Raw genomic sequence first — 57,671 nt, 5'->3', positions numbered from 1 at the left:
AATGGAGCGGCTGAATGAACAGCATTTTATTCACCAGCTGCATATCCAGCCACTGTCTGCAGTCCATACCCGCCAGCTTATTGAAGATACCATGGGAATGAGCGCAGAGCAGCTGGACTGGCTGACTCCGGTGATTCATCGGCAGACAGGAGGCAATCCCTTCTTTACCCGTGAAATACTCAAGGATTTGTACAAACAACGTGCGCTTTATTTTGATCAGACAGCAGGAGCCTGGCTGTATGAAGAACCGGTCATTCTGGAACTCACGGCCAGTGAAGACTTGATTGAATATCTGATGGAAAAAATGAAAACATTGCCTGCAGGTGTACGGTTGATTCTCAGTATAGCAGCACTGATCGGTCGCACATTTGATTGGCAGGTACTGCGAATGATTGGTCATTCGGAAAAGGACATGCTGATGCCTGCTCTGCTGCGTGCTGTACAGGAAGAGATCCTGTTACCACTGCATACCAGTACTTCCTTTATTCATGAAGTGGCGATTCCAGCAGAAGAGCTGGATCGTATACAGGTTCAATTTACTTTTCAGCATGACAAGCTGCAGCAGGCCCTGTATCAGATGATCGATCCAAAGCTTCGCCAGCAGCTGCATCTCCAGCTCGGTTGGCTGCTGCTCAGTCAGTGGCCGGAAGACCGGATTCATGAGCATATTATGGAGATTACCGGACATCTTAACAAAGGTATTGTGCTGGTCACTCGCCATTCGGAAAAGGAAAGACTGATTCATTTGAATCTGCAGGCCGCCCGTCGTGCCAAAGAAGCATTCGGTTATGAGACGGCACGCCGTTTTCTGCAGGTAGCGATTAGCCTGATTACCGAAGAACACTGGCAGCACCAATATGAACGGACATGGGATATTTATCTGTTGTACAGCGAATGCTCCTATCTGATTCATCAACCGGATTCGGCAGATCGTGCTTGCAATGTTCTGCTGCATCATGCCAGAACCGGAATGGAGCAAGCTACCATATATGAGATGCAGTCCAATCACTACATGTATCTCGGGCTGATGGGTCGTGCGATTGAAGCGGGCAAAGCTGGTTTGGACAGTCTTGATTTTACTGTTCCGCGTCGTCTCAATATGGCTGTGGTTGCCAAAGAACTGTTGGCCGTCAAGCTGCAGCTACGTGGCAAGAAGCCGGAGCAACTGCTGGAAGACCGGGAAATGACAGATCAACGGATCAAGCTGATTATGAGACTGTTAGTGAGCTTTATTCCGCCAGCCTTTATTTCAGGAGAACAGACCCTGTTCGGCTGGGCTGTACTCAAAAAAACGCAGCTATCGATCCGCCACGGCAATGCCCCGGAGTCGGCAGGCGCCTATATCGGGTATGCCATGCTGTTGTCCGGCATGGGTGATCTTAAAGGGGCCGAGGCGTACGGACGACTCGCAGTAAGTCTGAATGAAAAGTTCGCTGACCTGCAGTGGCGCAGTCTGGTGCATGTGCTATACAGTCTTTTTTGCTACAGTTGGAGTCATGATTGGGAGACGCTGGAAGAACAGTATCGCAGGACCGTAGAGTATAGCTTGCTATCCGGAGATATGCTGTATCTGGCACATGCCTGCTATTATCGCAATCAGTGGAATCCTTCACTGGAGATCGAGACGTATCTGCAAGAGAGCGGGACGATGCTCGAAATGATCGAGAATACCAAATACCGTCCGGCACTCGCTACAGCCAGACTGAATCGTCAAAAATTCCGGGTGTTGTCCGGAGAGATTCCTTTTGGAACCGTCATGGATGACGAGGAGTTCAGCGAACAAGACTATCTGGATGAACTGGGTAGCCTGAAGTATTATTCCGGTATCGGTATTTACTATATATGCAAGATTCAGCTTGCTTTTATGACGGATGAATCGGCGGAAGCACTGACTTATATCCAGCAGGCGGATCAGGTGATTAGTACACTGGCCGGTTCGACTTTTATGGAAGAGTACTCGTTTTATACGTTTATGGCGCTGGCTTCCTGTTATCCCGAGCTTGGTCGCAAAGAGCAGCGCAACGCCCGCATACGTATGAGCAAGCAGTATCGTAAAATGAAAAAATGGGCAGCTCATCATCCGCATAACTTTACCACACAGCAGTATCTGATGCAGGCGGAGTGGTTGCGGATTCACGGCAAATACAGTGAAGCGGAGAATTACTACTACCTGGCGCTGCAGGATAGCGAACAAGGTAACTTTACCCGCTACAAAGCAATTGCCAGCGAGCAGATCGCGCGATTTTATCTGGAGCGGGGACGTCCGGAGCTGGGTGGTTACTATTTCAAACAGGCATCTTACTACTATTCGGTCTGGGGTGCACGGGGCAAAGTACAGCAGTTACAGGAGAATTATCAGGATCTGATGGGTCATATCCAGTGGGTACCGCTGAACGGTGACCAGACGATGAGTATATCCACCGAGAATATTGATATTCATCTGCTGCTTCAGGCTTCCCAGGCAATCTCGCGTGAGATTGAACTGGATCAGCTGCTGCATAACATGATGAATATTGTGCTGGTGAATGCAGGAGCACAGCGAGGATGCATTATGATCAAGTCCGGTCCAAGCCTGTGGGCAGAAGGGGAATACAGCGATATTGACCACCAGATCAATATACGTATACATGAAGACCAACAGCGCAGAGCATTGCAATTCCCGTGGATGACAATGGACGAAGTAGCCCGCAGCCGCGAGACTCTGATGTATACCGATGCCAGCTCGGTGAATCGTCTGTCGGATATTCGCTATATGACAGAACAGCAGCCGCGTTCGGTACTCTGTATGCCGCTGCTGAATCAGGACAAGCTGATTGCTGTCATCTATCTGGAGAATAATCTAATTACCGGTGCATTTACCAGAGAGCGTCTTGGCATGATTAATCTGCTGTCACGGGATATGGTCTATGCGATTGAAAATGCCAGTTTGTACAGCAATCTGGAGCATCTGGTCAATCAGCGTACTCGTGAGCTCGCCGTCAAAAATGAACAGCTAAGTAAATACTTTAATATTGTCGACAAGAATGTGATTATCGTAAATACGGATTTGTACGGCAATGTGATGATGGCCAGTGAAGAATTCTGTCTACTCACCGGTTACACCCAGGAAGAAGTCGCCAGTCGTCCGCACCGTTTTTTCCGGCCGATGGATCATCATGGCCGCTCGATCGCTCCCTTTGTAATCGACAAGGAGGAGACGTGGAACGGGGAACTGATTTACTTCCGCAAAGATCAGAATATGCTCTGGCTTAATATGACCGTTGAACCGGCATGGGAGGAAGATCATCTGCAAGGATATATGTTCATTGGACACAATATTACAGACAAAAAGCAGATCGAGCGCATCTCCATTACAGATGAACTGACAGGACTCTATAACCGTCGCTATTTCAATGAGCGTATTTTGTACAAACTGGAGAATGCGGTGTTGCAGCAGGCCAGTCTGACCTTTATGCTGCTGGATATTGACCATTACAAGAAATACAATGACCGGTATGGTCATTATGAAGGCGATAATGTGCTGCGCCGAATCGGTGCCACTCTGCTGGAAGAGACGAGCAAAGCAGGCGCAGTTGCGTTCCGTCTTGGCGGAGAAGAGTTCGCGATTCTGTCTATCGGCATGGGCAAAGAACGTACAGCAGAGATTGCAGAGAACATTCGGCAGAGTATCGAAGATCTGCATATTCCACACGATCAGAATGATGCAGCTCCATATGTGACCGTCTCGGTAGGAGTTGGATTTGTCGAGCAGGTCAATCACCATTTGACTGAGGAAGCGATCTACAGACTGGCAGACGCCGCACTTTATCGCTCCAAGGCCAGTAATCGTAATTGTGTGACCATCCATACGCTAACAGATGTTCATGACTAATCCCTCTACGCAATAATGTACTACAGCCAGAGAAACAGCCTCTCCCGACCGGAAAAAAGCATCTGGAATGCCGGTTGAGGGGAGGTTGTTTTTTTGTTTTGGAATGGAAACTACAGGATTTTATAGAAAGGGACTTGAAATCATCGCTCAAGTTGAGTATCATAAAGTTGGCTGTTAGCACTAGACGTGGTCGAGTGCTAACACATGGGTAGACTGCTACCTGCAAGATGATTCCATTTAAACTTTAAGGAGGCTATTTTTCATGATCAAACCTTTAGGTGAACGTGTATTGGTAGAAGCGAGCCAACAAGAGGAGACGACTTCATTCGGAATCGTGCTTCCAGACTCTGCCAAGGAAAAGCCGCAGGAAGGCACTATTATCGCTGTAGGCAGCGGACTGCTGAAAGATGGAGTTCGTGTTCCTTTGGAAGTTAAAGAAGGCGACCGTGTTCTGTTCTCCAAATATGCCGGTACAGAAATCAAATATGAAGGCAAAGAATATTTGATTATGAAAGAAAGCGATATTCACGCGATTCTGGGTTAATCTTCGGATATCCGGGAAATTTACTTAGCTTCATCCACAGAGGGTGCATCATCGGCGCCAGGCGCTGGATGGGCACTGCATTCCAATACATTTATGATTTTTGCCAAGCAAAATCTTAACCTTATATGAATTCCTATAATACTGAGGAGGTACTTTTCAAATGGCTAAAGATATCAAATTCAGTGAAGACGCTCGCCGCGCAATGCTTCGTGGTGTAGACGCTCTGGCAGACGCAGTAAAAGTAACACTTGGACCAAAAGGACGTAACGTTGTTCTGGAGAAAAAATTCGGCAGCCCGCTGATCACCAACGATGGTGTAACAATCGCCAAAGAAATCGAACTGGAAGATGCATTCGAGAACATGGGTGCACAGCTGGTTAAAGAAGTAGCTACCAAAACCAACGATGTTGCCGGTGACGGTACAACAACTGCAACTGTTCTGGCTCAAGCCATGATCCGTGAAGGTCTGAAAAACGTAACTGCAGGCGCTAACCCTATGGTTATCCGCAAAGGTATCGACAAAGCGGTTCGTGCAGCGGTTGAAGAACTGCAAAGCATCTCCCGTCATGTTGAAGACAAACAATCCATCGCACAGGTTGCAGCAATCTCCGCAGCTGACGATGAAGTAGGTCAACTGATCGCAGAAGCTATGGAAAAAGTGGGCAACGATGGTGTTATCACTGTTGAAGAATCCCGTGGATTCGCGACTGAACTGGAAGTTGTAGAAGGTATGCAGTTCGACCGCGGTTACATCTCTCCATACATGATCACAGATACAGATAAAATGGAAGCTGTCCTGGACAACCCATACATTCTGATCACTGACAAGAAAATCAGCAGCACTCAGGAAATCCTGCCACTGCTGGAGAAAGTTGTACAACAAAGCAAACCACTGGTACTGATCGCTGAAGATATCGAAGGCGAAGCACTGGCTATGCTGGTTGTCAACAAACTGCGCGGTACATTCAATGCAGTAGCTGTTAAAGCTCCTGGATTCGGTGACCGTCGTAAAGCAATGCTGCAAGATATCGCTGCACTGACTGGTGGACAAGTAATCACAGAAGAACTGGGTCTGGATCTGAAATCCGCTTCTGTTGACCAACTGGGTACTGCACGTCAAGTACGCGTAACCAAAGAAAACACAATTGTAGTAGATGGCGCTGGTGCAAAAGAAGATATCGATGCACGTATCAGCCAAATCCGCTCGCAGCTGGAAGAAACAACTTCCGAGTTCGACAAAGAAAAACTGCAAGAGCGTCTGGCGAAACTGTCCGGCGGTGTAGCAGTAATCAAAGTCGGTGCTGCAACTGAAACCGAACTGAAAGAGCGCAAACTGCGCATCGAAGACGCCCTGAACGCAACTCGCGCTGCGGTTGAAGAAGGTATCGTATCCGGTGGTGGTACTGCACTCGTGAACGTATATAACGCTGTATCTGCAGTTAATGCAGAAGGCGACGAGAAAACAGGCGTTAACATCGTTCTGCGCGCTCTGGAAGAGCCAATCCGTACAATCGCAGCTAATGCTGGTCAAGAAGGATCGGTTATCGTTGAGCGTCTGAAAAAAGAAGAAGTAGGCATTGGTTACAACGCCGCTACTGGCGAATGGGTGAACATGTTCGAAGCAGGTATCGTTGACCCTGCCAAAGTAACACGTTCCGCACTGCAACACGCAGCATCTGTAGCAGCAATGTTCCTGACTACTGAAGCAGTTATCGCTGACAAACCAGAACCAGCATCTCCAGCAGGTCCAGACATGGGCGGCATGGGTGGAATGGGCGGCATGATGTAATAAGGCGCTTAGCCTTGCATTATGCGACTGGCCGAGTTGATCGTTATCGGTAAGATACAAGATTGGCCAAGCCACCATAGCTGTAAATAATAGAAAGCCGTTCCTTAATCATTCGATTGAGGGACGGCTTTTTTGTTAGACTGGTTTGATTATGAAGAACGTTAGAATACCAGTTATCCATTATAATGTAGCTGATATGTCGTCGTTAGCCGGAATATTTGTTTTCCGTTATCGGATAATGATAAATCTCGCTACCTTTCTCGTACGGAGAACAAAATGGATGGATACAGTCATTTTAAACTGTACCCACCCATTTATTAACTATTCTCAGTAATACAATTGGGGAAGATCATTATTTACCGACTCTGTTGATCAATCAACCGCTCTAACTGCTGGGCTACATAATCGGCTCCACGGTTCAGATCCGATGGTGTCAGATCCAGCCATGCGCGGCGCTCGTCCATATCGAATGCATTGGCGAGGAATCCACCCAGTCCGCGGCCGCGGCGATCGACTTCGACCAGGATCTGTAGGCCATTGCTTGTAAGGGACATCATCAGTTCCAGCTCGGTAATCCGGCCGTGGAACCTTGCTCCCGGATAGAATTCGATCTCCTGTACATAAGGGACGCCAAACGGCGAACGGGAAGCATACTCTACCGTCGATGCCTTGAACTGGAAGCCCAGACGTTCTGCCGCCTCGAGTACTGTATCCATATACGGATGTGGTCGTACCACGATATAATCCTGATCGGTCGGGTCGACACTCATCTCGATATCCAATCCGGTATGCAGCCATATTTTCTGATTGCTCAGGGTCAGTGGAGTCTGGGATGGCAGTGTAAAGCCGAATGGAATTTCCAGCTTCTGACCGCTTCTGACCTGTGTTTTCTCGGATACACGATATTTGGCGATGGTATAATCTACATAATGCTTTTTGTCATCCTGTTCACGGATATACTGGGTCATGACTTCGATATAGATATTGCCAACGTCCTGATCGACGTTACCACCCTGTACATAGACAATTCCGCGAACTTCACTATTTGGATAATACTCGTTCTGGTCGAGAACGGTATCGATTTTGGCAGCTCCTACCCCTATACGAGCCAGCATTTTGTTAAAGAATGACATAGACATTTCTCCTTTGAAAGTAAAATAGAGCCACATACCTGCGAGTATACGGACGAAGTGAATAGAATGCTATAAGAATGGTTAGTCGTTGCACTTCTATGTAGCTTATGACATTATACGCAGACCTGCTGGATCGGGTTTCTTATGTTTACTTATTATTTTAAGCTATATCACAAAGAAACATATGTTCCTCTCTGCTACAGATAACGATATAATAGAAGAGAATCAATCAACAGGAGGAATACACATCTATGTCACCCAAGCGAATAGGAGCTGTCGTCGGCGCACTGGCCGTTGTTGTAGCGATCTATCTATTTACCGGCAAAGTCGATCTGGGTGCACTCACGGGTGCGCTGAACTCGTCATCCGGATCAGTCGGTCATAGTCAGCAGGCAGACTATACACTGGTCTTTCCCAAAAATCGTTATCCCAAAACAGGCGATCATATCCAGGATGCCATAGCTGCCGGAGAATCGGCAGTATGTACCATTGATCGCAAAGGCGCCAAGGAAAACCGCAAGCAATCGCTTAAGGGAGTAGAGACCCGCAAAGGCTATGATCGGGATGAGTGGCCGATGGCCATGTGCAAGGAAGGTGGTACAGGTGCCGATATACGATATGTCACACCTTCGGATAATCGGGGCGCCGGTTCATGGATTAGTAACCAATTAGACAATTATCCAGATGGCACAAGGGTATTAATTGAGGTAAAATGACTAATAGTGGGTAAAAATTAAGTAATGAAAATTTGCGGAGGAGGAATGGACATGGAAACTGGAATGACGGCGCTTTTGCCTTTATTTATGGAATTCAACGCACATACACCTTATATTCTGCTGTACGGTGTTATGATCCTGGTAGCATGTATCTTGTTCGGGCTTTGGATCAGACAGCTCACCAAGCATCAGGACGACTCAGATAGCGGAATGTAAGCTGACTGGGCAGGTATGAATGTGAATATATCACTGTAGTATCTGCCTGTGTAGATTGCATCTTCGATTCAAAAAAGACGCATTTCCTGTAATTTAGGAAATGCGTCTTTTGCTTTATTTATATGGGCATTCACTTCGTTTATAAACGGTATAAGGAAGGAACATGCAGTAATACAATTACTGTGGCTGATCCACCATATCTTCAATCGAGCTTACATTCATATATTTGGGAACGACCAGACCAACTTTGACACCTTTCATGTTGGGACCCAGATCGTCCAGTTTGGCTTTATACTTTTCCCAGTAATCAGCATGGGTCAGTGGAAGCCAAGCGGCCAGAGTCGCATCGGCATCACCATTCGCTACACCGGTAAACATTGGGCCAGCTTCGACCTGCAGAGCTGTAACTTTATAACCCAGTTTGTTTTCCAGAATGTATTTGACCAGGTTGGTACTGGCAATCTCGGAATCCCATGCTACATAGCTCAGGGTCAGTGATTTGCCACTGGATTTTTGAAGACCTTTGGTCCATTCGTTCACACGGTCCGGATGGGCTTCTGCCCATGCTTTGGCTGCCTGTGCAGGGTCCTGACCGTCCTGAATAGCTACCATAATTTCGCCCATTTCATCCGATGTCCAGGAGAAACGATCCAGGAACTGATAGGCGGTTGGGTCATCCTGCTTCAGGTTTTTGCGAGCGATGGTATGAATTTCTTCGGCATCTCCAAATGATTTTTTGGGATCATCCAGATATTTCAGATCATATTTGCTGAACATCCAGTGCGGGGTCCAGCCAGTAATAATAATTGGTTCTTCGTTACGAATTGCTTTGGCAAGTGTAGCAGTCATAGCAGCGCTGGAACCTTCGACCAGTGTCCAGTCGCTCAGACCATAATCCTCCATCGCTTTACGGGTACCTTTCATAATACCAGCACCGGCATCAATACCGATAATCTGATGATTGACCTGAGCTCCGACAGGATCAGAGCTTGTAGCGGCTTCACCGCTGCCCGGGAAACTCGGGAATGGCTGGCGCTCCGGATTACAGGCGGAGATAATTAGGATCAGTACGATACAGCCGGATAACAGCCAGTTTCTATACTTTTTCATAGTACATTATCGCTCCTTTACGTAGGAATATTATAGTTAAGGAAAATGGACAAAAGAGAAGCGGCTGAATTAAGCCGCTTTTTTACTGCGTTTGCCATTGAACAGGCTTTGGGACAGTCGATCCAGTACAATCGCGAGAACAACGACAGCCAGACCGGCTTCGAAGCCTTCACCAATTTTGAGCTGACCAACAGCACGATATACGACAGCGCCGATACCTTGCGCACCGATCATGGATGCGATAACGACCATCGACAGAGACAGCATGATGGTCTGGTTGATACCAGCCATAACAGATGGCAGTGCGAGTGGCAGTTGTACTTTGAACAAACGTTGTCCACCCGTAGAACCAAAGGCATCAGCGGCTTCGATCAGTTCGCCGGATACCTGGGTAATCCCCAGATGGGTCATACGAATCGTTGGCGGAATTGCGAAAATAACAGAAGCGACTACGCCGGGAACAACACCCAGGCTGAAGAAAGTAACCGCTGGCAGCAGATAGACAAATGCAGGCATCGTCTGCATAAAGTCGAGAACCGGTGTAATGATGCGAGCAGCAATTTTACTCGATGCGCACCAGATACCGAGCGGTACTCCGATGATAATGGAAATCAGGGCAGCAGTTACGACGAGACCAAGCGTATTCATCGTCTCTGTCCAGTAGCCCAGATTATAGATCAGCAGGAATCCGATTGCCGAGAAAAAGGCCATCGTCCACCGTCCGGCCATATAACCGAGCAGGGCAATAATGATAACGAACAAAAATGGATGTGGCAGCATGAACAACCAGGTGAAGATGTCTACCACATACGTAATAAGATTGGATAATCCTTTGAAAAAGGACGCCCAGTGGATACTGAGCCACTCTACAATTACATCTACCCAATGGGCAATAGGAATCTTAGGCATTTAAAGCAACCTCCTCGTTCTCTACTCCGCCAGCCAGTGCACCGAGCAGGGCACCCCGTACAATAACGCCTGTCAGACGTTCGCGTTCATCGACAACCGCAACAGGCAGCTTGGCAGTACTTACCAGTTCAAACAAGTCATTTAGCATTCGCTCTGGTGCTACATATGGAACGTCCTTGATCAGGATATCGTCCAGTTTTTGCTGTTGACGTACCGCTGTAGCTGCATCCTCGGCTGTAATAATGCCAAGCAGCTTTTTGGAGCGGTCGATGACAAACAGATTGGAAATACCGCGTTCACGCATCAATTCGAGTGCTACACGAGGACCACGGTCCAGTGTAATGGTCTCTGGTCTGCGCATTACATGGGCAGCTGTCAGTACTTTGGAAAGATCCACGTCTTCGACGAAGCGTTCCACATAGGAGTTGGCCGGCTGGATCATAATTTCTTCCGGTGTGCCAATCTGTACAACGGCGCCGTCTTTCATCAGGGCGATCCGGTCACCAATGCGAAGAGCTTCGTCCAAATCGTGTGTGATGAAAATAATCGTTTTTTTCATTTTATCCTGCAGTTCCAGCAGTTCATCCTGCATATCACGGCGGATCAGTGGATCAAGTGCGCTGAATGCTTCATCCATCAGCAGTACTTCAGGATCATTGGCGAGTGCGCGGGCCAGACCGACACGCTGCTGCATACCACCACTGAGTTCATCCGGCATTTTATCGCCCCAGCCTTTGAGACCAACGAGTTCGAGAGAAGTGATTGCTTTTTCTCTGCGCTGAGCTTTGGCTACTTTTTGAATTTCCAGACCGTATTCTACATTTTCCAGAACCGTACGGTGCGGGAAGAGTGCGAATTTCTGGAATACCATACTGATCGTTTTGCGGCGTGCATTCCGCAGTTGTTCTTTGTTCATTTTGCGAAGATCTTTACCATGTACCAGAATCTCTCCGGAAGTTGGCTCGATCAGACGGTTAAACATACGTACGAGTGTGGACTTACCACTACCGGACAATCCCATGATAACGAAAATCTCGCCCTGATTGATTTCCATATTCACACGGTTAACACCGACAGTGATTTGTTTTTCCTTTGCCATCTTCTCTTTGGTCCATCCCTGCTCCAGCAGCTTCACGCCCTGCTCTGCATTTGGGCCAAACAGTTTGCTTACATTTTTGATTTCCAAAATAGACATGCATTGTCACCCCTTATATATAGTAGAAACACGTACAATAATCCTGCGATAGTGCTGATCACTCATCAGTAAATTTACGATTTTCAACACGGGCTGCTAACCGAATATTCTTTGTCGTTCAGGTAGGTGAGTAAAGCTAAAATCAAACGAAGGAATACTTGCGAAGCGAGTTAGCTAGATCATATCACCAAATCTATTACCCAAATTTTAAATAATGAATACTTGAAAGTAATAAATATTTTTCAGTAACAAAGAATATTTTCATGATTTGCAACGCAACGTGATTAATTGTAGCAAATATTATTTTGCAAATCAACCGTAAAATCCGTATAATAAGTTTGTACAGAAAAAACTGTACGATATTTATAGATAAAATACTGCGATATACTGGATAATACTCGCAAATGCTCTGCTTTACTTTTTATAATAATTTTTTTAAAATGGTGAAAGTCAATTATTACAGATCGTATAGTACAAACTGTATAGATAGAATGGGAGTGTGCAAGCATGGGCTTGGACCAATTGGATGAGTTACAGCAGGAGACAGTGGAGAAAGTCAGGAAGCGTGTTATTGAAGTGATCGGACGTAATATGGATCTTTATGGCGTTTCCCTGTCTACAGGCCATCTGTATGGCTTGCTTTTTTTCGCAGACCGGCCGATGACACTGGATGAGATGGGACGCGAAATGGCAATGAGCAAGACCAGTATGAGTACGGGAGTACGCAACTTGCTGGATCTGCGCATGGTCAACAAAGTGTGGGAAAAAGGATCACGCAAAGATTTATATGAAGTAGAATATGACTGGTATCAGACATTTACGGACTTTTTTGCTATTAAATGGCGGAAAGCAGTAGAGAGTAATATTCTTGTATTTCGCAAGTCGGTCAAAGAAATTGATCGTCTGATTGTAGATATGGAAGATACACCAGCCCGCAACATATTGCTGAAAGACAAAGAAAAAATGCAGGAAGCTATCCGGTATTATCTATGGCTCGATCGTCTGATTGATACGATGGAAGATGGAACTATTTTTGATCTGGTTCCAAGGGAAGAATAGCTAACAACAATATAAAACCTAATAAATAGTATATTTATACAAGCATTTCAGTTCCTTAAAAGTGAGCAGAAATGCTTTTTTTGTATTTATTTATAAAAAATGTCCTTATCTGATGCGCAGTTTGATAAAAAAAGGTTACTCAATTATAAGTAACGCAAAATTTATCTATACATGGATAAAATATCTAGCCAGTGGTTAATTCAGGTGGTAATATAATGCTATGTAATAAAATATTCCTATAAAATAGAAAAGGGGGTCAATAAAGCTTACATAGTTATTAATGGTGGAATTAGGGGTATAATCGGGATTTTTGACAACTGAATAACCAAATTGATGAAATGAGGGACGAAATTTGACTAAACTACATGTTGTTCGCAAGTTATCTGTAGTATCCATGGCTGCTCTGCTCGCAGCAGGGACAGTATGGTCTCCGGGCGCAGCCTATGCCGCAGAACAGGGTACAGTGACATCGCCTTATCTGCTGGATCAAAAACAACTGCCCGATAAATTAATCAGCCTGACTTCCGGGGAAACCAATGTCATTTCACCCAAAATCAATACAGGTTCCAAACAGACGATCCGTGTTATCGTTCAGCTGACCAACCAGCCGGTAGCTGTAGGAGAATATGCTGCTCAGATGGGCATTCGTTCCATGGCTGCCGAATCAACCGAGAGCGCTATCAATTCCCAGCAGAACTCTATTGTGAAGCAGGCGCTGGACAAAGGAATCAATCTGCATGTCAACTATCGCTACAACACGGTACTGAACGGCATGGAAGTATCCATCCCGGCTAATCAGATTCCCAAACTTGCCGAACTGCCTGGCATCAAATCTATTTTTGAAAACAGTACTTATTACACTATCCCTGTTCAGGAACCGCCAACCCTGACAGCAAAAGCAACGCAAGCTACATATGACCCGGCACCGCTTACTCTGATTGGTGCCCAGCAGGCCTGGAACAAAGGTCTGACTGGTAAAGGTGTCAAAGTCGGTGTTATTGACACCGGTGTCGATTATGAACATCCCGATCTCAAAAACGCCTATAAAGGCGGATATGATTCCGTAGACAAAGATTTCGATCCTTATGAAGACAGACCATTGTCCGTGGATGAAGATCCATACGGCACAGGGTTTGAAGGAACTTCCCATGGTACGCACGTATCCGGTACGATTGTAGGTCGCGCCGAGAACAAAACAAGTGATATCGTACAAAAAGGTATCGCTTATGATGCCAACCTGTATGCTTATCGTGTACTGTCCCGTAACCCAGAGACCAACCGTGCTTCCGGTTCATCGGCACAGGTTATTGACGGTATCGAGCATGCAGTCAAAGACGGAATGGATGTTATCAACCTGTCCCTGGGCTCCGATTCCGAGAAAGATGTAAATTCTCCGGATTCTGTAGCGATCAACAATGCAGTACTGGCAGGCGTAACTGCTGTAGTAGCGAATGGTAATGCGGCAGATTCCGGTTATTATTACTACTCTATGGGTTCACCGGCAAGTTCCCAGCTGGCGATTTCCGTAGGAGCATCTTCTATTCCTTTTGCTACGTATACAGCTACGGTATCCGCATCGGTATATGGCAACAAAGGTGCAGCAGTTAGCGAAGATGTATACGGTGATCCATCTGCGAAGTCTTATGGACTTAACGTAATGAGCTGGTATGTATCCAGCAGCAACTTTGCCGAGATTCTTGGTACAGATACCCATGAAGGCGTGTATGTGGGACTGGGTGCCGAAGCTGATTATGCAGGCAAAGATGTGAAAGGCAAAGTAGTGCTGATTTCCCGTGGTAATCTGCCATTTGTCGATAAAATGAAAAACGCCAAAGAACACGGCGCCAAAGCAGCTATCATCTTCAACGGTAACTCCAAAGCAAGCAATCCGAATGAAGCGGATCTGTCCGAAAGCATTTCGGGTCGTGACAGTCATGTAGGGGCAACCGGATTTATCGGTGAAGGATTCGATTATGTACCAACCTTTGATATGGCTGGTAAAGAAGGTCGTGCACTGGCAAGAGAAGCACTTGCTTCCGAAGGTGAGCTTGAATTTACATTTGGTAACGAGTATCCAAAAGATGAAGTACGCGGTGATACAATGGCTTCCTTTAGCTCCCGTGGACCGAACCAGGATGGTCTGCTCGGTATCAAGCCTGATGTATCTGCACCAGGTGTGAATATTCGTTCTTCCGTACCTGCCTATGGCAAGTACATCAAGGATGCATCGTACAGCAGAGCCTATGAGCGCCAAAATGGTACAAGTATGGCTTCGCCGCACGTAGCCGGTATGGCTGTACTGCTCAAGCAGGAGCATCCGAACTGGACTCCATTCGATATTCGTGCAGCACTGGCGAATACTTCGGACACACTCTATGATCTGTCCAATACACAGTATGATGTCTATTCACAAGGTGCTGGCCGTGCGAATGTTGGAACGGCTGTGTATACACCAGCTGTTCTGCAGACCGTAGAGGATATCACAATTCTGGATAAGAACTGGATGCGCAAAACCATTACCAATTACAATTCTTCTGCTGCTTTTGGTACGGTAGCTGCCGGAAGTGAAGCCCTGATCAAAGAACTTCAGGTGAAGAATACTTCCGGATCGGCGATCACGTATCAGGCAAGTGTAAAAATGCACCCGAATGTAACTTCTGATCCGAGTGAGCCGATTGCGACACCGGACGTAAGCAACATCGAAGCCAGCCTGCAGGGGCTAAATGGAGGTAACTCGATTACAGTTGGTGCCAACTCGGCTTCCGCCTTTAAGCTGGCTGTCAAACCATCAGCTGCAGCTGCAACAGGCGTATATGAAGGTGACGTTGTATTGACTGCAAATGGATATCCGTCTCTGCATCTGCCATTCGTTCTCCATGTAGGTAACAGTGTTCCTGATGCAGGTCTGGGTGTACAGGAAGTAAATCTCAGCAATACGGTTATCCGCTTGAACGGCAAAGAAGATTCTACTAATGTAGGATTCCGTCTGACCTCTACCAATGCGAATGTTCTTGAGCTGAATGTCTACGATATTGAAGATGAATATGTAGGCACTCTGGTACAGGTACAGAAGCCTTACGAACAGGGAAGTACCGAAGTATTTGCTCCAGGATACTATCAGTTCAATAATGTCGATAATATTTATATGGCTTATGGTACAGGTGGCAGCTATGGACGCAAAGTTCTAGGCAAAGGAGTCTACAAACTGGAGATTAATGCTTATTACCATTCTCCATCTGGCAACATTGACCAGAATTCTATCAAACGTGCCTATAGTTCTTACCGCATTGCAGGTACGGAGAAGGACCGCGTAGCTACAGCAGCCAAACAGTTTAATTATATCCTGGATGGCAAAAATAACCTTGGTGAATATGTACTGCCTCTCACTTCAGACAGCCGCGTGAAGTATGAAGTGCTGTCCAGTAGTGATGAGAAGTATGTTAACAACAACGGTGTGCTCGTCAAATATCCGTACACTGATTATCGGATTGCCAGACTGCAGGTCAAAGTTAGTTCTGCAGTAGATCCAAATGCATATCAGATTGTAAATGCACTGGTGAAAATCACCAAACCTTAAATCACGGCTAACGCAAGTTAGTAGTTGTGGATAAAAAGCAATAGGATGTTCGGACATTCTTCTGACAGACATGAATACACTTACGGGTGTACACATGGATGCCGGAAGAATGTCTTTTTTATATTTCTATCTATAGGTCGATGACAAGCCGGTCTCCAGTGAATACAATTTATGGAGAAAATAGCTATTCATGAGTCACCTGTAATGATACGATATGGCTGCGGGAAATGAGCAAGCATAATAAGGAAACGAGGGAATGTATTTGAAAAAGTTACATGTTCTGCGCAAGTTGTCTTATGGTTCACTAGCTGTACTGATTACCGCTGGAATGGCAGTCTCTCCAGCAGCAGCTTATGCTGCATCGGGGACATTGTCTTCTCCATACGTGCTGGATCAGCAAAGCCTGCCGGATAAGCTACTCAGTCTGACTACCGGCGAGACGAATGTGATCTCTCCTGACATCAATACCAATTCCAGTCAGCGAACCAATGTAATCGTCCAACTGACTACACAACCGGCTGCGGTTGGGGAATATGCGTCAACGATCGGGCTGGAATCGGTAGCAGCAGAGTCTACAGAGACTAAGGTTAACTCCCAGCAGACTTCGATTATTAATCAGGCACTTGCCAAAGGCATACAATTAAAAGTCAACTATCGCTATAATACGGTGTTGAATGGATTGGAGATTTCTATTCCTGCCAATCAGATTCCGGTACTGGCCCAGCTACCGGGAATCAAGTCCATTTATGATAACAGTGCAGTATATCATATTCCGGTCGAAGAAAGACCGCAGTCTGTCGGTCAGGCAACCTATGATCCATCCGCTCTGTCACTGATCGGTGCACAGACAGCATGGGCCAAGGGATTGACGGGGAAAGGGGTAAAAGTCGGTGTTATCGATACAGGACTCGACTATCTGCATCCCGATCTGAAAAAAGTCTATAAAGGTGGCTATGATTCTGTAGACAAGGATCGTGATCCTTATGAAACTCCGCCAATCAGTATTGATCAGGATACATACAAGCTGGGATACCCGGGGAGTCTGCACGGCACCCATGCAGCCGGCATAATTGCAGGTCGCGCCGAGAACAAGACCAGTGAAGTCGTACAAAAAGGAGTAGCCTATGATGTAGATTTGTATGCATACCGCGTCGCTTCACGCAACCCGGCTACCAACAAGGAAAGCGTTAATTCGGCTACACTGATTGATGGAATTGAACATGCAGTCAAAGATGGCATGGACATTATTAATCTCTCTCTAGGAATCAGTACCAACAAAGATGTGAATTCACCTATTTCTACTGCGGTCAACAACGCCGTACTCAGTGGCGCAACAGTCGTGGTGGCTAATGGTAATGATGCCGACTCCGGTCCGTACTACTATTCGGTGAATTCTCCGGCTACTTCGCAGCTGGCTATCTCGGTGGGTGCTTCTTCGATACCGTACCATTTATACCAGGCAACTGTAACAGCTTCGGTCTATGGAGACCAGCCTTCACGTATATCGAATACAGATAAAGGTACGACAGTGCAGAATAATGTGTACGCCAACACATCGACAGGACAGAGCTATCCGCTTAATGTGATGGCATGGCAGCTGAACCGCGAGAATTTTGCAGAGATGATCGGTACTGGCAAGGTAGAGGGAATCTACGCAGGATTAGGAGCGGAAGCGGATTACCAGAATAAAGATGTTACAGGCAAAATCGTTCTCGTATCCCGTGGCAATCTGCAATTTGATGACAAGATCAAAATTGCTGCCAAGCATGGCGCACGTGCGGTAATTATTTTCAACGGTAATGCACAGGCGGCTCACCCTGATGAAGCCGATCTATCAGCGAATATCAGCGGACGTGACGGTTATCTGGGATCGACTGCTTATATTGGAGAAGGATTTGAATATATCCCTGCTTTTGATATGAGTGGGGTGGAAGGACGTGCACTGGCACGCGCCGCACTAATACATCCTGAGCAGCCGATTCAGTTTCGTTTTGACGCCAACTATCCCAAGACCGAAGTAGACGGCGACCGGATGGCAAGCTTCAGTTCGCGTGGTCCGAACCAGGACGGACTATTGGGAATCAAACCAGATATGGCTGCACCTGGTGTGAATATTCGTTCTACCGTGCCAGCATATGGCAAGTATGTTCAGGACGCCTCCTACAGCCAGGCTTACAAGCGTGAGAGCGGTACAAGCATGGCGGCACCGATGGTTGCAGGAATGGCGGCTTTGCTGAAGCAGGAGCATCCGGATTGGACGCCTTTTGATATTCGGGCAGCCATGGCCAATACTTCGGATCGTCTCACCGATGAGTCCGGCAAAGTCTATGATGTCTATTCCCAGGGAGCAGGACGCGCCAATGTAAGTGCAGCTGTCTATACACCGGCTGTCCTGCAGACAGTAGAGCCAGTTACCATCCTGGACAAAAACTGGAAACGCCAGACGATTACCAATTACAATCCGTCTGCTGGATTCGGTACTGTACCGGCAGGCAGCAGCGAACAGCTGAAAAAGCTTCAATTAAAAAACACCTCTGGTGCAGCAGTTACGTATCAGGCAAGTGTGAATATGCATAACAGCGTGACGTCCGATCCTGCACGATCAATAGCCACACCGGACACCAGCCAGATTCAAGCCCGTCTGCAGGGACTGGGAGCAGGGAATACGATTACTGCGGGCGCTCATGCTGCTTCCGAGTTCACATTGGCGCTACAGCCATCTGCAGCGGCAGTGGAGGGTGTGTATGAAGGAGAAGTGGTACTGACTGCTGCAGGCTATCCATCTCTGCATTTACCATTTGTTATTCATGTCGGTCAGAATGCTCCGGATATCGGACAGGGTATCCAGGATATCTCGATCAGCAATACAGTGATCCGTATGAACGGCCAAGAGAAGTCAGCAGATATCGGCTTCCGTCTGACTTCTACAGATGCCAATGTGCTGGAACTGAATGCGTATGGTCTGGATGGCAAGTATGCAGGTACACTGGTCCAGCAGGTAAGAGAACCGGTTAATGGAGCGTATCCGATCCATCCGCCGGGATATTATACATTTAATCATATCGATAATATTGCAATGGTACTGACGGCTTCGGGACAGACTGCTTTCCAGGCGCTGCCCAAAGGGGTCTACCAGCTGGAAATCGCAGCTTATAATATTGATGAAACAGGTAACGTCAAACGCAGCTCCACCAAGCGTGCAAATCTGTCCTACCGAATCGATGGTACAGAGACGGATCGTGTCGCTGAAGCCGTACGTCCATTTAACAAAATCCAGACCGGTAACCATACCATAGGTCAACCGGTGCTGACACTGCCGCAGGACGAACGTCTGGTATACAAAATCATCTCTAGCAGTGGCGATAAATATGTTAACGATGCAGGTGTATTGATCAAGTATCCGGCAGGCAGCTACAGTATTGTACGTCTGCAGATCCAGATCAGTTCGGCAGTAGACGCGAGCGTATCCCAGACGGTCAATGCACTGGTAAAAGTGGAAGGAAGCAAAACGAAAACAAAGTAACCCGAATATTCTCGAACCAGTGTCTATGCAAAATGAATAGACATGGTCATACACGTGCAGTAATAATGAAAATCGCATGCTGCGCAAGAGTACAGATTCATTGATAAAGACAATATAAAAACATGCACAATAAAAAGCACACTTGCTCTATAGGACAGTTTCCATTTCTTGTATCAGAGAATGGAGACTGCGCTGGAGCAGGTGTGCTTTTTGGTTGGAGACAGTTAAATGATGCAACTCATCCGAATTGCAATTCCTGGCGCCTATTGAATATCCGATTGATTAATCGGTTACGCCAAGCTGATGGTACAGCAATTGCTGCTGTTTCACCGCTTCATCATATTTGGAATGGTCCGGCTGTTCCAAAATATACGTTAGATCGTCATGGAAATCCTGCAACATATAACCTTCTGGCAGATCTTCGAACAGGCTATGGAAATCGGCAGTCGGAAGATTGATCTCTCCTGCAGCCATACGACTGAGCCACTCGATCCAGTCGGACACAGACAGGACGCCAGTCATGCACAGGTCTTCCTGTAGGCTGATAGTATCCTGCAGCCGTTCATAGTTTTCCGGTTCAGCAAAGCGCTGGAACGCGAGCACAACGACCGTATACAGCGCCTTGGCAGCTTCGGCATCTTCTCCTTCGAGTGGATTTTCCAGACGGCTGTAGAAATCGTCTACCGTAATCTGGCTGCCTTCATCGTACAGCAGAGGGACGACAGAGCATTGATGCAGTATGTCTACTAGAGTATCTTCGTTTATTATTCCTTCACTAAACAGTTTTTCCAGATGGTGTGGTGACATAGGAACCTCCATAACATTTATAATCCATCAGCTGTCTTTCGGTAATATATTGCGACACTACAACGAGGGAAGACAGCTTGGCTTTTTTATAAAATAACCAGTATGGATTATACACTAACTGCTAACAAATAGCATAGGTTTATTGATGCTGTGCGTGAATCAGGATTCATACCTTAACGGAAAAGGCAAAGATTATTAATGAAGCAAAAGGAAAAGGTTCTCTACAGCTCCTAGCTGCCGCTCTGGACTGGATCTCGTTGCTAGGATTGCCACTGCGATCCATAGGGTGAAGGACAGCTGGAGGCAGCCAGGCGAGTACGTATATGCACCAGACAGCCGCAGTGTTTGCAGGTGGTTCCGTACTGCAGGGAAGAGCAGGACATGCACTGGGCAAATCGCTGCTGCTGAATCTCCACATTTGTAAGTTCATCTACTGTTTTCCCCTGTAGTGCTATCGTCACGAGTCGTTCTATCTTCTCCTCCGAGAGCTGAGGACTGCGATTACAGCCTTTACAGCCCTGTTCTGACCCTGTACGCGTATACTTCATAATTAAGTCCTTAGGCTAGCGTGATAGCGGCTACCGAAGCAGGAGGAAGCTGGAAGCTCAGGGTACCGTCCTCAGAAAGGGATACCTCAAAGGCAGTAGGAGTCACATTTTCCGGCTGCTCAAATGTATTATGTGCATTCAGTGCATCGGCTGCCAGGAGTTGGCCGGTTACATGGTACGTGTCTTGATCTGCGCCTTCGATTTTGCAAGAGAAGGACTCTCCGTCAGCATGACTCAGATTGCAGATAGTCAGATGGATTTTGCCGCTTTGATCACGGGAAGCAGCTGCACTGATTTTGGCGATCGACTGGGCTCCCAGTTTGTATTCAGGGCTTTCATACTGCAGATCCAGGCGTTCACTGTCCTGATGCACCTGATACATATCAAAGACGTGGTACGTAGGAGTGAGGATCATTCGATCTCCTTCTGTCAGAACCATCGCCTGCAGCACATTGACCATCTGGGCGATATTGGCCATTTTGATCCGATCCGAGAATTTGTAGAACAAGTTCAGATTTACACCAGCCACAAGTGCATCACGCATCGTATTTTGCTGGAACAGGAACCCTGGATTGGTACCCGGCTCGACGTCGGTCCACATACCCCATTCATCGATGATCAAGCCGACCTTTTTATCCGGATCATATTTATCCATGATGCGTGAGTGCTTCACGATCAGTTCTTCCATATGCAGTGTCAATCGGAGTGTCTGGAACCACTCTTCTACACTAAAGTCAGTGGCCGATCCTTTGACAGGGAAAAATTCACCGGAAGGGAGTGTATAGTAGTGAAGGCTGAGTCCATCCATCATATGTGCAGCTTCACGCATTAATACTTCAGTCCAGTGATAATCATCGACATTTGGACCACAGGCGATTTTGTAAATCGTATTATCACCATAATTACGCACATAGGTAGCATAATGCCGGTATAGATCGGCGTAATATTCCGGGCGCATGTTACCGCCGCAACCCCAGTTTTCATTACCTACTCCAAAATAAGTCACTTTCCATGGCTGTTCCTGTCCATTCTTACGGCGCAGATCAGCCATAGGTGACGTTCCGTCCAGCGTCATATATTCGACCCATTGCTGCATCTCGTGAACGGTACCGCTACCTACATTCCCACTGATATAAGGCTCGGTATCGAGCAGCTCACACAGACGAAGGAACTCATGAGTGCCAAAGTGATTATTTTCTTCAACGCCGCCCCAGTGGTTATTGACCATGCGCGCACGCTGTTCACGCGGGCCTATACCGTCTTTCCAATGATATTCATCAGCAAAGCAACCTCCCGGCCAGCGAAGAACCGGAATATGTAATTTTCGAAGCGCTTTCAAAACATCATTGCGAATACCTTCCGTATTGGGAATAGGGGAATCTTCACCAACCCACATGCCTTCATAAATACATCTGCCTAGATGCTCGGCAAACTGTCCATGCAGATAGCGGCTGATCATACCTTTGCTTTCTTTTGCATTCATATTCATATTAATCATAAATAAATTCCTCCTTAATATGGTTAAATTGCCTTGAAATGCACCTTTATATTAACAGGTAATATAAAATTTGAGAATAACTAGTGATAACGTTTGTATTTTTGTTAACATAAGGATATAGTGGAAAGGTATATATTAATGGTACACACTCGCTAATGGAGGAGCCTGAATATGAATCTGGATATTTCGGATAAATCGCTGCCGGTATACGAAGCCCTGGCCAGCAGTGTACGGCACAAGATCATTCAATTGCTCGCTGAACGACCGATGAATATTCGCGAGCTGGCGGAGGCTGTTGGTCTGACCAGCGCCATCGTCTCCATGCACGTCAAGAAACTCGAAAAAGCAGCTATCATCTCTACCAATATGCAGCCCGGCAAAGGCGGTGTACAGAAAGTGTGTTCTCTTCAGGTTGAAGAAGCGAATATCATTTTCCCGAACAAAATCGAGCATCTTCGCCAGTATCACGAAAGCGAAATCTCGATCGGACACTATACCGACCTTCAGGTCGAACCAACCTGCGGACTGGCTTCGCCGGAGAAGTTTATCGGCCAAGTGGATGATACCCGGTATTTCTTTGATGCCGAACGCTTTCAGGCCAAAATACTTTGGTTCAGCGAGGGATTTATCGAGTACAAAATTCCGAACTTTCTGTTATCTACCGAAAATCCGCTGGAGCTGCTCGTCTCGCTGGAAATTGCTTCTGAAGCGCCGCTTACAGACAACCGTTTTCCTTCGGATATCACCTTCTATCTGAATGATGTCAAACTGGGTACATGGACCAGTCCGGGAGACTTTGGTGACAAGCGCGGTAAGTATAACCCGCAGTGGTGGCCTGATATCGTCAATCAGTATGGACTGCTGAAGCATCTGCAGGTATCACGAGACGGTACGTATATGGATGGTATCCAAATATCGGATATTACGCTGGATCATGTAAATGTACGTGACCGACAGTGGACACTGCGTATCGCTGTAGAGCCTTCGTCCGAACATGTGGGCGGACTGACTTTGTTTGGTCGTGGGTTCGGTAACTACAACCAGGATATCGTATTCCGTCTGTATTATGACAAATTGGTCCATTCCGGCTCGGCATCCAGCGAACTGGAGAAGCAGGTCTGATTGTAAACGCTTTAGATAACAGGCCATAAAAAAAGGGGAGAAACAAATGTTTCTTCCCTTTTTTATGTTCATGCTATCATTATATGATTGTCGATGCAATTTGTTTTCCCCAGATAGACCAGCCTTGTGCGGTCATGCCGGTAAAGATAATCGTGGAACAGTGTCTCTCCCAATCCCAGGAAGGCAGCAGCTTCACTTCACTGCGCTGCAGCTCACCGGTAGTAGTTGACCACTCCAGAATCAATGTACGTGCATCCTGCATCTGCCAGTGACCTATCTGACCCTTATGATGCAGACTGCCATCCTCATGAAGTTCCAGAGGTTCCGAAGCAATCTGATCGTTCTCGCTTGGATCCAGCAAGATGGTCTCCCATTGTCCTGTCAATTGCTTGGGTTCCAGATCTTGTTCCTGTTCACCGGCATAACGCTCCGGTGAAACGACCGGCCATCCGTCTGCCGTCCAAAGAATCTTGCGGATATGGAGGTAGGACCAATGCTTGTCCTGCTCACCACGTGCATGATGAACGATGTAGAAAGTACCATCATCATTCAAAACAGAATTATGCCCTGGAGCGATCCAGCCTTCACCTTCTCCGAAGCGATAACCACCCACAATTTTATTGCCGATCTCATGCTGCGGACGATAATCGATATCGGTCAGTACATGACCATGGATATCGGTATAAGGGCCGGTAATATGATCAGCACGAGCTACCCGTACATTGTAATCCTTGAACAGCGAATCATAAGAGACAAATAAATAATACTTTTTAAATTCGGGATGATACACAATATAAGGACCTTCTATGGCACCATCAACAGTTGCTTTGTCACGGATCGCCAGCAGTGTGCCAAATCCTTCGATGGTAGGCTTACCAGTCCGTTGATCCAGCGGCAAAATATGAATACCGCCAAAAAAGGAGCCATAGACCATCCACTGTTGACCTTCCGTATCATTTACTACATGGGGATCAATTGCATTAGGACCGTCGCCTTCCTGTGTACGAACCACACAGCCGCAGTCTGTCCATGGACCTTCCGGAGAATCGCTCTCCATCAGTCCAATCATCGAACGTGTACTGCCAAATGTCGAAGCCGAGTAATACATCCGGTATTTGTCGCCGACTTTCACGACATCGGGTGCCCATAGATTAATCGCCTGCGACCATTCGGTAGCAATTTCCGGAATGCCCGGAAGGGCGTAGCCGACCCATTCCCAGTGAATTAAATCCTGGGAACGGCGTACCATGATGCCTGGAGTCAGCTCGCCGCCCATACGGACGTCGGTAGAATAGATGTAGTAACCCTGATCCGTTTTGAGGATACCCGGATCATGGGCGTTGTTTATGGTCCATTTGGATTCGTCATCCAGAATGGTTGTATCGTAGAGCTTGTCTTCCGGAGGAGAGGTAGGGAATAGAATACTCATCCTTTCACCCCGGAGATCGCTACGGATTCAATGATTTGACGCTGGAAGATCAGGAAGATGATCAGGATAGGCAGCAAGGATACAACAGATGCAGCCATAATCAGCGGATAATCACTTTGAATAGCGTAGCTGGCATTGAAGTTTGCGATAACGAGCTGCAGAGTCTGAATTTCCGGAGAGTTCAGATACAGGATTGGAGGCAGGTAATCATTCCAGATTCCCATAAACCACAGGATCAGCTGCGCAGCAATCGCCGGTTTGATCAGCGGTACGATGATGCGTGCATAAATACCAAAGTAGGAAGTACCATCGATTTTGGCTGCTTCAATAATCGCGTTTGGAATACTGTACAGATACTGACGCAGGAAGAAGATCATAACTACGTTACCGAATAGACCCGGTACGATCAGCGGCAGCAGGGTATCTACCCATTCCCATCCCGAGAACATAATGAACTGGGAAATCATAACTGCTGGATAGGGAATCATCATCGATGACAGCAGCAGCAGGAAGATCTGGTTTTTCATAGGAAAACGCATTTTGGCAAAAGCAAAAGCGGCCAGACTGGAAGTCAGCGTACCGATCACAGTTACTGTGATGGCTACGATCAGACTGTTGATAATACCACTCATGAGCGGTCCGGCAGTCCAGATCTCAACATATTTGGCAAATTGGAAGTCTTTTGGAATCCATTCTGGTGGAAGGGCGAATACCGCTTCACGGTTTTTGAACGATGTGGAGATCATCCAGAGCAGCGGCAGAATCATAAATACCGCACCTATACATAAAATAATGAAAATAATCGCATTGGTCATTTTTTGCTGCTTGCTGTATACCATCTCTTAACTCACTCCTTCTCTATCGTGATCAATCCATATCGAATGAGGAACGCTCATTCATCTTGAACTGAATCAGAGTAACAATGAAAATGAACAATCCCAGAATAACGGCCATCGCGGAGGCATAACCCATTTGCAGATTCTCAAATGCTTTTTGCCAGATGTAGAATACGACTGTAGCGGAAGAGTACTCCGGTCCGCCTGTAGGTGTCATGATGTTGATTTCCGTAAAGATCTGGGAACCACCAATGATGTTGGTAACAACCAGGAAGAAAGTTACCGGTTTGACCATCGGCCAGGTAATGTGACGGAACATGCTGAAACCACTGGCACCATCCAGTTCAGCCGCTTCATAGTACGTACGGGATACACTTTGCAGGGCAGCCAGGTACAGCAGCATGGAGAAACCAAGACCTTTCCAGATTGTCATCAGGATGATTGCTGGTTTAACGGTAGCTGTATTAGCCAGCCAGTTAGGACCTTTGATACCGAACAGGCCGAGGAACTGGTTGACGAGACCGTAGTCACCGTTATATGCCCATTGCCACAGGATAGAGATCGCAGCGAGTGAAGAGATAACCGGAACATAATAGATAACACGGAAAGCAGTTGTGCCCGGAATTTTACGGTTAAGTCCCAATGCGAGCAACAGAGATAGCAGAAGCCCGATAGGAATACCGATCATCAGGAAAAATGTATTGTACATGGATGTGTAGAAAAAGTTGTCTGTAAACAATGTCTTATAGTTGTCCAGACCGATAAAGTTCATCTGACCAAGTCCATTCCAGTCGGTAAAAGAGCCGTATACCGAATAAAGAGCCGGATAAAGCGTAAACAGCAAAAAGCCAATGACTGGCGGTAAAATGAACAGGAAGCCATAAATTTTCTCTTTACGATACAGATTGGATCTCTTTTTAACCATGCTCGCATTTCCTTCCTGGTAAATATCAGAAGTTGCTTTCATAAGTTCACCCCTATGTTTCTAAATAGGTATTGCAGCATTGCTACAGTACAGTAATGAAAATGATGTTAGCCTCTCGGAAAGAGCCTGAGAACACTAACATCATTTTCGCTGTTATTACATAACGTTCTTACTGATTCCATTCTGCAGTAGGATGGAGGATATTATTTGCTTTTTTTGCTTTCTTTAGCTTTGTTCTCTGCAGCTACAGCTTGATCGAGCATAGCCTGCATTTTCGGTTGTTCCTGTTTTAAAAAATCAGCAACTGCAATTTTGCCGTCAAGTACAGGTTGCAGGTCTGTAAAGAACAGTGCATACCATTCAGCATTGTACGTGTATTGACCTGGCAGTGGTCTGCCGTAGTCGTTCACGATTTGCAGATACTCTTCTTTGTTGGCAGGAGGGTTGGAAGAATCAGCTGCCCATTTCTTCGCCATATCTTGAAGGTTAGGAATTTGTACGCCGGCTTCAACCAGAGATTTTTGTCCGCTCGGTGAAGCAGACAGATACGTTACCAGTTTGGCTGCAAGTTCCGGATTGGCTGTTTTGTTGGATACACCGATACCCAGACTGCCTACCCATGAAGAAGGTTTGCCAGTAGATCCGGCAGGGAACGGAATAACATCATAATCAAATTTCAGTTCGCGTTTGAAAGTACTCAGATCCCATGGAGCGACAGGGAAGAAGGCCAGTTCGCCTCTCATCCAGCGTTGGTACGTATCCAGTGTTTGTGCTTGTTCGATAGCAGGAGTGATTTTGTATTTGTTCTGCATATCTACAAAGAACTGCAATGCTTCAATAAATTTAGGATCATCAATGGTTACTTTGGTATGTGTTTTATCCAGCCAGTCAGCACCATTACTCCATACGAATGGTTGCAATGTCCATTCTGCATTCAGACCGGTACCGAATTGATCCAGTTTGCCATCACCATCTGTATCTTTGGTGAGCTGCTGGTTCACTTTGATAAACTCATCCCAAGTGTAAGGTTTGTCTTTGTCCGGCAGCGGGATGCCTGCTTTTTCGAACATGGTTTTGTTGTATCCGAGTGCGAATGGACCCAGATCTTTTGGCAGACCATACAGGGCACCTTTGCCTACTTCGGTACCGTCATAACGATACATATCCACACCTTGTGGCCACATATTTTTCAGATCTACATCCGGTTTGTTCTCGATGTATTTAGTGATATCGAGCAAGATGTTGTTGTTAGTGTAAGCTTTCAGATCAGCAGGGTTGTAGAAAAATACATCCGGTACGCTGTTACCGGTAATTGCAGCTTGCAACTTGGCAGCATATTGGTCGGGATTCGTCTGGATCGCTTTGACTTTGATACCTGGATTATCCTGTTCAAATTGCTTTACAACTGCTGTGTAAGCTTTGAGTTCATCCGGGCCGCCGCGGAACATAAATGTCAGTTGATTCGGGTCCGAGGATCCTTTACCACCGCAACCTGCGAGTACAAGAGATAACATCATTACAGAAGCTAATACGATTAACCAGCTTTTTTTACCAAACATGGAATGACCTCCTCATAAAATTCGAACCTGTACATGGGTAAAGCTCGTTACCATTCACAATTTAGTGGATGGTAACGTATTCATAAAAGGAAAGGATGAGCAGCTCAGGCTTTGCGGAGTCGGATCACATTCCAGGACGTCTTCGCCAGACGGGCAGTCAGAATACCGTCATCCAGCTGAGATTGACCACCATTATGTGGAGCAACCTGTTCATTATCTGCCGTATTTACTGCCTTGAGATTATCATTCTCCAGAACAATATGTTCCTCGATACGATAGCCTTCAAAGGAGCGTACATCACAGTTCAGATCCAGTGAATCAGTCAGGTGGCGATTCAGCGCGAAGATCGTCAGGTGTTCGTTCTCTTCATCATATACAACTGCACTGTCCAGATAAGGAACATCTGTATAATCAGTAGCATCATATACCGGTGAATCGACTACAGGTTTCAAGGAAACACCGCGTCCGTAGACAGAAGCATGCATATAAGGATAGAAGATCGTCTGCTTCCATACCCGTCCGCCATCTTCGGTCATGATTGGAGCGATCACGTTGACCAGCTGTGCGAGGCAAGCCATTTTTACACGGTCTGCACGGCGCAGGAAGGTTAGCAGCATACTGCCGACCAGCAGGGCATCTTCAAAGTTGTATACGTCTTCCAATTGTGGAGGAGCGATACTCCAAGGATCCATTTTACTGTCTGCTTCATTGGAGTGATACCATACATTCCACTCATCAAAGCTTAAGTACATTGTTTTTTTGCTGCGTTTTTTGGCTTTGACAAAATCACAGGTAGAGATAATTGTATGGATAAAATGATCCATATCCATTGATCTTGCCAGGTAGTTGGCAGGATTATTCTCCTGGTTGCCATAATATTGGTGAAGCGAGATATAATCTACTGCTTCATAAGTATGATCGAGAGTGGTGGCTTCCCACTGAGGGAATGTAGGCATTGCTGTATTGGAGCTTCCGCAAGCTACAAGTTCGATAGAAGAATCGACTTGACGCATGGCTTTGGCTGTTTCCAGTGCCAATTTGCCGTACTCTTCCGCAGTCTTGTGACCAATTTGCCAAGGACCATCCATTTCATTGCCCAGGCACCAGGTTTTGATAGCGTATGGATCTGCATAACCATGCTGTTTGCGCAGATCGCTATAATAGGAACCGCCCGAATGGTTACAGTATTCAACCAGGTTACGAGCCGCATCAATACCGCGCGTACCAAGGTTTACAGCCATCATGACTTCAGAGCCGGCTTGCTTGGCCCACTTCATGAATTCATTTGTACCGACATAGTTTGGTTCGACGGTACGCCAGGCCAATTCCAGACGTTTTGGCCGATCTTCTACAGGACCAACACCATCTTCCCAATTGTAACCGGATACAAAATTGCCCCCTGGATAACGGATAATAGGAACCTGCAGCTCCTGGATCAATTCTTTGACGTCGCTGCGGAAACCGTTTTCATCAGCAGACGAATGAGAAGGATCATAAATACCGCCATATACTGCTCTGCCCAGATGCTCTATAAAAGAACCGTAAATTCTTTTATCCACTTCAGCAATCCGGAATGCCTTATCAACGATCATTTTGGCTTTCAGATTAGAGTGTGACAACGTGCTTCATCCTTTCCTGACATGCATGTTTATGTCTTCGATGTAATAGCGCTTTTTTTGGGCTTTTATTGAATAAATTTACAATCCGAATGTAGCATACATTTCTTAATCGGTCAACATTAATATTAATAATTAATGTTTTTATTAACATTAATGAAATAGAAAAGTAATTCCTTATTATTATATGTACATTGAGAAAACAAAAGCGCGTAAGGGTTTTTCAGGATAATATGTAACCGTATTCATTGTTTTTCCTATATCCCTTCTTTTAAAAGAATATAGAACTTAAATTAACTATATTATTATTTACCTTTATAAAATTTTGAATAGCATTGTATGTACAAGCTTATCATCTTCATTCCTTAAAAGCACTATGGAACGTACAAGTTATAAAGAGTGGATCATAGCATGAATTTTGCTACAAAAATTTTCGTTATCAAAAGCAGGTTATTGAAATATGGAAATAAATACAGCCTCATATTTATACTATTGCATACAAAAAAAGGCTGTATTCCTGAGAAAAGAATAACTTTTACGATGCTTCCTACTATAAAAAGAAGATATAAGATTAAATCCGATTGTGAAAATCTTCAGCTGCTTGTAAACATAATATATATAATTACATATAAATACTCAGACAAGCACTCAGCTTTATTAATCCAGATTTTTTGCTGCTTCTATTTACAAGGTATTATTCTTTTAGTTATTATAGAATTATAATTATTCTAAGTATAAATATGATATAATGAATTTATCGTAAATTAGTGTAAGCAGTGTGCGTGAAGATATAGATGAAGTTAATGCTTCGTATTATGCTTGTGAATGATAATAAATACAGGAGCGGAAAAACACCAAACAGTGGTTGTCCGCGAACACATATTTCTCAAACGTATATGACTGGATAACGATAACACTCGACCAATAACTGAATAATTGTATCGAAGACGGAAATGAAAATGAAAATTGCAAAATAAACCGGAAGGTGTGAATGACATTATGATGCTGACGGAACAGGTGGACAGAATCAAAGAGCGTCTGAAGTCTAAAGGCTATAAGCTGACTCCACAGCGTGAGACAACAATCCGGGTACTGCTGGAACATGAAAAAGATCATCTGAGTGCAGAAGAAGTCTTTTTGCTGGTAAAGGAAAGATTCCCGGAGATCGGTATGGCTACTGTTTATCGGGTGCTTGACCTATTGAATGAATTGCAGATCGTACAAAAGGTTAATTTTGGAGATGGAGCAGCGCGATTTGATTTGCGGGCAGCCAACAGTCCCCATTTGCATCATCATTTGATCTGTACGCAATGCGGCAATGTGGAAGAAATTATGGAAGACTGGCTCGTTTCATTGGAAAAACGGGTAGAACGCGAGTTTGGATTTACCGTAACCGATCATCGCTTGGATTTTCAGGGAGTATGTTCTTCCTGTCAGATGAAGGAACGGGAGAAAAACAAAGGCGGCAAGAACTGTCAGGCCGTATCCTGACCGGCAATCCTATCATCTACATTACCGGAAAGATCTTTCCCCGATCTTTCCGGTTTTTGATTGCCTTTTGCTGTCTGTTGAAGTATCAGAACTTGTAGAAACCTGCCGATATATGAGGAAAAGAGAATTCGCAATTATTTAGTAAGTACAGCACCATCTTGCAGTTTTTTTCTGTATACGGGTGAGGTGTGTTCATAAAATTTCAATTCTGCAAAAATCACGCTTCTATTTTTAAAGAAGCGGGTAAGTAATAAAACATGGATGAACCGATGAATGCAGCAGTCAAAGCGCACTCAGGTTCATTTTTGTATAGACTTATCCAGCAGGTTCTGCAGAAAACCGACTGCGGGACGGGATTCATGATTGGCCTCCGAAAAACGAATTTCCGGGCACTGGAATTTCTATTTCGTGAGGAGACTTTCTTTTACCTTATAAATCGCATCAAAGCAGGAAATCATCCGCACTTTTTTCACTCAGGTATAATTGACAGTTATCCGGCTTCCGCATTAACATAGGTGTATTGCCTATATGGGCAAAAACGGATAGAAGGTGACTGTAATTGCAACAGCAATATCGACCAACAAGAGCTGAAATTAACCTAGATGCGCTGCATGCCAATTATGAGGCTTTCCGTCACAATTTGCCGGATGCTACAAAGCTGCTATTATGTGTAAAAGCGAACGCTTATGGACATGGAGCAGTCGAAGTATCTCGGGAACTGGAGAGACTTGGCGCGGATTACCTGAGTGTTGCGTTTTTGGATGAAGCGATTGAGCTGCGTCAGCATGGTGTGCATCTGCCCATTCTTGTACTGGGTTATACCGGTCCGGAAGCGGTAGAAGCGGCTTATGAATACGACGTTACTTTAAATGTATTTACGGAAGAAGTGCTTGAGGCCATTGCCCAATTGCCAATAGATCCTTCCGGACGCAAACTCAAAGCTCATATCAAAATTGATAGTGGAATGGGAAGACTCGGACTTTTTCCGGAAAATGCTCCTGAATTTATCGTAAAAGCATTTCAGGTGCCCATTCTGGAAATAGAAGGTATGTTCACCCATTTTGCCAAGGCGGATGAGCACGACAAAAGTTATACACTGATGCAATATGAGAGGTTCCAACAGGTGGACCGGGAACTGCGGAGACTGGGTTATACTATCCCTATTATACATACGGGGAACAGTGCCGCTGCTATTGATACTCCCGAGTTGTCGCCACAGATGATTCGGGTTGGTATTGCACTGTATGGGCTGTATCCTTCGACTGAAGTGAACAAGCAGGTGATAGACCTGACACCGGTTATGACCGTCAAAACCGCTATATCCTATTTGAAGACACTGCCTGCCGGATCGGGAGTTAGCTATGGTACCCATTATTTTACGGGTGATCATGAAAGAGTAGCTACTCTTCCGGTAGGTTATGCAGATGGATATTCGCGTATGTTAAGCGGAAAAGCACAGGTGCTGATTCGCGGTCATCGTGTCCCCGTGATTGGAACAATCTGTATGGATCAGTGCATGGTATCACTCAAATCTTTTGCGGAGAACGCAGAAGAAATCCAAATCGGCGAAGAGGTTGTCCTAATCGGTCGCCAGCAGGAACAAATAATTACTGCTGACGATCTTGCTTCAGCGCTGGGAACCATCAATTATGAAATCATTTGCATGCTTGCATCCAGAGTACCACGTGTCTATTACCAAAATGGTAATATCCTGAGCCGCTGGAATCCTTTGCTTAATACGTAAAAAATTACTATTCAAGCAGAAGGAAACCGGAATTTTGAGGCGAATCTTACATATTGTGATGAAAAGTCTGTACGCGCGCCCATATTGTGGTTTATAATGATGGCAGCAAAGTTGCCTCACGCAATGTGCGTGTGGCGCAGACCAGAAACTTGGATTCGCGTATGTAATAATGCCGTAAAATCAGCTAAGGGGTATGGCTGGAAAAGGTTTTGGGGGTGCTGGACAGTTGGACAACATGCAAAATGTGCAAGGGATTATGGTCCATTTACCGGATCAGCTTTTGCAGGAGATGGATGGGATCGCAGCTTTGGAGAATTCCGACCGTAACGAGTTAATCAGAAAAGCCATGAAAGGGTATCTTACCGAGCGCAAAAAGCGGCATGTCCGCGAGGCAATGCAACGTGGATACATGGAAATGGCCAAGATTAATCTCAGAATCGCTTGTGAAGCTTTTTATGCGGAGGAAGAGGCGGATATCACTCTGGACCGCTTAGTTAGCGGGGTGTAGACATTGATCGTAAAGCGCGGCGATGTATTTTTTGCAGATTTATCGCCCGTCGTCGGTTCCGAACAGGGTGGCGTAAGGCCGGTTTTGGTAATCCAGAACGACATTGGTAATCGCTTCAGTCCGACGGTCATTGTGGCGGCAATTACGGCACAGATCCAGAAGGCCAAATTGCCGACGCACGTGGAAATTGACGCTAAGTCCCACGGGTTTGACAGGGATTCCGTCATTTTATTAGAGCAGATTCGTACCATTGACAAGCAGCGTTTAACTGACAAAATCACACATCTGGATGAAGAGACCATGCGTCGTGTGCATGACTCGCTCCAGATTAGCCTGGGCCTGGTAGATTTCTAGGCTTGTGGTGAGCAAGGGGACCCGGTGAATGCACCGGGTTTTTTGCATGTTTAGGCCCTTTTACTTCGTGATACCAGGTGGAAATCAGGCTTATTGTCTGAGATAATATATGTACGATGACAGGATTCTTCCTGCGGGAAGAGCGGAAAGAGGGATAAGATTGGCTGAACAAAAATCGATTACCGAAGAACAGGCGAAAGCCAGTGAGCAGCAGATCCGCGAACGGATCGTTAAGCAAATTGCCGGAGAACTGCAAATTTCACTCAAACAAATTCGCACAACCATTGATCTATTGGCAGAAGGAAATACAATTCCTTTTATTGCCCGTTACCGTAAGGAAATGACTGGCGAGCTGGATGAGAACCAGCTGCGTGATATTGAAGAACGTCACCAGTATCTTCGCAATCTGCAGGATCGCAAGGATGAAGTATTACGTATTATCAGCGAGCAGGACAAGCTGACCAGCGAACTGGCAGCATCCATTCAGAATGCAGCCAAGCTGCAGGAAGTAGAAGATTTGTACCGTCCATATCGCCAAAAGCGCAAAACACGCGCGAGTGTAGCCAAGGAAAAAGGTCTGGAGCCGCTGGCAGAGTGGATTATGAGCCAGCCCAAGCAGCCCGAAGCGCTGGTAGAGGCAGCTCGCTATATTGATGCAGAGAAAGGCGTGGAAGACGCTTCTCAGGCGCTGCAGGGAGCTATGGACATCCTGGCCGAGAATATCTCGGACGATGCTTCGCTTCGTACATGGATCAGACGCTACACCCTGGATCATGGTATGCTCATGACCGAAGCCAAAAAGGCGGACGAAGAATCCGTATACGAAATGTACTACAGCTACCGCGAACTCGCCAAAAAGATGCCTCCGCATCGTATTCTGGCGATTAACCGTGGCGAGCGGGAAAATATCCTCAAAGTGCAGCTGGAAGTGGCACCGGAGCCGGTATACCGTTATATGGATAAGCAATTGATCAAGGGAACTTCTGCAGTACAAGATATTCTCGGCACTGTAATTGAAGATGCCTACAAGCGTCTGATTGCTCCTTCTATTGAGCGTGAAGTGCGGGCAGAACTGACGGAAAAAGGTGATAACCAGGCGATTTCTATTTTTGCCGGTAATCTGCGCAATCTGCTACTGCAGGCTCCAATCAAGGAAACACGTGTACTCGGTGTCGATCCGGCTTATCGTACAGGATGCAAGCTGGCTGCGGTAGATGAGACAGGCAAGCTGCTGGAAGTAGCGGTTACCTATCCGACACCGCCTGTTAACAAAAAACGTGAAGCAGCCGAGACTATTCGCCGTATGATCGCTGAGCATCATATTGAACTGATTGTAATCGGTAATGGTACAGCTTCCCGGGAGACCGAGCAGTTTATTGCCGAATTAATTCAGGAGATCGAAGACCGCAAACTGGCTTATCTGATTGTCAGCGAAGCTGGAGCAAGTGTATATTCTGCTTCCAAGCTCGCCCAGGAAGAGTTCCCGGATCTGGATGTAGCACAGCGCAGCGCTGCTTCTATTGCACGCCGTGTACAGGATCCATTGGCGGAACTGGTCAAAATTGATCCAAAAGCGATCGGTGTAGGTCAGTACCAGCATGATGTATCCCAGAAGCATCTGGAAACCAGCCTCAAAGGTGTCGTCGAATCGGCGGTTAACCATGTAGGTGTAGATGTGAATACGGCATCGCCATCGCTGCTGTCCTATGTTGCTGGTGTTAATGCGACCATTGCCAAGAATATTGTAAAATACCGCGAAGAAAACGGTCGCTTCATGAGCCGTAAGCAGCTGCAAAAAGTACCTCGTCTTGGTGCCAAAACATTGCAGCAGTGCGTAGGCTTCCTGCGAATCAAAGGTGGAGAGAACCCACTTGATTACACTGGTATTCACCCGGAGTCTTACGATGCAACGAACAAACTGCTCAAATCATTGAATATCAAGCCTGAGCAGCTGGGCAGTCCCGAAGCAGTAGCTGCACTGGCCAATGTGAATATGGAGGAGGCAGCTGCGTCTCTGGAAATCGGTGTGCCGACCCTGCGCGATATTATGGATAGTCTACAGCGCCCAGGCCGCGATCCGCGTGATGAACTGCCACTGCCAATTTTCCGTACCGATGTACTCAAGATCGAAGACCTGACACCTGGTATGGAGCTGCAGGGTACCGTTCGTAACGTTATCGACTTTGGTGCTTTTGTAGATATCGGTATCAAAAATGACGGGCTCGTGCATATTTCCCAACTGAGTGAGCAGTTTGTCAAACATCCGATGGATGTCGTATCGGTTGGTGACAATGTTACCGTCTGGGTAATGAATGTAGATGTCAAAAAAGGCAGAGTGGGTCTGACCATGCGTCCATCATCTGCTAATCAGGCAAGTGCTCAGTAAGTATCAAGCAAGCGAATGATGATCTATTTTGTAGAGTTAAGGATGAATCACAGATGTGCAGCAATTGCAGCAATTGTATGATCCCTACCTGCTCTGCAGATCCAATACGGATTCAACAGATATTCATAATAAAAAGGCAGTATGCGATAATACGCATACTGCCTTTTTTGATAGAACCATAGATCATATTCCATTTAGAACCTATAGGACGAGTTCATCAGACGTAAAGGTCTGATTACAGCTGCGCTTCCTCGTATTCTTCATACCACTGCTCCAATTGTGCCTGCAGGGCGCGAATCTCAGTCAGCAGGGAGATTAACGGGTACTGGTCTTCCTGGAGGACCGCAAAAGATTGTTCTAACTCATTAATATACGTCAAGCCATTCAGCAAGGAGGCTTCCGGACGAAGCAATTCCAGATGATCACATTCTGCTACAGCACGGGGCAGGGACGGGACATGATCGGCCGTGAGCTTACTGATTTCCTTATGCAGTCGTAAATTAAGTGCGCTGAGCTGGTAAGCATACTCGGCAGGCATTTCTACATACTGCAGTTGATCCTGATGCTGCAAAATAACGTAGCGCATATCGGTTGTTGTCATTCAATATTCTCCCTTAGAATAAAGTATCCGCAGACTGGACGTAGACCATTCCGGTATGCGGTATGTAAAATTGTAAAAATCAGAACAAGTACTTGAAGTGTATCGCATAACAAAGTTAAAATTCAAGAGAAGACTGCAGCAATATCAACCTGCTGCTATCCAGAAGCATACGAGCAATCAGCAACAACCACAACACAAAGGAGTATACCGGGATTCATGACGAACGACGAACTACAGGTCTGGGTGGAACAGTTGTCACTGCAGCATTTTGAACGTCCTTTTTTGCATCAGGCAGTCTTTAATGCCAGATTGCGTACAACCGGAGGGCGCTACTTTTTGAAAAGTCATCATATCGAGATCAATCCGCATCAGCTCCAGGCCTTTGGCAGGGACGAAGTAGAGAAAATCATCAAGCATGAGCTGTGTCATTACCATCTGCACATACAGGGACTCGGATACCAGCATCGTGATCCGGAGTTTAAGTACTGGTTGCGCCGAGTAGGCGGAGGACGTTACTGTCAGATTCCTCCTGAAATGATGGGGATCAAACGAAAAGAATTATATCGTTATCGGCTGGTCTGCCGGGAATGTACTACTCAATATTTACGTAAAAGACGGATGAATCCCGATCGCTACCGATGTGGCAAATGCGGGGGGAAATTGAAGTTGGAAGTGCTTGACTTACCTCGGGAATCATGGTAAATTAATTTTTGTATTCAATATTGTTCCCTGATAGCTCAGTTGGTAGAGCACTCGACTGTTAATCGAGTTGTCACAGGTTCGAGTCCTGTTCGGGGAGCCATTTCTTGGAGAGATACCCAAGTGGCTATAAGGGGACCCTCTGCTAAGGGGTTAGACTGCGTCAGCGGTGCGAGGGTTCGAATCCCTCTCTCTCCGCCATATGATTTTTAGTGTGGTATACATATTAGCTATTAAAAGAGTCAGCATATGCTGGCTCTTTTTTTATATTAGCCAGTTAGAGATATAGATCGACCCTGTGAAAAGTTGAAAAATACAATAATGTATAACCAAAAAATATACTCAGTCATAGAATCTTGCTTCTTATACTTTTGGATATACGGTTAGATTTTTAAGATTTAATGAAAACAAAAAAAGACTCTTTCTGCAGCAGAAGGAGTCTTTTTTTATCAATATAAAATGTTAAAAGAATGAACAGTTTACAAAGGCACATTCATTCCCAGTGCCCGGTAAATGGCATGAGCAACACCATCTTCTTCATTGGTACGGGTAACTTCATCGGCAATCGCTTGTACTTCGGGTTCGGCATTCCCCATTGCGACACCTTTGCCAGCCATGGTGATCATGGAAACATCATTAAAATTATCGCCAATCGCCATTGTCTGTTCCATAGGAATACCATAATGTGCAGATAGATGTTTGAGAGCATTTCCTTTGGAAGCTTCTTTGTGCTCCAACTCGAAATTATGACTGCCGGAGACGACCATGGTCATATCATCACGCTCTGCAAAATGGAGCCGACCCGCTTCCAGCTTGTCTGGATCAAGGGAGAGAGCCAGTATATTATAGAAATCTGCTGTATCCAGAATATCATGATAGGTAGATACACGAACCATTTGTACTTTGGCACCATGAGATTGCATCGCTTCCAGCATTTTGATCAGGGTCGGATCGGGATTGGTACTGAGCAGCCGATCCACTTCTACTGCGAGACGCTGATGACCATTGCTAATCGTATAGATTCCTTTGCTGGTGTGCGCCTGATAGTAATACTCACCGTTCTCTAGCCATTCCAGTACTTCCATGGCCTGCTGACGTTCCAGAGGAAGGGAATAGAGGTGTACAGCCTCCTCATCATGTATGACAGAGCCGTTGGAAGAGATTACTGGAGTAACCAGCCCGGTAGGGTGAAGAATCTCACGTACATTGTGATGAGCGCGTCCGGTGGCGATACTGACAATGATTCCTTCCTGTTGGGCAGCGCGGATTGCCGCAGCATTTACTTCATTTATATAACTATGTCCGCTTAATAATGTTCCATCCAGATCAATTGCAATCAATTTGATACTCATATACTCAGCTCCTTGGGTTGGGGGTGACCGGCAATCCACAGTTCAACTTCATGCTGTTTTAGCAGTTCTGTCATTTCGGTATTAGGTGCCTGGTCTGTAATAATCAGATCAATTTCCGACAAATCAGCAAATTTATAAAATAATTCCCGTCCGAACTTGGAGTGATCGGCCAGAATAACCACCATTTCAGCCTGTTGCATCATCTTATACTTGATTCGGCCTTCTTCTACCGTCAGAGAAGTTAATCCTTTGGCGGAAATACTGCCAACTCCGATAAATGCTCGCTCTGCAAAGTAGTGGGAAAGGGTCTCAATGGCTCCAGATCCATATACATAACGATGCTGTGTTTGTAGCTGTCCACCAAGCAGATGGATAATCATGTCTTCTTTATCCGACAGGATGTCTGCCTGATTAATAGAATTGGTAATTACTGTGCAGCGTGTAGCTTCAACAAACTCGGCGCAGGCTTGTACAGTAGTAGAAGAATCCAGAATAATTCGCTCGCCATCCCGAATCAGTGTAGCTGCGAGCTGACCAATCTGTTTTTTTTCGGAAGAGACTGTATTTAAACGGTCATTATAGCTGGGGATGGTCAATTTGGCAGTAGATAGCAACGCACCGCCGCGTGTTCGAATAATGGAATTTTGCTCTTCCAGGCGAACGAGATCTCTTCGTGCTGTATCACGTGACACATTAAAAAGACTACAGATTTTTTCGATATTGATGCGCTGATGAGTGTCAAGATATTTAAGGATATGAAGCATACGTTCTTCTTGATACATGTGTAGAGTCTCCTTACTCGGAAGTGGATAAATGAAGAGGAGGCTATTGAGTAAAATAGCATATATAAGCCAAAATCTGCCTGTAGATAAGTTTATATAAGTAATTATAAGTATTAATAATCTTTATTACAAGTAAAATACTTATTTGATTCGTAGAGTATTCATTCAAAATTTATTTTCAAAAAATGCTTGCAATCTAACTTTAAAATTGGTATACTCATTTTTGTTGTTAAGAAATTAAGGCCCGTTGGTCAAGGGGTTAAGACACCTCCCTTTCACGGAGGTAACAGGGGTTCGAATCCCCTACGGGTCATCCTCTTTTATAGTAAGAGCCATTAGCTCAGTTGGTAGAGCACCTGACTTTTAATCAGGGTGTCGAAGGTTCGAGTCCTTCATGGCTCACCATTTATATTTTGTCTGTGCGGTCGTGGTGGAATGGCAGACACGCTATCTTGAGGGGGTAGTGGGTGTATACCCGTGGAGGTTCGAGTCCTCTCGACCGCATATGTAATATAATAAAGAGTCCCTGTTATGTTAAGATAACAGGGACTCTTTATTTGTGATAAATTGTAGTTAAATGAAGTCTGGATGAATATGGTTATTGAATTCAGAAGCAAACCATACTATATTATAATTCATAATTATATTTATCCTTCTTGTGCTGAGCTGTTGCTAATAGTCTCACTGAATGACAGAACATGGTAATAGGCAATACATAGAGGAATATGTGGTGCTGCCAACTGTTATAACGCTTCAAACAGTATAGCTTGTATGTATGTTGCATGCCGATCAGTGATAATATTCGGTAATGTCTAGCAGCTCGGCGACTTGTTTGCGATAGCGTGCAGCTTTGCGTGTACCATTAATCAAATTGGATAAACGTGACGGTGGTATCCCATAACACTCACAAAACGTCTTTTGATCCATCTGCAATTCCGCCAGCCGCTGCTTAATTGCCCAGCCAAAAGAGGTAACGGGCTGCTTGCGGTTCAACAATATCACCCCTTGCTTAAAAAAGTAACCTACCTTACCGTCCTACCGGTACGTAGAGGCTTCTGCCTTAAAGCCTATGGTATAATGATTCAGGAAAAGAAGTAAAAAAATGTCGTTAAAGTTAGTATATACTTAAATGCGTTTTTAATCAACAATTAAATACTTATATAAGTGTTGTTAGATGACAAGGTCGGGAGTGGAACTATATGCAGTCTCAATCTATTTATGAACGTATCGAATTACTGATCAAAAACAAAGGAATTACCAAAAAGTCATTTTGCGAACAACTCAAAATCAGTACAGGTAACTTTGGCGACTGGAAAAGGGGTAAATCTACGCCGGGTACCCATAAGTTGATCGAAATCGCTGCTTACTTTGATGTGAGTCTGGATTGGCTTCTGATTGGTAAGGAACGCCAGGCCGAAATGATCAAAGAACAAAGCAGTCCTTATTTTTTTGAGCTTATGGGGCAATTGAATTGCCAGGAAGATGTATTGAACGAAAATGAGAAAGAATTTATCAAAGAATACATCGAATTTACAGCATATCGCAAATCAAAACAGCAGGAAGAATAAATGACAATACTTAATTCACTCAAAATGAACCGTATATTTTGATAAATAGAATACGTGCTTATTTAGAATCAAAGAGTCCGCAGTCATGCAGGGCTCTTTTCAAAGCTATGATTCGATGTAAGTTCTCTATCATGATGATCCTTAAGGAAATTTAAGGGTTTACAACTACTCATAATAATGATACACTGATACAGTTGTTATGTTTTCTGCAATATTGTGCGGTCGTGGTGGAATGGCAGACACGCTATCTTGAGGGGGTAGTGGGTGTATACCCGTGGAGGTTCGAGTCCTCTCGACCGCATTAAGCAAGATTAAGCTCAGGAAATCTTAACAAGTGAACGATGAAGTTACGGTAACTTCACCTCAATCGTTCCTCTATGATTTATTAGATAATCAGAAAAACGCTGTTGGCTTATCGCTGACAGCGTTTTTTTGTGTATATTAATATAGCCATGATTTTTCAATATAACCAGGATTCTTCCGGAATAAGATAAATAAGTGTAGTAGATCGAAATAAGGTGATCAACTAATCAGTGAAGCTGTTTCTGGATATCTGCTTCTATTTTATCAGGTGTTGTTTTGGGCGCGTAACGTTTGATCGGATTGCCGTCAGCATCAATCAGGAATTTGGTAAAGTTCCATTTGATCGCTTTGGAACCAAGTATGCCTGGTGCCTGTTCGCTCAAGTATTGGAAAAGAGGATGCGCTGAAGCTCCATTTACATCGATCTTCTGGAACATTGGGAAGGTCACGCCATAGTTGAGCTGACAGAATTCCGAGATTTCCTCGTCACTGCCAGGGTCCTGATTAGCAAATTGATTGCTGGGGAAGCCGAGAATCTCAAAATTTTGATCTTTGAATTTATTATATAGCTCTTGCAGACCAGTGAACTGTGGCGTTAGTCCGCATTTACTGGCGGTATTCACAATCAACAGCGTTTTGCCTTTGTATTGCTCCAAAGGAACTTCTTCGCCGCGCATAGAGACAGCAGTGTAAGAATAAATACTCATTCGTATAACGCTCCTTTCAGGATGGGGTAACAATTTAATTTTAAAAAATTAATTGAGTATAGTCAATTTTTGCTATAAAAACAATTTGTCGAAATTAAGTTTCATTTTCGGGATAGTGCTTTACAAATATAGTGTTGGTTCAAAACAAAATTAGACAAGGAGCTGAATAATAATGGCACTTTATACAGCAACTGCAAAAGTTCATGGTGGACGTCAAGGTAAGGTCGAATCAAGTACAGGTGCACTGGATGTTAGTCTGGTCATGCCCAAAGAGCTTGGTGGTGGCGGTGGAAACGGGACGAATCCGGAAGAAATGTTTGCAGCAGGTTATGGAGCCTGTTACCAGAGCGCCCTTGCTAATGTAGCACGCAAAGCGAAAGTAAACGTAACAGATACTGTAGTTACCAGTAATGTTATGATTGATAAAGATCCTTCAGATGATGGATTCAAGTTATCTGTCCGTCTGGATGTAAGCATTCCAGGCCTTTCCAAAGAAGAAGCACTGGATATTGCCAAACAGGCGCATAAATTCTGTCCGTATTCCAAAGCAACACGCGGCAATATTGATGTAGAACTGAATATTGTCTAAATCGTAAAAAATCTTGTACAGGGAACAAGCGATGTCATGTTGTAAGATTAACGGCTTTTGCTGGATAATCTTTGTAGATGATGCAATAAATAACCGCTTTATCCGTGGGACAAGCATATTATAGGAATGAGAAAAGGCAGATCCATTTATAGGGTCTGCCTTTTTGCTGCACGGAAAACTTATCTATCCGGTTGCTGCAAAAAGGACAAATTGAATAAATACCGATTAAAAATAGAGAAGAAGGGTAAAATGTACATAAGCAGGCGTTAGAAGATGCTTCTTTACTTTACAGGATAATATGGCAGCATTCTGCAATCTGATGCCGCAGACACCTTGAAATGACATATTTAGAACCTTATCCTGGCGAAATAAAGGCTGTTTGACTCCATTTTAGCCAACCCGCAGGCGATTGGAGTTGACACACACCTCAAAATTCTTTAAGATGTCATAGGTGATTTGTAATTCGCTACGAAATTTAAAGGATAACGGGTGATGATAATGGCATATAGACCAACGATTACGACATTAAGAAAAGCCGGTATTAACGAAAAAGAAGGCTTGTACGAATTTACAGCAACACTGGCCGATGGAACAGAATGTCGTATGTTCTACAATCGTTTTCCAGAATGGAAAATGACCAATATTAACCGCTTGTTAACCAAGCCATGTCCGATATGCCGTAAAGATTTTATCTGCAACTGCTTTAATGCATTTGCTGGTGAAATTGATCAGCAGATCAAAGATCGTCAGCTGATTGACGAAGCTTTGGCCAACTAAGAACAACGTACACTTTTATAATGCAGAGCGCGGGGAGTAACTTCTCGTGCTTTTTTGCTATCTTTAGGGCAATATGGGGTAAAGATAAGAATAGAGATAACTGAACGATCAACGAAAAGGAGAGTGAATAATATGGTAACCGCACATGCTCCGGTATCCCGTCCGGGAGAACCGACCGAATTAACCGATGCTCAGATCGAAGAATTATTGCAGGGAGAACATCCGATAGTACTGGTAGATGGTGTTTGTCATTTCTGTCAGGGCGCTACCAAGTTCATTATCAAGCGTGATCCGAAAGGAATCTTTCACTTTGCTTCCATTCAATCGGAAGTAGGTCAGAAGCTGATGCAAAAAGGTGGCCTGCGTACGGATACAATGGATACATTCGTACTGATTGAAAAAGGGCAATTCTATACCCGTTCTACAGCTGCACTGCGTATTGCCCGTCGTCTGCGTTATGCTTGGCCGCTGCTGTATGCTTTTATCGTCGTACCAAAGATGCTGCGTAATAGCGTATATAATCTGATTGCGCGTAATCGGTACCGCTGGTTTGGCAAGTCCGATCAATGTATGCTGCCAACACCGGAGATCCGGGAGCGGTTTATTGAGTAAACTTGGACGGAACTGCTATGGTATATAGTTTGGGCTTCAAACGGAAATAAGCATTTTAACTAAATAATAAATGACAGACAAAAATAAAAACCTGCAGAGTCAGTATATGACTTCGCAGGTTTTTACTTTTATTAATAGGAATAGAGGAAAAAAGCTTATACAAATCGTGATACCTTTATATTATTTTAAAGGGTATTTGGTTAGTGTATCTTCGTTGACCGAATAAATAGTATGAGCGATGTAATCTATAGGAGAGCCCAGCTTGGTGGTATCAAATACATGTATCACTGCCAGATTGGATGGATACAGGATATAAGTACGATCATCCATATTAATCATCAGATTGCCGTCGCTGGTTGGCTTGACCCAGGTGTAGTCAGCTGCATCGCCTTCCAGGTTCATGGAAGCTGCTGATTTACCGGAAGCTACAGTAAACAGTTTTACATTACCATTCTCATAAGTAACATAACCTGTGCCTGTAGACTGGGTAATAGAGCCACCTGAGATTTGACGTCCCCACAATAGCTTGCCCTTCGGATCAAAAGCAAACAATTTGTTGCCAACTTGATCGATATTGGTGCGAATCAGTACAGTACCATTTTTTAGTACAAACATTGAATCGCTACCATCGCCATATACGTTAACATTGGACGGGAATTGATAATGATACAGGCGCTTCAATGCCAGTCCATAGACATCGATGCGTGGATTTGGAACCGCCTGCCAGCCGTTCTGGTTTTTGGTCAATTTGCTGGCTGCTACGATAATGCGGTTGCCATCTGCTTTGAGTACAGACCCTTGGATCGCCTGTTGATTAAGCAGTTTACCGTTATTGTCATAGCGGCTGAGTGTGGAGCGGATAATTCCCTGATTATTGACTTTCCCTTTTGAAGCTACCAGCAGGGAGCCATCTTTGAGAAGGGAAATGGAACTGGCATCCGGAAGATCCTTGACCCAGTTGGCTTTGCCGGATGGATGAATGGAATGCAGCTTATGAGTGCCATCCGAATAGTCGGCATACACATAGACCGTTCCATAGCTCGTATACGCCATTTGTGTAGCAAGCGTATAAGGACCGTCGGATTCATGCAGTACATAGCTCCACTGCGATTTGCCGGTTACAGTGCTATAAGCCTGTAGGGTATCCAGATACCAGCTATTCTCTGTCTTGCCTGTAGTATTGGGAATATCCTGCTGGGTATGTACGTAAGCGAGCTTCTTGGCAGGTACAGCATGTACCTCTGTCGCACGTACAGCGAGCGCGTTATCCATCTTGTCTGTGAACAGCGAAGGCGATGTCCATGAAGGATTACTCAGCGGCTGTACTTTCTCGGCAGCTGATGCAGGCGCAGACAAAGACAGGCTAACCATTCCTGCCAGCAGGAGTGTCGCCCATCTGGAGTGTTTTTTTCGATTCAAATCCATGATCATTCCACCTTTTCTTTGATATATTATGCTCTTTGAATCTTTAACCGATTTTGCAGCAACAGCAACAAATGTGACGCTAATGTAATATATGAGTTGAATATGCAGCGAAAATATAGGCTTATAGATACAGGAATGAAATGGAGTAATTCTTTATACATGGTATATTTTTATTTATATAGTATTGCAGACCTATAAAATATATGATATTCTATCGTTAAATCTAGTTCTTGCAACGGAAGCACCGTTTAAGTAACGCACCCCATGTGCGTTATTTAAACGGTGCTTTTTTTGTTGCCTAGGAAAAGGGGGAAAGACAATGGCTCCGGTACAGATCGTACTATGTGTGGAGGACAGCCAGTACATTGAGCTGTTGCTAAGGTATGTCCGGGAAAGTGAATATGCGGCAAAAGTGCGAATCAGAGCTTTTTCCGATGTGGATATGTTCATGACCTACATGGATAGCGAAGAGCATCGCGGATTGGTAGCGGCAGAAGAGACTTTTCTAAAACGCTGGCTGCACAGTGACAATATTAAGACCGCACGTTGGGCAAGGCTGAGTGAAGAAGCCGATTATCATTCGGAAGGCATCACACTTGCGAAATATCAGCCACTGCATACCTTGCTGGAGCAGCTATGCATTATGACAGGACGGTCAGCGCCGGGTGTGACACTGAAGGAAGGGCAATATACCGTAATCACTTCAGTCTACTCGGCAGCACCGGGCAGTGGTAAGTCTGTCACTGCGATGAATATGGCCAAACAGCTGGGATTAAAAGGACAATCGGTATTTTACCTGAATCTGGAGGCGGCCAATAGTACAAGATTGTTGCGACTGGAACGCAAACAGATGGAGGAAAATGGGTTATCCCGTCTTCTCTATGACCTGCAAGCGGCAGCAGAGCAGAAAGAGTTGCCAGTACATCCACCTTCTCATTACGCAGTATACGCAGAAGAGATCAAAGCCGATACATTTGAACCACCCGAGAATTTTAACGAGATGCTACAAATGACAGAGCAGGAGACGTTGTCCCTGATTGCCTATATTGCAGGCAGCAGAGAATATGATCATATCATTATCGATGGAGAGTCCGGCTGGCAGGAGCGTATAAAAGCTGCGCTGCAGGCAAGTGACCGAATTGTCTGGCTGCTTACGGATGATCTGCTGTGTATGCACAAAACGGGCATGTGGACGTCCTACTGGCAGGCTCATGAACCGGATTGGTATGAACAGATCGGCTCCCGAATTTCTTTTGTGATGAATCGCTTTAGCGGGAGTTTGCTCAATCCACTGCCGATAACGGGCATAGAGCTGGAAGGTACGCTTCCGTATGTTCCTTCATGGAAGCAGGTGGCCAGCAGCGAGCTGCTCTGGTGCTCGCCGATTTTTCAACGTGATATTTTGAAATTATGCCGGATGTCTCATGATCAGGCTTATGCTGCAGACGGGGTGGGAATGTGAACGAAGATTTATTTATCATTTTACGAGATGAAGTCCGGTCTGCTCTGGATGTAACCTTTACCATCGATGACAATGAATTGCTGCGCCGTATTGAACAGAAAGTATTGGATAACAACCGCTATCCGAACCTGACGGCCGGTGAACGTCGCAAATTGGTCCGGCAAGTATTTGACTCTTTTCGTGGTCTGGATATTCTGCAGCCGCTGGTTGACGACAAAAGCGTAACGGAGATTATGATCAACAGTCATAAGGATATTTTTATCGAGCGTAACGGTCAGGTTATTCAGAGTGAAAAGGTATTTGAATCCCGTGAGCGGTTGGAGGATATTATCCAGACGATTGTGTCCGGCGTTAACCGGGTCGTGAATGAATCATCGCCGATCGTGGATGCACGTCTCAAGGATGGTTCACGTGTCAATGTGGTGCTTCCACCTGTAGCACTCAAGGGACCGACGATGACGATTCGTAAATTCCCCGAAAACCCGATGACCATGGATGATCTGGTACAAATGGGAGCTCTTGCACCTGTGGCTTCCCATCTGCTGCAGACGTTGGTACGAAGCAAATTTAATATTTTTATCAGCGGAGGAACGGGTTCGGGTAAAACGACTTTTTTGAATGCTTTGTCCCAATACATACCGCCAGAAGAGCGTGTGATTACGATTGAAGATTCGGCGGAGCTTCAGATCCGTACGGTTCCTAATCTGGTCTCTATGGAAACAAGGAATGCGAATACCGAAGGCAAAGGGGAGATTAGCATCCGCGACCTGATCCGTTCTTCACTGCGGATGCGGCCCAATCGGGTTATTGTCGGTGAAGTCAGGGGAGCGGAAGCACTGGACATGCTGCAGGCTATGAATACTGGTCATGATGGTAGCTTGTCCACGGGGCACGCGAACAGTGCACGGGATATGCTCAGCCGTCTGGAGACGATGGTGCTTAGCGGAGCGGAATTACCGATTCAGGTTGTCCGCCAGCAGATTAGCTCGGCAATTGATATTTTCGTTCACCTCTCCCGGCTACGGGATCGCTCGCGCCGGATTACAGAAATATCCGAAGTACGCGGCATGATCGATGGGGAAGTAGTACTTAATCCGCTGTTCGTATTTGAAGAACAAGGGGAAAAGGAAGGCAAAATCATAGGCAATCTGGCGCCTACCGGTAATCTGCTGATCCATACGGACAAGCTGCGGGCTGCCGGTATTGAGGAATGGCGCAGACTGGCTGCGATCAGTAATCCGGAATATAGCGCCAGAGCCTGATAGGAGGCGAACAACAAGATGCTTCATTTTAAAAGTCGATCAAGAGGCGGACAGAATGATGCCGATAATTTGACTGCAAAATCAGGTGCTAGCAAGCAGATATCAGCAGCAGACTTGCAGCAGGATACACAAGGAAGTATACTGACCGATTACACCGTATATGAGCTGACCATCGTGCAGCGGTTCGGTTGTATGCTGGTCTGCGGAATTATTTTTCTGCTGATAGGTTATCTGTTTTATCATAACTGGCTGATAGGATTGGTGCTGGCATCGGCAGCATGGTTCACGCCCAGACTGCTGCGCAGACATCTACTGGAAAGACGGCGCAGTGCACTTAGTTCTCATTTCAAGCAGGCACTGTATTCACTGTCTTCATCACTGGCTGCCGGACGTTCGGTTGAAAATGGGTTTCGGGAAGCGGCGCAGGATTTGCGCATGTTATATCCGGACGGCGATAACGATATGATTCGTGAGCTGCATATCATTACAACTCGTATGGATTACGGTCAGCCGATTGAAGAGGCGCTTCAGGATTTCAGCAATCGTGCAGCCAATGAAGACATTACCAACTTTGCGGATGTATTTATTACATGTAAACGCACAGGCGGTGATCTGGTCGAAGTTGTACGTAAAACGTCCTCTGTCATCGGGGAAAAGCTCGATATTCAGCAGGATATTACGGTGATGATATCACAGAAAAAATTCGAGTCTAATGCGCTTATAGGTACACCTTTTATCTTTTTAATCTTCCTGAATTTTGCGGCTGGTGATTTTATGAAGCCGATGTACGGTAATCCGCTGGGTATTGTCGTATCTACCTTATGCCTCGCAGCGCTGGGATTTTGCTTTTGGATTATTCGCAAATTCATGAATATCAAGGTGTAACGAGCGGCTAAGCGACTATTAGCTGAGAGGAGGTGAATGAAACTGATCTGGGTATGGCTGGAAGGGCTGTTGGCGGCTCTGCTAGCGGTTGGGTGGGTGGTGCTGCATCAGGGTGCAGAAGAACGTCACAAGCAGCTGGCTGAACTGCCGTTTGAAGTAATTAAGCTGCGCCCGTTGCTGCCGGCAATGTTGGTATTTATTGAGAAAGTCAGATTTGTAGCGCGTTTCTCAGGTGTATTTTATCGGATTCAAAGCTCTGTTCAAAAAGGATTTGGGGTCCATATGAGCGGAGAGCGGTCACTGCTGTATATTGCGGAAATGGCCGGGTATATCTGGTTGCTGCTGACACTGGGCTTTGTGCTGGCAGCTGTCAATGGAGGAAGTGCGACATGGCTCGCACTGGGAGCGATGCTGGCGGTGGTGCTTCCTGTTGCCTTATTTCGGGATCTGCAGAAAAAAGTACAGGAGCGGGAGCAGGATATTCTGCTGGAGCTTCCTGAACTGCTGAACAAGATTATTTTGCTCGTTGGAGCAGGAGAGACCGTCCAGCGGGCGATTGTCCGCTGCGTTCAGCGCAAACAGGAAAACGCGGCTAATCATCCATTGTACAAAGAGCTCTTTCAAATGCTGAATGAGCTGGAAAATGGTTATTCGTTTCAGCAGTCATTGGAGACATTCAGCAAACGCTGTGGTGTTCAGGAAGTATCTGTTTTTACGACGACTGTACTGCTGAACTTCCGTCGCGGTGGCGGAGAGTTTGGGCTCGCGTTGCGGGATCTGTCCCGTACGCTCTGGGATAAGCGTAAAGCGGTCAGCCGCATGCGCGGAGAACAGGCTTCGTCCAAAATGGTATTTCCCATGGTAATGATTTTTGTGATTGTAATGATACTCGTTGGCACACCGGCATTTATGATGATGAATATGTAGGAGGAAATAAAATGACAAACATACTTAAGCAATCCTGGAATGGAATCCAAAGTTTCTGGAAGGAAGAAGACGGAGTAGGTACCCTAGAAATGGTATTGATTATCGCAGTTATTCTGATTATCGCTCTTGCTTTTAAAACTAAAATCACTGAAGTAGTCAAAGGCATGCTGGAATATATGGGACAAAAAAGTGAAGAGTTCAAGAAGTAAGCTGCATATTCAACGTCTCTGGAAAAACACAAAAGGAAGCTTCACGATTGAAGCTTCCCTTGTGTTTCCCATTATTCTGTTTACTACGCTACTGATCCTGTTTTTCTGCATGTATCAATACCAGAATACTATGCTTAAGCAAGCAGCATCCAAAACGTCCGAACGGGCGTCCTACTCTTGGGATAACAGCCATAAGGAGCCGGTAACTGGCGCTTTTGCACAGGGAGAGAATGATGGATTGTACTGGCGTCTTACCCAGGATGATATGCTGAGTAAATTATTTGGTTGGGCAGGAGCTGCAAGTTCAGCTGAGGTTTCCATTCCAGGAGGCAGCGGCGGATCACTGCCTACGGATAAATTATCTGCCGCTGCCTCCTGGGTTCCAGGTGAAATGAGTGGAAATATAACATATAACAACCAATTGATGATACGAAGAATAAAAACAACACTTTCCAGACCTGTATCTTTTGGAGCACTGGAGCGGGAGCTTGGTCATCCTCTGCAGGCGGAGGTGAGCGCAGGAGCAGTAGTAGTCGAGCCTGTTGAATTTATCCGCAATGTAGAATTGCTTCGTTACTATGGTGCCAAAATATCGGGCAAGTATGGAGGAGCCTTCAATCTGGATCAGGCAGGAAGCATATTGAAGATGTTTGGTGGGCAGAACCCTTAGCGATCTGCCGGAATGAATCAGGAGTGTGAATCCAATTGAGAACACGATTAACAAAGCAGCGTATTCGTAGCTGGCTTGGAACGATAAGACGCAAAGCAAGTGATACGCGCGGTGCAGTTACTATTTTTATGATCGTGGTACTGGCCGGCGTATTCATGTTCACTGCCGTATTTATAGATTATTCCCGAATTGCGGCAATGGAAGTACAGTCCGAGCATTTAACTCATGCAGTAGTCCGTTCGGTAATGTCTGCTTATGAACCCGAATTTCAGAAAGATTATGGGTTGTTTGCTTTTGGTGAATCGGACGCTACACAGCTGCTGGATACAGCGTTGACAGAGAATTTTAACTATACCGATCAAAAGGATAGTTTTCATCTGATTCCGCTTCAGGCAGATCAGACCTCTATTCAGCTCAGTCGCCCGCTTGGCAAGTACGATACATTTAATCAACAGATTCAGGAGGAGATGAAGTACAAGGCTCCTATCGATTTTACGATTGAGATTGTAGAGAAAATGCGTACCATGTCAGGCATTATGAAAGAGACAACCCAGACGGTATCGGTACTTAACAAAGTCCGTAAACCGTATGAAGCCAGGGAAAAGGCGATTGATAAACTGATTGCTTTGCAAAAGAAGACAGCTGATGAAGTGAAAGAACTGGCTAAAATGATTATGTATCCTGCAGGAAGCTCGATTGCAGACAAAAGTGTGGGCTCTATCTCGTCCATCGCCCAGATCGCGGCGCAGTTCAAAAATTATACCGATCTGATCTCTGAAGACAAAAAAAGGAAAAAGAAAGATAAACCACGGATTAATACAGCCAAGATCGCTGCATACAAAAGCCGTTCTTCTTCCCTGCTACAGAAAATACCTTCCAAATTAGAAAAGCTGCTGGAAACTCATACACATACATATGACGAAGGTATAAAGCTGATGTCTGACATAAGGGGATATAACCAGCAAATCGCTGATATTATCCAGCAAGAGAAGAATCGTTCGGCCAATGCTTCTTATGACAAAGTCAGTGGTGCCAAAATTCCAGGCAGTACAGCCAAAGGTGATGCTGGTGCAGAGAAACAGCTGGCCGAGCTGCGCAAAAATCTGGATCAGCTGGTTCTTTCACAGGATCTGCTAAACCGGATGGAAAGCTCTGTAAAATCTCAGCAGGATGATTACACCACGATATCCCAGTCTGTAAAAAGTCTGATGACTGAAGCGAATCGGCAGATCACACTTACATCAGGCAATGCGTCTTCTCTCAAAAGCAGTACGATCCGTACAGCACGCCTGCTGCAGACCTATCTGGATAACTATTCAGGCAGTACACCCGATGGAACGATCGGCAAAATTGAAAAAGAACTGGCTGCTGCACGCGCAGGTACAGACAGCATTTCCAAAGATGAAGCCAAAGCTGAAAAGGATATGAAAAAAGCAGAACTGATGCTGGGCGGAATTGCCGGTATGGGAGCTGCAGCTGATGTAGTAGCCCAGGATTTCAGTGAAGTAAATGGCTACTACGAGGATAGTCTGAATTTCAACAGCAGCGTTGGCGGTGAGCAATCGAAGGTCAAGCTGGATAAAGACCCATACGACGAAAGTCAAAAATCAATGGATGCGATGGATATTATTTTCGGCGGAGTATCCGAATCACTCATGAACGGACGCAATGAATTTTTCCAGAATGAATATGCCATTCATTATTTTGAGCCATTTGATATTACCTTTTTCCGCAATATGGCGGAGAGTTTCCAAAATGGAGACGGTAATCAGGCGGCAGATGCTCTTGCAGAAGTTGATGTCTCTAAACTGGTCCAGGAGTTTGCTGTAGAACATCAGCAGGTTGAATATATTATTTATGGATTTGACGATGTGACAGCCAATCTTACAGCAGCCTACAGTGAAATTTTTGGAGTACGTCTGGCAATCCGTACCGCAGAAGGACTGGTGAAAAGCGCCAAACTTGGACATCCGCTCGCTGTATTGGCAGCAGGAGTGGCTTACGGAGTAGAGATGGCGATCAAGGATATGATCGATTTGTTTACCAAAGGACATACCGATTTATCCGCTTATATGAAAGTGCCTTTTGAATACCGTGATTATTTGAGATTGTTTTTGCTTCAGACCAATAATGAAAAGAAAATGTCACGTATGCTTGCACTGATCCGGTTTGGAACCAAAATCAATCCGGCCGAGCGAAATACGTATGCATCAGCTCATGTGCGAACAGGAATGAGAATCTGGTTCTTGCCGGGAGTCATGAAGATGCTGAAAACAGGACAGGCGGACAGCTCCGTGGAACAGGGTGTGTATTATGCAGACAAACAGGCAGACTACGGATACTAAACAGAAAGAAATTACGTTGCAGCCGATAGGTATATTGGATCGTCAATCCCGATTTGTAGCACAGCATTCCAGTCAGCCATACCATCGATCGAACGAAATCCAAAGTCACAATCATCATAAACAGAATCAAACATATAGGGATAGGGAGATATTTCGGATTATTCCTTTTCCCTCCAATCTTAAAAGGGAAGAGCGCGGCAGTATCGTACTGGAAGCGGCGATGGTATTACCCATTTTCCTGTTTGTTGCAGTCTTTCTTGTATATCTGGTTCAAATGACGCTGGTATCTACTGCTCTGAACAATGTCACTTCGGATACGGCAAGATACGTGGCAACCCATATGTATCCTGTACAAAAAGCCTCAGAAGCCATGGGAGAAAGTTCTGTCATGCCCAAGCTGAGCCTAAGCGAACTTGCTTCACAATATGAAGGAGCCTTTCCATCGCCAATCAATGAGTGGATGATGGAGGCTGCCAGCGGTGGAGACGCCAAGATTGAACAGCTAAAAAACCAAGCTGCTGCCGCTGTACTCGATGCAGCGATCAAGCCGCTTATTCAGCAAATTGCTTCCGATAATCGAATTGATTACAACCGGATTCATATTACAGAAGTAACCGTACCTGATTTGTCCAGCAAAACAAATCCTTATTTTGGGATTGAGATTGAATATGAGCTTCCTTTCCGGGTACCGCTCATTTTCAAACCTATCGTACTGCAATCACGATCGACAGAGCGTCTGTGGATTGGAGATACCGGAGAGTTTGGAGAAGCTGCTCAGAAGGAGACGGCAGAACAGACCGGAGTAAAAGTAGTCTCGGTTCCACAGCCAGCACATCCTGAATCGATGATTTCCATCAAAGCTACAGCACCTCCGAGTTCCGTGGTCAGCCTGGAGATCCGCTACAAAAGTGGAGAAAGCACAGCAAAAGGATTGGGGCAGGCTGTTGCTGATGCAGAAGGGAATATCGACTGGACCTGGAAAATTCCATCGAGTGCTACAGCCGGCTGGGCAACCTATGTGTTAACGACAGCAGATGGGCAGAAAATCCGGGGAACCTTCCAGATTGCACCCTATGATGGCAGACCGGTTATTGCAGATTCTTGAGATCGAAGGATGAAGACAGGATAGCAAAGGGGATTACAGAAGTATGGAAAGCGTGTTTATTGGTGGCGGTATTTTTGTATTATGGGCATTTTGGACGGATATCCGTGCGCGCAAAATCCCTAATTTTCTCAATATATTATTCATTATCAGCGGTCTGACATATCATCTGGCATCAGAGCGCTGGGAAGGTCTGCTATTTGCAGGCAAAGGCTTTGCGCTTGGATTTGGCATTATGCTGCTGTTGTATGCTTTTCGGGCTGTCGGAGCTGGTGATGTGAAGCTGTTTGGTGGCATTGGTGCGTGGTTTGGAATCAGCATGACAGCCCAGATATTGATGTATTCGGTTATTTTCGCAGGTGTGATTGGTCTGATTATTATGCTATGGCGACGTGAAACGATCGTACGCATGCGCAGGGTACTATGGAAGGTCACAGGAGCTTTGCTATGGAAGCAGCCGCTGCGTGCTACCCGGGAAGAGCAGAAGCAGTATCTTACATTTCCGTTTATGGCAGCTGTACTGCCCAGTGTGATTTTTTGTTATTGGTATATCTGAGTCTGGATGTCTAAAGAGTAGAGGTGAAAGAAACCATGGAAACATTAACACAGGATTTTATTCAGGATGGCAAGACCTATATGACGGTTGATCGTGAACAGGGATTTCAGCAAAGTGATCTGAGCAAAACCCAGACCGGAATGATGTTATCCTCGCGTATTCGCGGAATACTGCAGCTTCATCTGCACGAAGTTAATATGAAGGCTGTACTTCGCTACGATATTAGCGGCAAAAAAATGCTGCGCCACTGTCTGCAAAGTGAACCGATGGGCATTGCCGAATATCTCGGTCTACTGCTGCAGATCGTATCTACACTGGAGGAAAGCAGTCAATATATGCTGTCCCTGCCTAACTATCTGCTGGATGAACAGTACATGTTTGTAGATGGTACGCTTCAGGCGGGCGGTTTGTATCTGACCTATGTGCCATCTCTAGAAATGCTTACGGATGAACCAGTACAATTGATTCTGAGCAGATTGGCTTCACGCTGGATGGCCTATGTATCGGAGCTGACAGGTAATAAGGTTCAGCGTATTCTCAAATACTGCCAGAATGATAACTTTAATTTGCAGGAACTGAAATTGCTGCTGATGGAGCTCCTCGGAGATTACCAGCAGCATCCGGGAACAGAATCATATACTAAAGGCTACAATAGCGACAATGCAGGGTATCCTCAGTCGAGTAATACGTACTCTTCAGGAATACCAACACCGCCCGGGCGTGTAAATACTGCAAGTAGTCATGCAGTTAGAGAAGCTGGGCAGCATGTACAAGCAAATAATCGAATGCAGAACACGGATGCTGTTAATGCCAGCGCAGCACATCCGGTTCTGCAACACCTGAGAAAACAACGAGGCAATCCCGCTCCTGCAGCAGTAAGTCCTGATAATCGGACAGTCAATCCAGCCTTTGCAGCCGCTTTGCCATCATCAGGCAGAAACGGGAATCAGTCAGGGGTATCAGCCGATCCATCTGCATTATTTGCAGCGCCAGGAAATCGAACGCGTTCACAAACAGCTGGATCGCCTGAAAATGTCACTGCCGACGCGGAAGAATCAGCAGCAAAGCCGCTTTCTTCCGCTCAACGTACCTATCTTCTGGCAGGTGGCGCACTTCTGGTTGCCATGGTCTGGCGATTTGGTTATCTGGAGCATGGCAATGATATGATGCTATATGGTTGTACAGCTATTACCCTGGCAGTCGGTATATTAATTTATATGCTAATCAAAGGAAAGCTATCCGGAGCCAACAAACTCAAGCTACCTGTATTTAATAAGTCCAAGCAAGATGACGAAGAATATGGCAGTGAAAGCTGGCGCTGGAATTCTGAACCGGCCGCTGCAGGTGGTCTGGCAATGGCTGTTTCGGGAGGGGCTGGATATGGAGTCGATCCTGTTAACCAGCGAGATCAGAATATCGCTGCTATTTTCGGTAGAGAATCATCCGTACAGACAGGGCAGTATCATGATCATATGTCGATGCCTCCTCACGGAATGAAAAGTGATAACAATAGTAGAAATATTGACCCTATTCAGCAGCATTATTCATCTTCCCAGGCTGCTCATCAGATGCCACCCGGATTCAGCGAGTCCATTCCAGACACTGGATTACTGTCTTCCCATATGGCAACCGTCCTCTTGGATGAATCTTCTGTTATGTCTTCGCATAGTCAATCCAAAGTGTTCCAGGGTTATCTGGAACGCAGAGAGCTGGATGGAATGCATACAGAGCCGATTCGTCTGACGCCAGGCACTTTTGTGATTGGGCGTGCAGAAGAGGGTGTAGATTATTATGAAAAATCTGTAGGTACTTCGCGCAACCATGTAGAAATGGAGATCAGTGATGAGCAGATTCTGATCAAAGATCTGAGCTCGCGCAATGGTACGCTGTTGGGCAGCGAGCCGCTGGTACCTTACAAATCGTACCCCATGCAGGATGGAGATTCATTTACAATAGCAAGAGCTGTATTTACACTTCGGCTAACGTAGCTGCCGAGCAGTACAATAGCGGAATATATTATATTTCGACTCATTACGTATTCAGGATAGTTACAGAATCTAAACAGATAACCTGTACAAATTAAGAAGCATCAATCGGCATAACTCAAGTAGCCTATAAGTACAACATGTATATCCAGAAATAAAATGGTGAAGTAGATAGATGAAATCAAACCAAGTAAATAAAACAGCAAATAAGCAAAATAGAACAAATAATAGATAATAGTTATTCATATGAAGCTTATAGCAAATAAATAAAAGCCGCTAATCCAGTATATAGATACTGAATTGGCGGTTTTTAGGTCATTCGATGAATAAGACAGCTTAGTGTTTCTTAATTGTTATTTATCCGTACATTTGCAAACTCTCAGAACTC

General features: G+C 45.4%; 45 protein-coding genes, 6 tRNA genes and 1 pseudogene (1 of these 52 cut by a window edge). 35 read left to right on the top strand and 17 right to left on the bottom strand.

All coding sequences use genetic code 11. The annotated features are described in order from the left end of the window. From WH46_RS02430 to groL, 3 genes are all read left to right on the top strand, one after another. On the top strand, positions 1 to 3,871 hold the 3' portion of the coding sequence (locus tag WH46_RS02430) for a diguanylate cyclase (RefSeq protein ID WP_046225547.1). It extends 1,508 nt beyond the left edge of the window; the window shows 3,871 of its 5,379 coding nt (coding positions 1,509-5,379); its start codon lies beyond the left edge, outside the window; it ends in the stop codon at positions 3,869 to 3,871. Positions 3,872 to 4,133: 262 nt separating this feature from the next. Next, positions 4,134 to 4,415 (top strand): co-chaperone GroES, encoded by a 282-nt coding sequence (groES, locus tag WH46_RS02425; RefSeq protein WP_017812864.1) that lies wholly within the window; start codon positions 4,134 to 4,136, stop codon positions 4,413 to 4,415. 160 nt (positions 4,416 to 4,575) lie between these two features. Next, positions 4,576 to 6,204: a chaperonin GroEL gene (gene groL / locus WH46_RS02420; RefSeq protein WP_017812865.1), complete on the top strand. Its 1,629-nt coding sequence runs from the start codon at positions 4,576 to 4,578 to the stop codon at positions 6,202 to 6,204. 356 nt (positions 6,205 to 6,560) lie between these two features. On the opposite strand, the gene WH46_RS02415 is transcribed toward groL, so the two are convergent. Then, positions 6,561 to 7,337, bottom strand: a complete 777-nt coding sequence (locus tag WH46_RS02415; protein ID WP_046225546.1) for a sporulation protein — start codon at positions 7,335 to 7,337, stop codon at positions 6,561 to 6,563. 251 nt (positions 7,338 to 7,588) lie between these two features. On the opposite strand from WH46_RS02415, the gene WH46_RS02410 reads away from it, so the two are divergent. Together WH46_RS02410 and WH46_RS23970 are read left to right on the top strand one after the other, a co-directional pair. Continuing rightward, a complete protein-coding gene (locus tag WH46_RS02410; protein WP_052714085.1) occupies positions 7,589 to 8,053 on the top strand; it encodes a NucA/NucB deoxyribonuclease domain-containing protein in 465 nt (154 codons plus the stop codon). 51 nt (positions 8,054 to 8,104) lie between these two features. Further along, on the top strand, positions 8,105 to 8,269 hold the full coding sequence (locus WH46_RS23970; protein WP_017812869.1) for a hypothetical protein: 165 nt from the start codon (positions 8,105 to 8,107) through the stop codon (positions 8,267 to 8,269). A 177-nt stretch (positions 8,270 to 8,446) separates the two neighbouring features. On the opposite strand, the pseudogene WH46_RS24570 reads toward WH46_RS23970, so the two are convergent. Next, positions 8,447 to 10,288: pseudogene (locus tag WH46_RS24570) on the bottom strand (glycine betaine ABC transporter substrate-binding protein). After that, the gene (locus WH46_RS02395) at positions 10,281 to 11,483 is read right to left on the bottom strand and encodes a quaternary amine ABC transporter ATP-binding protein (protein WP_017812872.1); all 1,203 of its coding nucleotides are present in this window, start codon (positions 11,481 to 11,483) and stop codon (positions 10,281 to 10,283) included. The pseudogene WH46_RS24570 and the gene WH46_RS02395 overlap by 8 nt, the downstream one beginning before the upstream one ends. A gap of 507 nt (positions 11,484 to 11,990) precedes the next feature. On the opposite strand from WH46_RS02395, the gene WH46_RS02390 reads away from it, so the two are divergent. The 3 genes from WH46_RS02390 (at position 11,991) to WH46_RS02380 (ending at position 19,642) form a co-directional block, all read left to right on the top strand. Beyond that, positions 11,991 to 12,542, top strand: a complete 552-nt coding sequence (locus WH46_RS02390; RefSeq protein WP_017812873.1) for a GbsR/MarR family transcriptional regulator — start codon at positions 11,991 to 11,993, stop codon at positions 12,540 to 12,542. 352 nt (positions 12,543 to 12,894) lie between these two features. After that, entirely contained in the window at positions 12,895 to 16,119 is a 3,225-nt protein-coding gene (locus tag WH46_RS02385; RefSeq protein ID WP_052714084.1) for a S8 family serine peptidase, read from the top strand. A gap of 256 nt (positions 16,120 to 16,375) precedes the next feature. Next, the gene (locus WH46_RS02380; protein ID WP_082208286.1) at positions 16,376 to 19,642 is read left to right on the top strand and encodes a S8 family serine peptidase; all 3,267 of its coding nucleotides are present in this window, start codon (positions 16,376 to 16,378) and stop codon (positions 19,640 to 19,642) included. Between the two features lie 282 nt (positions 19,643 to 19,924). On the opposite strand, the gene WH46_RS02375 is transcribed toward WH46_RS02380, so the two are convergent. From WH46_RS02375 to WH46_RS02365, 3 genes are all read right to left on the bottom strand, one after another. Further along, positions 19,925 to 20,449 (bottom strand): hypothetical protein, encoded by a 525-nt coding sequence (locus WH46_RS02375; protein WP_046225544.1) that lies wholly within the window; start codon positions 20,447 to 20,449, stop codon positions 19,925 to 19,927. 260 nt (positions 20,450 to 20,709) lie between these two features. Next, positions 20,710 to 20,997, bottom strand: coding sequence for a DUF6171 family protein (locus WH46_RS23740; RefSeq protein WP_082208285.1), 288 nt, complete (start codon positions 20,995 to 20,997; stop codon positions 20,710 to 20,712). A gap of 10 nt (positions 20,998 to 21,007) precedes the next feature. Continuing rightward, positions 21,008 to 22,495 carry an alpha-N-arabinofuranosidase gene (locus tag WH46_RS02365; RefSeq protein WP_046225543.1) on the bottom strand — a complete coding sequence of 496 codons (1,488 nt, stop codon included), beginning with the start codon at positions 22,493 to 22,495 and terminating at the stop codon, positions 21,008 to 21,010. A gap of 171 nt (positions 22,496 to 22,666) precedes the next feature. On the opposite strand from WH46_RS02365, the gene WH46_RS02360 reads away from it, so the two are divergent. Then, entirely contained in the window at positions 22,667 to 23,617 is a 951-nt protein-coding gene (locus WH46_RS02360) for an ArsR/SmtB family transcription factor (protein WP_017812879.1), read from the top strand. 79 nt (positions 23,618 to 23,696) lie between these two features. Here the strand turns inward: WH46_RS02360 and WH46_RS02355 are convergent, their stop codons facing one another. The 5 genes from WH46_RS02355 to arfA all read right to left on the bottom strand — a co-directional run bounded on the left by WH46_RS02355 (position 23,697) and on the right by arfA (position 29,958). Further along, entirely contained in the window at positions 23,697 to 25,046 is a 1,350-nt protein-coding gene (locus WH46_RS02355; RefSeq protein WP_046225542.1) for an arabinan endo-1,5-alpha-L-arabinosidase, read from the bottom strand. After that, the gene (locus tag WH46_RS02350; RefSeq protein ID WP_017812881.1) at positions 25,043 to 25,885 is read right to left on the bottom strand and encodes a carbohydrate ABC transporter permease; all 843 of its coding nucleotides are present in this window, start codon (positions 25,883 to 25,885) and stop codon (positions 25,043 to 25,045) included. The genes WH46_RS02355 and WH46_RS02350 overlap by 4 nt, the downstream gene beginning before the upstream one ends. A 28-nt stretch (positions 25,886 to 25,913) precedes the next feature. Beyond that, positions 25,914 to 26,849, bottom strand: coding sequence for a carbohydrate ABC transporter permease (locus WH46_RS02345; protein WP_017812882.1), 936 nt, complete (start codon positions 26,847 to 26,849; stop codon positions 25,914 to 25,916). 161 nt (positions 26,850 to 27,010) lie between these two features. Further along, a complete protein-coding gene (locus WH46_RS02340; RefSeq protein ID WP_046225541.1) occupies positions 27,011 to 28,366 on the bottom strand; it encodes an ABC transporter substrate-binding protein in 1,356 nt (451 codons plus the stop codon). 104 nt (positions 28,367 to 28,470) lie between these two features. Beyond that, a complete protein-coding gene (gene arfA, locus WH46_RS02335) occupies positions 28,471 to 29,958 on the bottom strand; it encodes an arabinosylfuranosidase ArfA (RefSeq protein ID WP_046225738.1) in 1,488 nt (495 codons plus the stop codon). Between the two features lie 1,023 nt (positions 29,959 to 30,981). Between arfA and fur the strand changes: the two genes are divergently transcribed. The 5 genes from fur to WH46_RS02300 all read left to right on the top strand — a co-directional run bounded on the left by fur (position 30,982) and on the right by WH46_RS02300 (position 36,465). Further along, complete coding sequence (fur, locus tag WH46_RS02325) at positions 30,982 to 31,473, top strand: ferric iron uptake transcriptional regulator (RefSeq protein ID WP_017812885.1); 492 nt, start codon at positions 30,982 to 30,984, stop codon at positions 31,471 to 31,473. Between the two features lie 559 nt (positions 31,474 to 32,032). After that, complete coding sequence (alr, locus tag WH46_RS02315; protein WP_046225538.1) at positions 32,033 to 33,217, top strand: alanine racemase; 1,185 nt, start codon at positions 32,033 to 32,035, stop codon at positions 33,215 to 33,217. Positions 33,218 to 33,443: 226 nt separating this feature from the next. Continuing rightward, positions 33,444 to 33,725 (top strand): CopG family ribbon-helix-helix protein, encoded by a 282-nt coding sequence (locus WH46_RS02310; RefSeq protein WP_026136141.1) that lies wholly within the window; start codon positions 33,444 to 33,446, stop codon positions 33,723 to 33,725. Positions 33,726 to 33,728: 3 nt separating this feature from the next. Continuing rightward, entirely contained in the window at positions 33,729 to 34,079 is a 351-nt protein-coding gene (locus WH46_RS02305) for a type II toxin-antitoxin system PemK/MazF family toxin (protein ID WP_017812889.1), read from the top strand. A gap of 160 nt (positions 34,080 to 34,239) precedes the next feature. After that, the gene (locus tag WH46_RS02300) at positions 34,240 to 36,465 is read left to right on the top strand and encodes a Tex family protein (protein ID WP_046225537.1); all 2,226 of its coding nucleotides are present in this window, start codon (positions 34,240 to 34,242) and stop codon (positions 36,463 to 36,465) included. A 235-nt stretch (positions 36,466 to 36,700) separates the two neighbouring features. Here the strand turns inward: WH46_RS02300 and WH46_RS02295 are convergent, their stop codons facing one another. Beyond that, positions 36,701 to 37,066 (bottom strand): hypothetical protein, encoded by a 366-nt coding sequence (locus WH46_RS02295; protein ID WP_017812891.1) that lies wholly within the window; start codon positions 37,064 to 37,066, stop codon positions 36,701 to 36,703. A 216-nt stretch (positions 37,067 to 37,282) separates the two neighbouring features. Between WH46_RS02295 and WH46_RS02290 the strand changes: the two genes are divergently transcribed. The 3 genes from WH46_RS02290 (at position 37,283) to WH46_RS02280 (ending at position 37,966) form a co-directional block, all read left to right on the top strand. After that, complete coding sequence (locus WH46_RS02290; protein ID WP_017812892.1) at positions 37,283 to 37,768, top strand: SprT family protein; 486 nt, start codon at positions 37,283 to 37,285, stop codon at positions 37,766 to 37,768. A gap of 24 nt (positions 37,769 to 37,792) precedes the next feature. Beyond that, a tRNA-Asn gene (locus WH46_RS02285) sits at positions 37,793 to 37,868 on the top strand. 6 nt (positions 37,869 to 37,874) lie between these two features. Next, a tRNA-Ser gene (locus tag WH46_RS02280) sits at positions 37,875 to 37,966 on the top strand. Between the two features lie 278 nt (positions 37,967 to 38,244). Here WH46_RS02280 and WH46_RS02275 read toward each other — a convergent pair. Next, positions 38,245 to 39,117 carry a Cof-type HAD-IIB family hydrolase gene (locus WH46_RS02275; RefSeq protein WP_052714083.1) on the bottom strand — a complete coding sequence of 291 codons (873 nt, stop codon included), beginning with the start codon at positions 39,115 to 39,117 and terminating at the stop codon, positions 38,245 to 38,247. Further along, complete coding sequence (locus tag WH46_RS02270; RefSeq protein ID WP_046225536.1) at positions 39,114 to 39,899, bottom strand: DeoR/GlpR family DNA-binding transcription regulator; 786 nt, start codon at positions 39,897 to 39,899, stop codon at positions 39,114 to 39,116. Before WH46_RS02270 ends, WH46_RS02275 begins: the two co-directional genes overlap by 4 nt. A gap of 241 nt (positions 39,900 to 40,140) precedes the next feature. On the opposite strand from WH46_RS02270, the gene WH46_RS02265 reads away from it, so the two are divergent. From WH46_RS02265 to WH46_RS02255, 3 genes are all read left to right on the top strand, one after another. Further along, positions 40,141 to 40,212, top strand: a tRNA-Glu gene (locus tag WH46_RS02265). A 16-nt stretch (positions 40,213 to 40,228) separates the two neighbouring features. Further along, positions 40,229 to 40,304 (top strand) — tRNA-Lys (locus WH46_RS02260). Between the two features lie 16 nt (positions 40,305 to 40,320). Then, a tRNA-Leu gene (locus WH46_RS02255) sits at positions 40,321 to 40,403 on the top strand. A 285-nt stretch (positions 40,404 to 40,688) separates the two neighbouring features. Here WH46_RS02255 and WH46_RS02250 read toward each other — a convergent pair. Continuing rightward, positions 40,689 to 40,892: a helix-turn-helix domain-containing protein gene (locus WH46_RS02250; protein WP_017815780.1), complete on the bottom strand. Its 204-nt coding sequence runs from the start codon at positions 40,890 to 40,892 to the stop codon at positions 40,689 to 40,691. 206 nt (positions 40,893 to 41,098) lie between these two features. Here WH46_RS02250 and WH46_RS02245 point away from each other — a divergent pair, with 206 nt between their 5' ends. Continuing rightward, a complete protein-coding gene (locus WH46_RS02245; protein WP_046225535.1) occupies positions 41,099 to 41,467 on the top strand; it encodes a helix-turn-helix domain-containing protein in 369 nt (122 codons plus the stop codon). A 218-nt stretch (positions 41,468 to 41,685) separates the two neighbouring features. After that, positions 41,686 to 41,768, top strand: a tRNA-Leu gene (locus tag WH46_RS02240). Between the two features lie 229 nt (positions 41,769 to 41,997). Here WH46_RS02240 and WH46_RS02235 read toward each other — a convergent pair. Further along, the gene (locus tag WH46_RS02235) at positions 41,998 to 42,477 is read right to left on the bottom strand and encodes a glutathione peroxidase (RefSeq protein ID WP_017811509.1); all 480 of its coding nucleotides are present in this window, start codon (positions 42,475 to 42,477) and stop codon (positions 41,998 to 42,000) included. 169 nt (positions 42,478 to 42,646) lie between these two features. Between WH46_RS02235 and WH46_RS02230 the strand changes: the two genes are divergently transcribed. The 3 genes from WH46_RS02230 (at position 42,647) to WH46_RS02220 (ending at position 44,455) form a co-directional block, all read left to right on the top strand. After that, positions 42,647 to 43,066, top strand: coding sequence for an organic hydroperoxide resistance protein (locus tag WH46_RS02230; RefSeq protein ID WP_156172213.1), 420 nt, complete (start codon positions 42,647 to 42,649; stop codon positions 43,064 to 43,066). Between the two features lie 498 nt (positions 43,067 to 43,564). After that, entirely contained in the window at positions 43,565 to 43,843 is a 279-nt protein-coding gene (locus WH46_RS02225) for a hypothetical protein (RefSeq protein ID WP_046225736.1), read from the top strand. Positions 43,844 to 43,975: 132 nt separating this feature from the next. Next, positions 43,976 to 44,455 (top strand): thiol-disulfide oxidoreductase DCC family protein, encoded by a 480-nt coding sequence (locus WH46_RS02220; protein WP_017811506.1) that lies wholly within the window; start codon positions 43,976 to 43,978, stop codon positions 44,453 to 44,455. Positions 44,456 to 44,635: 180 nt separating this feature from the next. Here the strand turns inward: WH46_RS02220 and WH46_RS02215 are convergent, their stop codons facing one another. Continuing rightward, on the bottom strand, positions 44,636 to 45,880 hold the full coding sequence (locus WH46_RS02215; RefSeq protein WP_046225533.1) for an outer membrane protein assembly factor BamB family protein: 1,245 nt from the start codon (positions 45,878 to 45,880) through the stop codon (positions 44,636 to 44,638). Positions 45,881 to 46,199: 319 nt separating this feature from the next. Here WH46_RS02215 and WH46_RS02210 point away from each other — a divergent pair, with 319 nt between their 5' ends. From WH46_RS02210 to WH46_RS02165, 10 genes are read left to right on the top strand one after another with little or no spacing between them, the layout of a single operon-like run. Next, positions 46,200 to 47,342: a CpaE/TadZ family protein gene (locus WH46_RS02210; RefSeq protein ID WP_046225532.1), complete on the top strand. Its 1,143-nt coding sequence runs from the start codon at positions 46,200 to 46,202 to the stop codon at positions 47,340 to 47,342. After that, on the top strand, positions 47,339 to 48,604 hold the full coding sequence (locus WH46_RS02205) for a TadA family conjugal transfer-associated ATPase (protein ID WP_046225531.1): 1,266 nt from the start codon (positions 47,339 to 47,341) through the stop codon (positions 48,602 to 48,604). The genes WH46_RS02210 and WH46_RS02205 overlap by 4 nt, the downstream gene beginning before the upstream one ends. An 18-nt stretch (positions 48,605 to 48,622) precedes the next feature. Further along, the gene (locus WH46_RS02200; protein WP_231584265.1) at positions 48,623 to 49,489 is read left to right on the top strand and encodes a type II secretion system F family protein; all 867 of its coding nucleotides are present in this window, start codon (positions 48,623 to 48,625) and stop codon (positions 49,487 to 49,489) included. A 36-nt stretch (positions 49,490 to 49,525) separates the two neighbouring features. After that, a complete protein-coding gene (locus WH46_RS02195) occupies positions 49,526 to 50,416 on the top strand; it encodes a type II secretion system F family protein (RefSeq protein WP_017811501.1) in 891 nt (296 codons plus the stop codon). 11 nt (positions 50,417 to 50,427) lie between these two features. Continuing rightward, complete coding sequence (locus WH46_RS02190; RefSeq protein WP_017811500.1) at positions 50,428 to 50,625, top strand: Flp1 family type IVb pilin; 198 nt, start codon at positions 50,428 to 50,430, stop codon at positions 50,623 to 50,625. Then, positions 50,606 to 51,295, top strand: a complete 690-nt coding sequence (locus tag WH46_RS02185) for a TadE/TadG family type IV pilus assembly protein (protein WP_046225530.1) — start codon at positions 50,606 to 50,608, stop codon at positions 51,293 to 51,295. Before WH46_RS02190 ends, WH46_RS02185 begins: the two co-directional genes overlap by 20 nt. Positions 51,296 to 51,330: 35 nt before the next feature. Further along, on the top strand, positions 51,331 to 53,640 hold the full coding sequence (locus tag WH46_RS02180; RefSeq protein ID WP_052714082.1) for a TadE/TadG family type IV pilus assembly protein: 2,310 nt from the start codon (positions 51,331 to 51,333) through the stop codon (positions 53,638 to 53,640). Continuing rightward, complete coding sequence (locus WH46_RS02175; RefSeq protein WP_052714081.1) at positions 53,609 to 54,745, top strand: TadE/TadG family type IV pilus assembly protein; 1,137 nt, start codon at positions 53,609 to 53,611, stop codon at positions 54,743 to 54,745. The genes WH46_RS02180 and WH46_RS02175 overlap by 32 nt, the downstream gene beginning before the upstream one ends. A 43-nt stretch (positions 54,746 to 54,788) precedes the next feature. Next, positions 54,789 to 55,298, top strand: coding sequence for an A24 family peptidase (locus WH46_RS02170; RefSeq protein WP_046225529.1), 510 nt, complete (start codon positions 54,789 to 54,791; stop codon positions 55,296 to 55,298). A 35-nt stretch (positions 55,299 to 55,333) separates the two neighbouring features. Beyond that, on the top strand, positions 55,334 to 57,286 hold the full coding sequence (locus WH46_RS02165) for a DUF6382 domain-containing protein (RefSeq protein WP_046225528.1): 1,953 nt from the start codon (positions 55,334 to 55,336) through the stop codon (positions 57,284 to 57,286). Positions 57,287 to 57,671 lie beyond the last annotated feature (385 nt).

Source organism: Paenibacillus dauci (assembly GCF_000971985.1).
GTDB classification, from domain to species: Bacteria; Bacillota; Bacilli; order Paenibacillales; family Paenibacillaceae; genus Saccharibacillus; species Saccharibacillus dauci.
Note: the sequence above shows the minus strand (reverse complement) of the source record. Positions and strands in the feature narration are given on the sequence as shown.

Bases quoted from the DNA above. Each gene is read 5' to 3' on its own strand.
- groES (WP_017812864.1), top strand. From the start codon at position 4,134: ATGATCAAACCTTTAGGTGAACGTGTATTGGTAGAAGCGAGCCAACAA.
- groL (WP_017812865.1), top strand. From the start codon at position 4,576: ATGGCTAAAGATATCAAATTCAGTGAAGACGCTCGCCGCGCAATGCTT.
- WH46_RS02415 (WP_046225546.1), bottom strand. From the start codon at position 7,337: ATGTCATTCTTTAACAAAATGCTGGCTCGTATAGGGGTAGGAGCTGCC.
- WH46_RS02410 (WP_052714085.1), top strand. From the start codon at position 7,589: ATGTCACCCAAGCGAATAGGAGCTGTCGTCGGCGCACTGGCCGTTGTT.
- WH46_RS23970 (WP_017812869.1), top strand. From the start codon at position 8,105: ATGGAAACTGGAATGACGGCGCTTTTGCCTTTATTTATGGAATTCAAC.
- WH46_RS02395 (WP_017812872.1), bottom strand. From the start codon at position 11,483: ATGTCTATTTTGGAAATCAAAAATGTAAGCAAACTGTTTGGCCCAAAT.
- WH46_RS02390 (WP_017812873.1), top strand. From the start codon at position 11,991: ATGGGCTTGGACCAATTGGATGAGTTACAGCAGGAGACAGTGGAGAAA.
- WH46_RS02380 (WP_082208286.1), top strand. From the start codon at position 16,376: ATGTATTTGAAAAAGTTACATGTTCTGCGCAAGTTGTCTTATGGTTCA.
- WH46_RS02375 (WP_046225544.1), bottom strand. From the start codon at position 20,449: ATGTCACCACACCATCTGGAAAAACTGTTTAGTGAAGGAATAATAAAC.
- WH46_RS23740 (WP_082208285.1), bottom strand. From the start codon at position 20,997: ATGAAGTATACGCGTACAGGGTCAGAACAGGGCTGTAAAGGCTGTAAT.
- WH46_RS02365 (WP_046225543.1), bottom strand. From the start codon at position 22,495: ATGATTAATATGAATATGAATGCAAAAGAAAGCAAAGGTATGATCAGC.
- WH46_RS02360 (WP_017812879.1), top strand. From the start codon at position 22,667: ATGAATCTGGATATTTCGGATAAATCGCTGCCGGTATACGAAGCCCTG.
- WH46_RS02355 (WP_046225542.1), bottom strand. From the start codon at position 25,046: ATGAGTATTCTATTCCCTACCTCTCCTCCGGAAGACAAGCTCTACGAT.
- WH46_RS02350 (WP_017812881.1), bottom strand. From the start codon at position 25,885: ATGGTATACAGCAAGCAGCAAAAAATGACCAATGCGATTATTTTCATT.
- WH46_RS02345 (WP_017812882.1), bottom strand. From the start codon at position 26,849: ATGAAAGCAACTTCTGATATTTACCAGGAAGGAAATGCGAGCATGGTT.
- WH46_RS02340 (WP_046225541.1), bottom strand. From the start codon at position 28,366: ATGTTTGGTAAAAAAAGCTGGTTAATCGTATTAGCTTCTGTAATGATG.
- arfA (WP_046225738.1), bottom strand. From the start codon at position 29,958: ATGATCGTTGATAAGGCATTCCGGATTGCTGAAGTGGATAAAAGAATT.
- fur (WP_017812885.1), top strand. From the start codon at position 30,982: ATGATGCTGACGGAACAGGTGGACAGAATCAAAGAGCGTCTGAAGTCT.
- WH46_RS02295 (WP_017812891.1), bottom strand. From the start codon at position 37,066: ATGACAACAACCGATATGCGCTACGTTATTTTGCAGCATCAGGATCAA.
- WH46_RS02290 (WP_017812892.1), top strand. From the start codon at position 37,283: ATGACGAACGACGAACTACAGGTCTGGGTGGAACAGTTGTCACTGCAG.
- WH46_RS02275 (WP_052714083.1), bottom strand. From the start codon at position 39,117: ATGAGTATCAAATTGATTGCAATTGATCTGGATGGAACATTATTAAGC.
- WH46_RS02270 (WP_046225536.1), bottom strand. From the start codon at position 39,899: ATGTATCAAGAAGAACGTATGCTTCATATCCTTAAATATCTTGACACT.
- WH46_RS02245 (WP_046225535.1), top strand. From the start codon at position 41,099: ATGCAGTCTCAATCTATTTATGAACGTATCGAATTACTGATCAAAAAC.
- WH46_RS02235 (WP_017811509.1), bottom strand. From the start codon at position 42,477: ATGAGTATTTATTCTTACACTGCTGTCTCTATGCGCGGCGAAGAAGTT.
- WH46_RS02225 (WP_046225736.1), top strand. From the start codon at position 43,565: ATGGCATATAGACCAACGATTACGACATTAAGAAAAGCCGGTATTAAC.
- WH46_RS02220 (WP_017811506.1), top strand. From the start codon at position 43,976: ATGGTAACCGCACATGCTCCGGTATCCCGTCCGGGAGAACCGACCGAA.
- WH46_RS02215 (WP_046225533.1), bottom strand. From the start codon at position 45,880: ATGGATTTGAATCGAAAAAAACACTCCAGATGGGCGACACTCCTGCTG.
- WH46_RS02210 (WP_046225532.1), top strand. From the start codon at position 46,200: ATGGCTCCGGTACAGATCGTACTATGTGTGGAGGACAGCCAGTACATT.
- WH46_RS02200 (WP_231584265.1), top strand. From the start codon at position 48,623: ATGCTTCATTTTAAAAGTCGATCAAGAGGCGGACAGAATGATGCCGAT.
- WH46_RS02195 (WP_017811501.1), top strand. From the start codon at position 49,526: ATGAAACTGATCTGGGTATGGCTGGAAGGGCTGTTGGCGGCTCTGCTA.
- WH46_RS02190 (WP_017811500.1), top strand. From the start codon at position 50,428: ATGACAAACATACTTAAGCAATCCTGGAATGGAATCCAAAGTTTCTGG.
- WH46_RS02175 (WP_052714081.1), top strand. From the start codon at position 53,609: ATGCAGACAAACAGGCAGACTACGGATACTAAACAGAAAGAAATTACG.
- WH46_RS02170 (WP_046225529.1), top strand. From the start codon at position 54,789: ATGGAAAGCGTGTTTATTGGTGGCGGTATTTTTGTATTATGGGCATTT.
- WH46_RS02165 (WP_046225528.1), top strand. From the start codon at position 55,334: ATGGAAACATTAACACAGGATTTTATTCAGGATGGCAAGACCTATATG.